59 protein-coding genes and 1 tRNA gene (1 of these 60 running past the window's edge) are annotated in these 54,862 nt (G+C 63.2%); 43 read left to right on the top strand and 17 right to left on the bottom strand.

The genetic code is table 11. The annotated features are described in order from the left end of the window. The first annotated feature begins 43 nt into the window (after positions 1 to 43). Entirely contained in the window at positions 44 to 904 is an 861-nt protein-coding gene (locus tag AC1DXS_RS01035) for a PhaM family polyhydroxyalkanoate granule multifunctional regulatory protein (protein WP_477735740.1), read from the top strand. Between the two features lie 43 nt (positions 905 to 947). Further along, entirely contained in the window at positions 948 to 2,237 is a 1,290-nt protein-coding gene (locus tag AC1DXS_RS01040; RefSeq protein ID WP_477735741.1) for an FIST signal transduction protein, read from the top strand. Positions 2,238 to 2,549: 312 nt separating this feature from the next. On the opposite strand, the gene AC1DXS_RS01045 is transcribed toward AC1DXS_RS01040, so the two are convergent. Both AC1DXS_RS01045 and AC1DXS_RS01050 read right to left on the bottom strand, forming a co-directional pair. Then, positions 2,550 to 3,707: a hypothetical protein gene (locus AC1DXS_RS01045; protein ID WP_477735742.1), complete on the bottom strand. Its 1,158-nt coding sequence runs from the start codon at positions 3,705 to 3,707 to the stop codon at positions 2,550 to 2,552. 224 nt (positions 3,708 to 3,931) lie between these two features. Beyond that, positions 3,932 to 4,663, bottom strand: a complete 732-nt coding sequence (locus AC1DXS_RS01050) for a helix-turn-helix domain-containing protein (RefSeq protein WP_477735743.1) — start codon at positions 4,661 to 4,663, stop codon at positions 3,932 to 3,934. A 122-nt stretch (positions 4,664 to 4,785) separates the two neighbouring features. Between AC1DXS_RS01050 and AC1DXS_RS01055 the strand changes: the two genes are divergently transcribed. The 5 genes from AC1DXS_RS01055 (at position 4,786) to AC1DXS_RS01075 (ending at position 9,553) form a co-directional block, all read left to right on the top strand. After that, positions 4,786 to 5,697 carry a hypothetical protein gene (locus tag AC1DXS_RS01055; RefSeq protein WP_477735744.1) on the top strand — a complete coding sequence of 304 codons (912 nt, stop codon included), beginning with the start codon at positions 4,786 to 4,788 and terminating at the stop codon, positions 5,695 to 5,697. Further along, positions 5,694 to 7,643 carry an MFS transporter gene (locus tag AC1DXS_RS01060; RefSeq protein WP_477735745.1) on the top strand — a complete coding sequence of 650 codons (1,950 nt, stop codon included), beginning with the start codon at positions 5,694 to 5,696 and terminating at the stop codon, positions 7,641 to 7,643. Before AC1DXS_RS01055 ends, AC1DXS_RS01060 begins: the two co-directional genes overlap by 4 nt. Before the next feature lie 118 nt (positions 7,644 to 7,761). Then, positions 7,762 to 8,229 (top strand): YiaA/YiaB family inner membrane protein, encoded by a 468-nt coding sequence (locus AC1DXS_RS01065; protein WP_477735746.1) that lies wholly within the window; start codon positions 7,762 to 7,764, stop codon positions 8,227 to 8,229. Positions 8,230 to 8,253: 24 nt separating this feature from the next. Next, positions 8,254 to 8,706 carry a hypothetical protein gene (locus AC1DXS_RS01070; protein WP_477735747.1) on the top strand — a complete coding sequence of 151 codons (453 nt, stop codon included), beginning with the start codon at positions 8,254 to 8,256 and terminating at the stop codon, positions 8,704 to 8,706. Positions 8,707 to 8,740: 34 nt separating this feature from the next. Beyond that, on the top strand, positions 8,741 to 9,553 hold the full coding sequence (locus AC1DXS_RS01075) for a DUF2145 domain-containing protein (protein ID WP_477735748.1): 813 nt from the start codon (positions 8,741 to 8,743) through the stop codon (positions 9,551 to 9,553). Between the two features lie 2 nt (positions 9,554 to 9,555). Here the strand turns inward: AC1DXS_RS01075 and yiaA are convergent, their stop codons facing one another. Continuing rightward, positions 9,556 to 10,011: an inner membrane protein YiaA gene (gene yiaA, locus AC1DXS_RS01080; protein ID WP_477735749.1), complete on the bottom strand. Its 456-nt coding sequence runs from the start codon at positions 10,009 to 10,011 to the stop codon at positions 9,556 to 9,558. A gap of 173 nt (positions 10,012 to 10,184) precedes the next feature. Here yiaA and AC1DXS_RS01085 point away from each other — a divergent pair, with 173 nt between their 5' ends. After that, positions 10,185 to 11,246 carry a serine endopeptidase gene (locus tag AC1DXS_RS01085; protein WP_477735750.1) on the top strand — a complete coding sequence of 354 codons (1,062 nt, stop codon included), beginning with the start codon at positions 10,185 to 10,187 and terminating at the stop codon, positions 11,244 to 11,246. Between the two features lie 122 nt (positions 11,247 to 11,368). After that, the gene (locus AC1DXS_RS01090) at positions 11,369 to 12,715 is read left to right on the top strand and encodes a hypothetical protein (protein ID WP_477735751.1); all 1,347 of its coding nucleotides are present in this window, start codon (positions 11,369 to 11,371) and stop codon (positions 12,713 to 12,715) included. Between the two features lie 94 nt (positions 12,716 to 12,809). Here the strand turns inward: AC1DXS_RS01090 and AC1DXS_RS01095 are convergent, their stop codons facing one another. After that, the gene (locus tag AC1DXS_RS01095) at positions 12,810 to 13,811 is read right to left on the bottom strand and encodes an aldo/keto reductase (protein ID WP_477735752.1); all 1,002 of its coding nucleotides are present in this window, start codon (positions 13,809 to 13,811) and stop codon (positions 12,810 to 12,812) included. 262 nt (positions 13,812 to 14,073) lie between these two features. Between AC1DXS_RS01095 and AC1DXS_RS01100 the strand changes: the two genes are divergently transcribed. Further along, positions 14,074 to 14,520 (top strand): hypothetical protein, encoded by a 447-nt coding sequence (locus AC1DXS_RS01100; RefSeq protein WP_477735753.1) that lies wholly within the window; start codon positions 14,074 to 14,076, stop codon positions 14,518 to 14,520. Between the two features lie 12 nt (positions 14,521 to 14,532). Here the strand turns inward: AC1DXS_RS01100 and AC1DXS_RS01105 are convergent, their stop codons facing one another. From AC1DXS_RS01105 to queA, 7 genes are read right to left on the bottom strand one after another with little or no spacing between them, the layout of a single operon-like run. Next, positions 14,533 to 15,321, bottom strand: a complete 789-nt coding sequence (locus AC1DXS_RS01105; RefSeq protein ID WP_477735754.1) for a YaeF family permuted papain-like enzyme — start codon at positions 15,319 to 15,321, stop codon at positions 14,533 to 14,535. 43 nt (positions 15,322 to 15,364) lie between these two features. Further along, positions 15,365 to 17,128 carry an ArnT family glycosyltransferase gene (locus AC1DXS_RS01110; protein WP_477735755.1) on the bottom strand — a complete coding sequence of 588 codons (1,764 nt, stop codon included), beginning with the start codon at positions 17,126 to 17,128 and terminating at the stop codon, positions 15,365 to 15,367. After that, a complete protein-coding gene (locus AC1DXS_RS01115; RefSeq protein ID WP_477735756.1) occupies positions 17,115 to 17,648 on the bottom strand; it encodes a GtrA family protein in 534 nt (177 codons plus the stop codon). Before AC1DXS_RS01115 ends, AC1DXS_RS01110 begins: the two co-directional genes overlap by 14 nt. A gap of 13 nt (positions 17,649 to 17,661) precedes the next feature. After that, positions 17,662 to 18,906 (bottom strand): glycosyltransferase family 9 protein, encoded by a 1,245-nt coding sequence (locus AC1DXS_RS01120; RefSeq protein WP_477735757.1) that lies wholly within the window; start codon positions 18,904 to 18,906, stop codon positions 17,662 to 17,664. Between the two features lie 3 nt (positions 18,907 to 18,909). Next, positions 18,910 to 20,061, bottom strand: coding sequence for a tRNA guanosine(34) transglycosylase Tgt (tgt, locus tag AC1DXS_RS01125; protein WP_477735758.1), 1,152 nt, complete (start codon positions 20,059 to 20,061; stop codon positions 18,910 to 18,912). Between the two features lie 38 nt (positions 20,062 to 20,099). Beyond that, positions 20,100 to 21,302 carry a PQQ-dependent sugar dehydrogenase gene (locus AC1DXS_RS01130; RefSeq protein ID WP_477735759.1) on the bottom strand — a complete coding sequence of 401 codons (1,203 nt, stop codon included), beginning with the start codon at positions 21,300 to 21,302 and terminating at the stop codon, positions 20,100 to 20,102. A 7-nt stretch (positions 21,303 to 21,309) separates the two neighbouring features. Further along, entirely contained in the window at positions 21,310 to 22,356 is a 1,047-nt protein-coding gene (queA, locus tag AC1DXS_RS01135) for a tRNA preQ1(34) S-adenosylmethionine ribosyltransferase-isomerase QueA (RefSeq protein ID WP_477735760.1), read from the bottom strand. Between the two features lie 29 nt (positions 22,357 to 22,385). Here queA and recG point away from each other — a divergent pair, with 29 nt between their 5' ends. The 4 genes from recG (at position 22,386) to ubiA (ending at position 27,046) form a co-directional block, all read left to right on the top strand. Further along, positions 22,386 to 24,536 carry an ATP-dependent DNA helicase RecG gene (gene recG, locus AC1DXS_RS01140; RefSeq protein WP_477735761.1) on the top strand — a complete coding sequence of 717 codons (2,151 nt, stop codon included), beginning with the start codon at positions 22,386 to 22,388 and terminating at the stop codon, positions 24,534 to 24,536. Positions 24,537 to 24,584: 48 nt separating this feature from the next. After that, complete coding sequence (locus AC1DXS_RS01145) at positions 24,585 to 25,583, top strand: LysR substrate-binding domain-containing protein (protein ID WP_477735762.1); 999 nt, start codon at positions 24,585 to 24,587, stop codon at positions 25,581 to 25,583. A 91-nt stretch (positions 25,584 to 25,674) separates the two neighbouring features. Next, positions 25,675 to 26,196, top strand: a complete 522-nt coding sequence (locus AC1DXS_RS01150; protein ID WP_477735763.1) for a Dps family protein — start codon at positions 25,675 to 25,677, stop codon at positions 26,194 to 26,196. Beyond that, positions 26,153 to 27,046 carry a 4-hydroxybenzoate octaprenyltransferase gene (ubiA, locus tag AC1DXS_RS01155; protein ID WP_477735764.1) on the top strand — a complete coding sequence of 298 codons (894 nt, stop codon included), beginning with the start codon at positions 26,153 to 26,155 and terminating at the stop codon, positions 27,044 to 27,046. Before AC1DXS_RS01150 ends, ubiA begins: the two co-directional genes overlap by 44 nt. Before the next feature lie 70 nt (positions 27,047 to 27,116). Here ubiA and AC1DXS_RS01160 read toward each other — a convergent pair whose 3' ends face one another. The 5 genes from AC1DXS_RS01160 to AC1DXS_RS01180 all read right to left on the bottom strand — a co-directional run bounded on the left by AC1DXS_RS01160 (position 27,117) and on the right by AC1DXS_RS01180 (position 31,825). Beyond that, a complete protein-coding gene (locus tag AC1DXS_RS01160; RefSeq protein ID WP_477735765.1) occupies positions 27,117 to 27,335 on the bottom strand; it encodes a hypothetical protein in 219 nt (72 codons plus the stop codon). A 130-nt stretch (positions 27,336 to 27,465) separates the two neighbouring features. Then, on the bottom strand, positions 27,466 to 28,302 hold the full coding sequence (gene proC, locus AC1DXS_RS01165; protein ID WP_477735766.1) for a pyrroline-5-carboxylate reductase: 837 nt from the start codon (positions 28,300 to 28,302) through the stop codon (positions 27,466 to 27,468). A 6-nt stretch (positions 28,303 to 28,308) separates the two neighbouring features. Continuing rightward, positions 28,309 to 29,472, bottom strand: a complete 1,164-nt coding sequence (locus tag AC1DXS_RS01170) for an esterase-like activity of phytase family protein (protein WP_477735767.1) — start codon at positions 29,470 to 29,472, stop codon at positions 28,309 to 28,311. Between the two features lie 55 nt (positions 29,473 to 29,527). After that, positions 29,528 to 31,021, bottom strand: coding sequence for a glycerol kinase GlpK (gene glpK / locus AC1DXS_RS01175; protein ID WP_477735768.1), 1,494 nt, complete (start codon positions 31,019 to 31,021; stop codon positions 29,528 to 29,530). Between the two features lie 36 nt (positions 31,022 to 31,057). Beyond that, entirely contained in the window at positions 31,058 to 31,825 is a 768-nt protein-coding gene (locus AC1DXS_RS01180) for a DeoR/GlpR family DNA-binding transcription regulator (RefSeq protein WP_477735769.1), read from the bottom strand. A gap of 312 nt (positions 31,826 to 32,137) precedes the next feature. On the opposite strand from AC1DXS_RS01180, the gene AC1DXS_RS01185 reads away from it, so the two are divergent. The 29 genes from AC1DXS_RS01185 to AC1DXS_RS01325 all read left to right on the top strand — a co-directional run bounded on the left by AC1DXS_RS01185 (position 32,138) and on the right by AC1DXS_RS01325 (position 54,124). Continuing rightward, positions 32,138 to 33,223, top strand: a complete 1,086-nt coding sequence (locus AC1DXS_RS01185; RefSeq protein ID WP_477735770.1) for an ABC transporter ATP-binding protein — start codon at positions 32,138 to 32,140, stop codon at positions 33,221 to 33,223. Next, entirely contained in the window at positions 33,210 to 34,289 is a 1,080-nt protein-coding gene (locus tag AC1DXS_RS01190; protein WP_477735771.1) for an ABC transporter ATP-binding protein, read from the top strand. The genes AC1DXS_RS01185 and AC1DXS_RS01190 overlap by 14 nt, the downstream gene beginning before the upstream one ends. Then, positions 34,286 to 35,176 carry a carbohydrate ABC transporter permease gene (locus AC1DXS_RS01195; RefSeq protein WP_413326971.1) on the top strand — a complete coding sequence of 297 codons (891 nt, stop codon included), beginning with the start codon at positions 34,286 to 34,288 and terminating at the stop codon, positions 35,174 to 35,176. Before AC1DXS_RS01190 ends, AC1DXS_RS01195 begins: the two co-directional genes overlap by 4 nt. Continuing rightward, complete coding sequence (locus AC1DXS_RS01200) at positions 35,173 to 35,985, top strand: carbohydrate ABC transporter permease (RefSeq protein WP_477735772.1); 813 nt, start codon at positions 35,173 to 35,175, stop codon at positions 35,983 to 35,985. Before AC1DXS_RS01195 ends, AC1DXS_RS01200 begins: the two co-directional genes overlap by 4 nt. Before the next feature lie 13 nt (positions 35,986 to 35,998). Beyond that, positions 35,999 to 36,307 (top strand): DUF2160 domain-containing protein, encoded by a 309-nt coding sequence (locus AC1DXS_RS01205; protein ID WP_477735773.1) that lies wholly within the window; start codon positions 35,999 to 36,001, stop codon positions 36,305 to 36,307. Positions 36,308 to 36,411: 104 nt separating this feature from the next. Continuing rightward, a complete protein-coding gene (locus AC1DXS_RS01210; RefSeq protein ID WP_413326977.1) occupies positions 36,412 to 38,142 on the top strand; it encodes an ABC transporter substrate-binding protein in 1,731 nt (576 codons plus the stop codon). 146 nt (positions 38,143 to 38,288) lie between these two features. Then, the gene (locus AC1DXS_RS01215; RefSeq protein WP_477735774.1) at positions 38,289 to 39,875 is read left to right on the top strand and encodes a glycerol-3-phosphate dehydrogenase/oxidase; all 1,587 of its coding nucleotides are present in this window, start codon (positions 38,289 to 38,291) and stop codon (positions 39,873 to 39,875) included. A 352-nt stretch (positions 39,876 to 40,227) separates the two neighbouring features. Next, a complete protein-coding gene (gene rplN, locus AC1DXS_RS01220; protein ID WP_007869247.1) occupies positions 40,228 to 40,596 on the top strand; it encodes a 50S ribosomal protein L14 in 369 nt (122 codons plus the stop codon). Positions 40,597 to 40,605: 9 nt separating this feature from the next. After that, the gene (gene rplX, locus AC1DXS_RS01225) at positions 40,606 to 40,926 is read left to right on the top strand and encodes a 50S ribosomal protein L24 (RefSeq protein WP_007869250.1); all 321 of its coding nucleotides are present in this window, start codon (positions 40,606 to 40,608) and stop codon (positions 40,924 to 40,926) included. 1 nt (position 40,927) lies between these two features. Beyond that, positions 40,928 to 41,500, top strand: a complete 573-nt coding sequence (gene rplE, locus AC1DXS_RS01230; RefSeq protein WP_074579309.1) for a 50S ribosomal protein L5 — start codon at positions 40,928 to 40,930, stop codon at positions 41,498 to 41,500. 8 nt (positions 41,501 to 41,508) lie between these two features. Further along, positions 41,509 to 41,814 carry a 30S ribosomal protein S14 gene (gene rpsN / locus AC1DXS_RS01235; RefSeq protein ID WP_092130237.1) on the top strand — a complete coding sequence of 102 codons (306 nt, stop codon included), beginning with the start codon at positions 41,509 to 41,511 and terminating at the stop codon, positions 41,812 to 41,814. Positions 41,815 to 41,832: 18 nt separating this feature from the next. Further along, the gene (rpsH, locus tag AC1DXS_RS01240) at positions 41,833 to 42,228 is read left to right on the top strand and encodes a 30S ribosomal protein S8 (protein ID WP_007869267.1); all 396 of its coding nucleotides are present in this window, start codon (positions 41,833 to 41,835) and stop codon (positions 42,226 to 42,228) included. A gap of 24 nt (positions 42,229 to 42,252) precedes the next feature. Beyond that, positions 42,253 to 42,786, top strand: a complete 534-nt coding sequence (rplF, locus tag AC1DXS_RS01245; RefSeq protein WP_413326987.1) for a 50S ribosomal protein L6 — start codon at positions 42,253 to 42,255, stop codon at positions 42,784 to 42,786. Positions 42,787 to 42,797: 11 nt separating this feature from the next. Beyond that, complete coding sequence (rplR, locus tag AC1DXS_RS01250) at positions 42,798 to 43,163, top strand: 50S ribosomal protein L18 (RefSeq protein ID WP_007869273.1); 366 nt, start codon at positions 42,798 to 42,800, stop codon at positions 43,161 to 43,163. Between the two features lie 17 nt (positions 43,164 to 43,180). Beyond that, positions 43,181 to 43,699 carry a 30S ribosomal protein S5 gene (rpsE, locus tag AC1DXS_RS01255; protein ID WP_036838811.1) on the top strand — a complete coding sequence of 173 codons (519 nt, stop codon included), beginning with the start codon at positions 43,181 to 43,183 and terminating at the stop codon, positions 43,697 to 43,699. 12 nt (positions 43,700 to 43,711) lie between these two features. Next, positions 43,712 to 43,894, top strand: a complete 183-nt coding sequence (gene rpmD, locus AC1DXS_RS01260) for a 50S ribosomal protein L30 (RefSeq protein ID WP_007869277.1) — start codon at positions 43,712 to 43,714, stop codon at positions 43,892 to 43,894. A gap of 13 nt (positions 43,895 to 43,907) precedes the next feature. Beyond that, positions 43,908 to 44,339, top strand: a complete 432-nt coding sequence (gene rplO / locus AC1DXS_RS01265; RefSeq protein WP_477735775.1) for a 50S ribosomal protein L15 — start codon at positions 43,908 to 43,910, stop codon at positions 44,337 to 44,339. 19 nt (positions 44,340 to 44,358) lie between these two features. After that, complete coding sequence (secY, locus tag AC1DXS_RS01270; protein ID WP_477735776.1) at positions 44,359 to 45,678, top strand: preprotein translocase subunit SecY; 1,320 nt, start codon at positions 44,359 to 44,361, stop codon at positions 45,676 to 45,678. Between the two features lie 18 nt (positions 45,679 to 45,696). Then, the gene (gene infA, locus AC1DXS_RS01275; protein WP_007869286.1) at positions 45,697 to 45,915 is read left to right on the top strand and encodes a translation initiation factor IF-1; all 219 of its coding nucleotides are present in this window, start codon (positions 45,697 to 45,699) and stop codon (positions 45,913 to 45,915) included. Between the two features lie 30 nt (positions 45,916 to 45,945). Beyond that, on the top strand, positions 45,946 to 46,059 hold the full coding sequence (gene rpmJ, locus AC1DXS_RS01280; protein ID WP_028820150.1) for a 50S ribosomal protein L36: 114 nt from the start codon (positions 45,946 to 45,948) through the stop codon (positions 46,057 to 46,059). Between the two features lie 24 nt (positions 46,060 to 46,083). Next, positions 46,084 to 46,449 carry a 30S ribosomal protein S13 gene (gene rpsM / locus AC1DXS_RS01285; RefSeq protein WP_074579313.1) on the top strand — a complete coding sequence of 122 codons (366 nt, stop codon included), beginning with the start codon at positions 46,084 to 46,086 and terminating at the stop codon, positions 46,447 to 46,449. Positions 46,450 to 46,462: 13 nt separating this feature from the next. Continuing rightward, positions 46,463 to 46,867, top strand: coding sequence for a 30S ribosomal protein S11 (gene rpsK, locus AC1DXS_RS01290; protein ID WP_007869288.1), 405 nt, complete (start codon positions 46,463 to 46,465; stop codon positions 46,865 to 46,867). Positions 46,868 to 46,999: 132 nt separating this feature from the next. Then, entirely contained in the window at positions 47,000 to 47,623 is a 624-nt protein-coding gene (gene rpsD / locus AC1DXS_RS01295; protein ID WP_477735777.1) for a 30S ribosomal protein S4, read from the top strand. A gap of 94 nt (positions 47,624 to 47,717) precedes the next feature. Beyond that, positions 47,718 to 48,707, top strand: coding sequence for a DNA-directed RNA polymerase subunit alpha (locus AC1DXS_RS01300; protein WP_007869294.1), 990 nt, complete (start codon positions 47,718 to 47,720; stop codon positions 48,705 to 48,707). Between the two features lie 94 nt (positions 48,708 to 48,801). Then, positions 48,802 to 49,203, top strand: a complete 402-nt coding sequence (gene rplQ, locus AC1DXS_RS01305) for a 50S ribosomal protein L17 (protein WP_007869297.1) — start codon at positions 48,802 to 48,804, stop codon at positions 49,201 to 49,203. Positions 49,204 to 49,221: 18 nt separating this feature from the next. Next, positions 49,222 to 49,298, top strand: a tRNA-Met gene (locus AC1DXS_RS01310). A 744-nt stretch (positions 49,299 to 50,042) separates the two neighbouring features. Next, positions 50,043 to 51,845 (top strand): putative Ig domain-containing protein, encoded by a 1,803-nt coding sequence (locus tag AC1DXS_RS01315; protein ID WP_477735778.1) that lies wholly within the window; start codon positions 50,043 to 50,045, stop codon positions 51,843 to 51,845. Between the two features lie 618 nt (positions 51,846 to 52,463). Continuing rightward, the gene (locus AC1DXS_RS01320) at positions 52,464 to 52,769 is read left to right on the top strand and encodes a helix-turn-helix domain-containing protein (RefSeq protein ID WP_477735779.1); all 306 of its coding nucleotides are present in this window, start codon (positions 52,464 to 52,466) and stop codon (positions 52,767 to 52,769) included. Then, on the top strand, positions 52,766 to 54,124 hold the full coding sequence (locus AC1DXS_RS01325; RefSeq protein ID WP_477735780.1) for a HipA domain-containing protein: 1,359 nt from the start codon (positions 52,766 to 52,768) through the stop codon (positions 54,122 to 54,124). The genes AC1DXS_RS01320 and AC1DXS_RS01325 overlap by 4 nt, the downstream gene beginning before the upstream one ends. A 65-nt stretch (positions 54,125 to 54,189) precedes the next feature. Here AC1DXS_RS01325 and AC1DXS_RS01330 read toward each other — a convergent pair whose 3' ends face one another. Beyond that, positions 54,190 to 54,862, bottom strand: the 3' portion of a protein-coding gene (locus tag AC1DXS_RS01330) for a LysR family transcriptional regulator (RefSeq protein ID WP_477735781.1). It continues 281 nt past the right edge of the window; 673 of the gene's 954 nt are visible here — the last part of the coding sequence; its start codon lies off the right edge, out of view; its stop codon occupies positions 54,190 to 54,192.

Below are 54,862 nucleotides of genomic sequence, written 5' to 3' on the forward strand. Positions count from 1 at the left end.
CCGCCTTCCAATGCCATCATGCACAACATGCCAGGAGACATTCATGAGTGACGCAGACAACCCATCCTTCCCCGGTTTCGGCAAGCTGGTGCCCGGTTTCGATTTCCTGCAGAACCTGGCCAAGCAGGCGGCCGGCAGCGCCACGCAAAGCATCCCGCAGCTGCCCAACCTCGGGAACTGGGTGGCCCCCACCCTCAACGTCGAGGAGCTGGACAAGCGCATCGAGGAGCTCAAGGCCGTGCAGTTCTGGCTGGACCAGAACGCCACCGCGCTCAAGGCTACCATCCAGGCGCTGGAAGTGCAGAAAATGACCCTGGCCACGCTCAAGGGCATGAACTTCAACATGGGCGACGTGGCCAATGCCTTCAAGCTCAAGGTCGCCGACAGCGTGGCCGGCGGTGTGCAGCGCGTGGCCGACAAGGCCAGGACGTTTTCGGGGCTGGAGGTTCCGCCCTCCAGCTTTGGGACGGGCAAGCCCGCAGCCAAGGCCAAAGCGCCCGCCGCAGGCAAGGCCGCCGCCGCCGCGCCGGCCGGCGTGGTCGACCCCATGCAGTGGTGGGGCGCGCTGACCCAGCAGTTCCAGGCGATCGCGACCGACGCCATGAAGGACGCGGCCAAGAAAGCCGCAATGGACACCACCAAGAACCTGGCCACGGGCCTGGCCAAGGACGCGGTAAAAACCGCTACCGGCATGGCGACGGGCATGGCCCGCAACATGGCTGAAACGGCGGGCAAGACCATGGCCGGCGGCGCGCGCGCGGCCATGAACACGGCACTGCGCAGCAGCCAGGGATGGCCGACACCGGCCGCCGGCAAAACTGCAGCAAACGCCGCTGCCAAACCCGCCGCCAAAACCAAACCCAAGGCGCCGGCACGCAAGGCCGCACGCAAAACCTCTCGCTGAGCTGACCCCAAACCGGACTTCCACCGCATTTCACCAGGACCCCATGAAGCTTTTCCCCTACGGCCACGCCACCCATCCGCAATGGCAGATGGCGGCCGGCCTGGTGCTGGCGCAGCTGCGCGCCTACCTGGCGCTGCCCGGCTATGCCAAGTCGCCCACGCTGGCGCTGCTCTACATCACCGACCACTACGCGGCGCATGCGCAGGACATCCTCGACCACCTGAGCGCCGAGCTGCCCGACATCACCGACTGGAGCGGCACGGTGGGCGTGGGCATCGCCTCCAACAATGTCGAGTACTTCGACGAGCCCGCTCTCACGGTGATGCTGTGCGAGCTGCCGCACGACCAGTACCGGGTGTTTTCAGGCGTGTCGCCGCTGCCGCCCGCCAGCAGCGGCCGCTTCAAGGCGCATACCGCGCTGGTGCATGCCGATGCCTCCACGCCCGACGTGGCTGAACTCATCGCCGAAATGGCTGAGCGCACCCACAGCGGTTATGTGTTTGGCGGCCTGGCCTCCAGCCGATCCGGTACCGTGCAGTTCGCGCTCAGCGGGCATGGCAACGTCAAGGGGCAGGGCGCGGCTGGCGGTGTTTTCAGCGGTGGCCTGAGCGGCGTGGCATTCGGCCAGGGCGCGGCGTTGATGTCGCGCATCACCCAAGGATGCCGGCCGGTCTCGGCGGACCATGAAATCACCGCGTGCGAAACCAATGTGGTGACTGAACTCGACGGCAAGCCCGCGCTCGACGTCATGCTGGCCGACCTGGCCGTATCGCTGGACCAGCCGCGCGAGGCGCTTGCCAAAGTGCGCACCACGCTGGTCGGCTTGAGCCGGCCGGCCGACGTTCCCGATGACAGTGTCCTTGCGGCAAGCCGGCGCGCGGGCCAGTTCGGCGCCGAGGTGCGTGTGCGCCACTTGATAGGGCTGGACCCGGCGCGCCGCGGCATCGCGATCGCCGAGGTGCCGGCCGTGGGCATGAAGCTGGCCTTTTGCGAGCGCAATATGGAAGCCGCGCGCGCCGACCTGATCCGCGTGTGCGCTGAAATCCGCGAAGAGCTGGAGCCCGAGGAAGTCACGCTGGAAGTTGCCAGCGCACTGAGCGCGCCTGAGGCCGAAGCGGCGCCGCATGCGGCCAGACGCATCGCCGGCGCGGTGTATGTGAGCTGCTCAGGCCGCGGCGGGCCGCACTTCGGCGCGCCCAGCGCCGAGATGCAGATCGTGCGGCGCGCGCTGGGCGACGTGCCGCTGGTCGGCTTTTTTGCCGGTGGCGAAATCGCGCGCCACCACCTTTACGGCTATACCGGCGTGCTGACGGTATTTACCGCGCCGGCCTAGCCATACTCCCTCCCCCGCTGGGGGAGGGCAGGGGTGGGGGCCGACGGCCTTCGAATAAACACAGCGCAATACCAAGCGCCGCAAGCCCCCATCCCAGCCTTCCCCCAGCGGGGGAAGGAGCAAAACCCTACTCCCCGCTTGAAGTGACCGTGAGGCGCTATAAAACCTGCGCTTCCAGCAGTTCCACCGGAATAAACAGGCTTACCCCTATCGACGCTCACTGCGTGTAGCGCCTTTTCCCCTTCCAGGGGACAGGCGCCTTGCGGCCGGCAAAGCCGGACCGCGGCCCCCGCTTGAAGTGACCGTGAGGCGCTACAAAACCTGCGCTTCCAGCAACTCCACCGGGTCGCCATAACGCGCGGCCAGCGCCACCACAGCCGGGTCGCGCAGCGCGCACAAAAAGCCGTCCTTGATCAGCGTGTTGCCGCCGGCGGTGACCGTGCCGTCCAGCGTGATCAGGTCCATATGCACCGGCGGCTCTTCCCAGTCGGGCATCACGCGGCGTATGTAGTCGCTGGGCTGGGCCAGGTCTATGCCGAAGTGCAGCGCGCCCGGCGCGTTGGAGCCGGCCGGGTACACCGTATGGCGCGGCGCCTTGGGGTTGAAGCCGCAGCCCCCGCCTTCAATCATGCGGCCGCCCACCAGCATCTCGCGCAGGATCACGGCTTCTTGCGAAATGCCGTCGACCGCGGAAATCGTATCGCCCTCAAAATGCACGGCGATTTTTTCCTCAAAAGGATTGGCAAAGCCGACCGCCCACTGCGGATACAGCACGCCGGCCATGGGCACGACGGCCTTGAAGTCGTTCTTCACCGAGTTGTGGTCCCAGAGGTTGGGCCCGTGCGTCGGCAGGTAGTGCACATAACAACCGTCTTCCTCGGCCGTCATCTGGCCGCGCCAGCGGTTGGTGGCCAGCTGGTTGGCGCGCATCTCCTGCGTAAAGCTGATGCGGAAGTCGCTGCCGCGCGGGTCGGTAAAGCGCAGGTCGAAGTTCCCCTCGCTCGGATAGCGGGCCGCCGTGCCGCGGATGATCTCGCCGATGAGGTCGACCGGAAAACGCGCCTGCGGCGTGGACAGCAAATCGAGGTTGCGAAAGTAGGTGATCTTGACCCAGCGCTGGCCGGCGCGGCGCAGGTTGATGCACAAAGGATCGAGGATGGAGCAGAACCAGGTCGAGACCACAAAAGTGGCTTTTTGGAGCATGGCGTGCACTTCTTCGGGCACGGCCGTCACCTGGGTGCTGGGCTCCATATAGATACGCACCTCGGCCCCGCGCGATTTGGCGATGCCGATCACCGCGTCGATCACCCGCGGATCCAGCAGCGGGTCAGCCAGCATCAGCACCCTGTCCCCCGGGCGTATCGCCATCACGCGCGAAAAATTGTCCAGCGCCTGGAAAAAGTACTTGGTGTCGGTCAGGTTGGCCGCCACGGGGATCGGCATGCCGACGTAGGTGGAGAGGGGGTTCATCGCGGCTCCGGAATGAAATTGCATGCACAAAATCAGCTTGCTTGGCTTCGTCTGGCTAAATACTACCAGTAAATGCTGAATTTACTTAGTTGTCTAATTTAATTGCATGCAATTACTTGTGCGCGAAGATCCAAGTAGAGGCCGTGGAACCGGCTTTGCCTGGCCACAGGCGCCGCTCCCTTGAGGGGGGAACAGGCTACACGCAGTGAGCCTGGACGGGGGTGTTACCTACGCAATGCGGCGAAAGCCTCAAACTCCCAGCTGCGCATCGCCAGCAGCAGCGTGAACCCCTCGCGGTCTTTCTCGCCCAGTTTCTGGTCGCTCTGGTGCTGCTGCGCAAAATCCTGGGCCACGCGTTGCATGCGCTCCAGGAAAGAGGGCGCCAGGCCGCGGCCTATGGAGCCGTGCACCAGCAGCAGGCCTTCGCCTGTGCCGTCAAAACCCCCTGAAAAATAGTCGAGCAAGGCGTTCTCGCGAAAGTAGTCCATCACCGCCCCGTGCGGGCGCCAGCGAAAAGTCTTGGCGAGCTTGAGCCGGTAGCGGTTCAGGGGCTTGAGCTCGATGATGCCAATGCGGTCCAGCTGCGCGAGGTACTTGATGCACTCGGCTTCCGAGAGCCGGTAGCTGCTGGTGATCTGCTCCAGCGTCCATTGCGACAGCACGCAAATCGCGGTGAGCAGCAGTTTTTTGTCGGCCACCACGGCTTTTTCCTGCGCCTCGGTCAGTTCGGCCAGCAGCGGCTGGGTGTCGGCGATACGCCTGGCGAGATCGGCAAAGTCCAGCTTGAGCGCGCGGCAGATCGCGTCGATGCGCGACAGCGGCATGTCCCCCTTGGCCAGCATGCGTTTGACGCTGGACTCGGCCATGCCCAGCTTGGCGGCCAGGTCGGCATAGGTCATGCGCGCGGCTTTCAGTTCTTTTTTAAGGACGGTGACGAGGTCGGCGGTGGTGCTCATGGGTATCGATTATCAGTACTTTTGGTTTGAATCGGCTCCACTGCGCTGAATATTGATGCTTGCTGCCCATCGGGCCCGGCACAGTGCGCTCACTCGTATATACAGACAGAGGAGCTTTCAGCATGCAGCCCATCCGATCCATTCTTCACCGCCGGGTCCAGCCACTGCCGTGGCACGTGCGTCCTGCCGCCCTGGCGTGGCGCCGCGAATGCGCGCTGGCCGCCGTCTTCTTTCTGCTGCTGGCGGCTGCTTTGCTCGGGCCTCCGGTCGCGCAACCCGCGCACTATCACGACTTTGCCGACCAGCGCAGCTGGGGCTGGTTGCCGCACGCGATGGATGTTCTCAGCAACCTGCCGTTCGCGCTGTGGGGCATGGTGGGTATCTGGGCGCTGCTGCGGGCGATTCGTGAGCGGGCCGTCAGCGCGGCGGCTGCCGCCATGGCCGGGCTTTTTTTCGGCGGCCTGTGGGTGACGGCGGCGGTGTCTGCTGCCTACCACCTGCAACCCGGCGATGCTGGCCTCGTGTGGGACCGCGGCGGCATGGTGTTGGCTTTTGCCGGCCTGCTGGGCCTGGCGGCCATGCGGGCCGTGAGTACGCGCGCCGGGATGGCGCTGGCCACGGCCGTACTCGTGTTGGGCCCGCTTTCGGTCTATGCCTGGTCGCTGGGCGGCAATCTGCTGCCGTGGGCGGTCTTGCAGGGAGGCGGCATGGTGCTCATCCTCGGCTTTGCCTGCCTGCGTCCCGCGCAATCGCGGGAGCTGCCGGTGCGTTGGGCGATGCTGATCGCGATTTATGCGCTGGCCAAGTTGCTGGAGCTGGGCGACCACGCCGTCTATGAATGGACGGGGCACCTGGTGTCGGGCCACAGCCTTAAACACATGGTGGCCGCCTGTGCCGCCTGGCCCGTGGTGTCGGCCCTGCTGGCCGCGCGTGAAATCAGGGCAGAATCCCATGCACCATCCAAAAACAGAGCAGGCCAGTCGCCGGGGCGCGGAGCCAGCCGCACAACAACCGAAACGAGGAGTCACGCATGAGTGTTGATACGGCCACACCGGTGTCGCCACCGCCTGTCCAGGGGCATCCGAACCAGTTCGCGCTGCTCAAGCAACGCCGCTTCGCGCCTTTCTTCTGGACGCAGTTTTCCGGCGCGGCCAACGACAACCTCTTCAAGTTCGCCTTCACCGTGATGGTGACCTACCAGCTCAGCGTGAGTTGGCTACAGCCCGCGCTGGCCGGGTTGGTGATCGGTGCGCTGTTCATCCTGCCCTTCCTGCTGTTCTCCGCCACCAGCGGGCAGGTCACCGACAAGTTCGAAAAAACCCGCGTGATCCGCTTCGTCAAGAACCTCGAAGTGGTGATCATGCTGATCGCGGCCGTCGGCTTCATGAGCCGCAACCCCAACGTCCAGGTGCCGGTACTGCTGGGCTGCACCTTTTTGATGGGGCTGCATTCCACCATCTTCGGCCCCGTCAAGTTCGCCTACCTGCCGCAGGCGCTCAACGAGCGCGAACTCACGGGCGGAAACGGCATGGTTGAAATGGGCACCTTTGTGGCCATCCTGCTGGGCCAGGTCGTCGGTGGACTGATGGTGGCCGTGCCGCAGGTCGGGCCCGACTATGTGGCGATCGCCTGCATAGGCCTTGCGCTCATCGGCCGGCTTGTCTCGCAGTTCATCCCGCTCACGCCGGCGACCGACCCGGGCCTGAAGATCAACTGGAACCCGGTGACGGAAACCTGGCGCAACCTCAAGCTCGCCAGCGACAACCTGGTGGTGTTCCGCTCCATGCTGGGCATCAGCTGGATGTGGTTCTTCGGCGCCGTGTTCCTGAGCCAGTTCCCGAGTTTCGCCAAGGAAGTGCTGCACGGCAACGAACAGGTCGCGTCATTGTTGCTGGTTGTGTTCTCCATCGGCATCGCCACCGGCTCGCTGCTGTGCGAGGTGCTCAGCAAGCGCCACGTGGAAATCGGCCTGGTGCCGGTGGGCGCCATCGGCATGAGCGTGTTCGCGGTGGACCTGTATTTCGCCTCGCGCGGCCTGCCCGCCGCGCCCATCATGAGCGTGGGTGGGTTCATGTCGCAGCACGCACACTGGCGCGTGATGATCGACCTCGCGCTGCTGAGCCTCTTCGCCGGCCTGTACAGCGTGCCCATGTATGCGCTGATCCAGCTGCGCAGCCAGCCCACGCACCGGGCCCGCATCATCGCGGCCAACAACATTCTGAACGCGCTGTTCATGATCGTCAGCGCCATCCTGGCCGGTGCGCTGCTCAAGACCGGCTTCAGTATTCCGCAGATCTTCCTGTTCGTGGGCCTGGCCAATGCGGTGGTCGCCTTCTACATCTTCATGCTGGTGCCGGAGTACCTGCTGCGCTTCGTTGCGCTGATCGCCTCGCGCCTGGTTTACCGCTTCAAGATCACCGGCGACGACCACATCCCCGCGCAGGGCGCAGCCGTGCTCACCTGCAACCACGTGAGTTTTGTCGACCCGGTGCTGCTGATGGCCGCCAGCCCGCGGCCCATCTACTTCGTGATGGACCACCGCATCTTCAAGATGCCGGTGCTGGGCTGGCTGTTCCGCCTGGCCAAGGCCATTCCCATCGCGCCGCGCACCGAAGACCCGGCGCTCTACGAAGCGGCCTTCGAGGCGGCCGCCAAGGTGCTGCGCGATGGCGACCTGCTGGCCATCTTCCCGGAAGGCGGCATCACCAAAAACGGCGAGCTCCAGGCCTTCAAGGGCGGCATCATGAAGATCCTGGAAAACGCCGAGCGCGACGGCCTGCAAGTGCCCGTCGTGCCCATGGCGCTGACCAATCTCTGGGGATCATTCTTCAGCCGCGTCGAAAGCGGAACCGCGATGAGCAAGCCTTTTCGCCGCGGATTCTTCAACCGGGTGGGGCTTAACGTCGGGGCCGCTCTGGCGCCGGCTGAAGTGCAGCCCGAAGCCTTGCGCACGCGGGTGGCCACCTTGCTGGAGGTATGAGGTAAAAGTATCTTAATTGGATACTTTGTGGTCATATAAAGGAAACTGTATCGCTATTTGCATGGCTTTGAGCTGAGGCGGCGCACATTAGGGGCTCCTCAACAACCGCAAGGTTTTTATGCAGACGCTGATACATCGTGACTCCAAACCCTGGCAATTGCAGGTCTGGGTTTCTTTTCTGATTGCCGTTTTCCTCTGCGCCGTGGGCCTGTCTTACCTGCCCGGTAAGGACCTGGACCGCGCCTTCATGGTCATGGGCTATTTCTTCTGCCTGTCGGCGGCTTTTGTGCTGGCCAAGTATGTGCGCGACCAGGAGCAAAGCAGGAAGGCCGATGGCAAGCTGGCCGATACGCCCATGTTCAGGCTGGTGGTGTGGGGCGGCTTCTTCCTGGCGATGTCGCTGACCGGCTGGGGCTTGTGGCGCATGGAGATCAACGAAACCTACAAGGCTTTCCTGGGCGTGAGCTGGCTCTACCTGATCACCTGCAGCTTCACCCTCGCCAAAACCCTGCGCGACCGCCATGAGGCTGACCTCCTCGAAGCACGCATGGGCCGTGCCGCGCGCAGCCACACGGCGAGCGAATAACACTCACACGAAAGAGGACTGATCATGAAAAACCGACTGAATACCTGTTTGATGGCCGCTTGTATCCTGGCGGGAGCCGCCTCGTTCAATGCGCAGGCCCAATCCGAGGCATCGGCCTTGAGCGCCGTGTCGACGCTGCCAGTGGCTTCCGTGGTGGTCGGGGCCAGCGCCACTGCGGGTTCCGTTGTGGCCGTTCCGGTGGTGTTGTCCACCGCGGGCGCCGTGCTGGTGGTTAAAACCGTGGAAAGCACCGCCCGCGGCACGTTGTATGTACTTGAGCGCGCCTCCGACGGCGCCCGCGCCAGCATCGAGGTGGTGGGAAGAGGGGTTGCCGGCGTTTCCATGGGCGTTGGGACGGTGGTGGTGGTCAGTGTGGTCGGTGCCGGCGTGGTGCTGTCGGCGGCGGGGGAGGCCATCGCCTTCATCCCCAATGCGCTGGGCCGTGCCCTGCTGCACAACGAGCGCCTGACCCAATAAGGCCAACCAGCAACTAGCCGGAGCCCATCCCATCATGAAAATCCTGAAAGCCCTTTGGTCCGCGCTGCTGGTGGCCGCTGCGCTGGCTATGGCAACTCCCGCCCACGCCGGGCGCTCATGTGAAGCGCGCAAGACCACACCCCAAACCGTCGAGCGGGCCATGGTGCTGGCTGAGAAGACACTGTCCGCGCTGAACGCCAGCGGGGAGAAAGTCGTGCTGCTGGCGCGGGCCGGCCAGGACCTCAGCAAATACGGTGTGCGCTATTCGCACCTGGGCCTGGCCTACCAGTTGCCCGATGGGCAGGGCGGCATGACCTGGCGCGTGGTGCACAAGCTCAACAGCTGCGGCACCAGCGACTCGGCTATCTACCGGCATGGGCTGGGTGAATTCTTTCTTGACGATTTGTGGCGTTTCGAAGCAGCCTGGGTCGCGCCTTCGCCACAGGCCCAGGCGCAGTTGCTGGCACTGCTGCAGGACCCGGCCCGGCTCACGGCCATGCACCACAAGCCCTACAGCATCGTGAGTTACGCCTGGGGCCGCAAATACCAGCAGTCCAACCAGTGGGCGATTGAAACCATGGCCGCCGCCATGGAGCCGGGGGTGGCGACGCGCGAGAAAGCGCAGGCCTGGCTGCAGTTCAAGGGTTACGAGCCCACTGCGCTCAAGCTGGGCCCTTTGACACGGCTGGGTGGGCGCATGACGGCCGCCAACGTGGCGTTTGACGACCACCCCAACGAAAAGCGCTTTGCCGACCGTATTGAAACCGTCACGGTGGACTCGGTCTTCGTCTGGTTGCAGCGCGCCGGCATGACGGACGGCAAGCCCGTCATGGCGGTCAGGCTGTGATCTCAGGGCTGGCCGGGGGCCGTGTCCGGCGCGTCGTGCTGCACGGTGTCAAACAGGGCGATGTCGCGCACATTCTTTTGCACCGCCACGGCGGCGAACAGGCTGAGCAGGAAAGACATGGCGAAGAAGCCGGTTTCGCTGGACGAGAGCGAAGAGTTCCACAGGCCGATGGTCAGCAGCAGCACGGTCAGGCCGAGCGATACCCAGCACAGGCCGAAGTAAATGCCGGTGACGGGGATGTTCTCCAGCCGGTCGCGCACCGACTTCTGCAGCGAGACGGCCGAGAACAGGCCGTACATGAGCAGCGTGAAGTAGTAACCCTTCTCGTTGAGCTGCATGTTTGAATTCCACAGGCCGCTCAGGTAGGTGATGGAGCCGACGAGCAGGGCCGTCCAGGACGCCCCGACGAAGGCCCCGGTGGGGCGTTGCATTGCGCGCATCACAGGTTCTCTGTTCATTTCCCGTCTCCTCTTTTGAATTGGTGAGTTTGTAGTATCGCCGAGCTGCCGGTATTACGAAAAGGTACCGGCTGGCCGCAGGCCACTGCGCGAGAAATTTGGGCCTGCCGATGCATCCGCTCGCAGACTCGCGCTGTATTTCTTGTCCCGTCAACCTGCCTCAGGAGAAGACCATGAGTAAATCCCTGCGACTGTCCGAGAAGTGGTTCCGCCGCGGCCTGTGGCTGGTGGCCTTTGTGTTTGCCGGCTTCCTGATCGGACTGGGCGGCACCGTGGTGGGCGACCTGCCCAAGGTCGAGAGACAGCTTTCGCTCGACGATTACATGGATGCGAATGCCAGCACCGCACTGCGCCACGCCATCAAGGCCGCCCAGCGCGCCGAACTGGATGCCCAGGCCGCGCTCGAGCAGGCCCAGCTCAAGCGGCGTGCCGCCCAGGCCGATTCGGCCGCCGCACGAGAAACCTTCAACAACTGGCTGTCCACACGGCACGCGACGCAGCTGGCTGAGCAGGACCCGGAACTGGTCTCGCGCACGCGGGTGTTGGATGCACTCAAGGAGCGCGAGCGCGCGGCCGGCGTAGCCGTCGAGGCCCAGCAGCAGGCCGCGCTCGATGCGCGCCAGGGCGCCGCGCGCGAACGCCGCAAGCTCAGCGAGATGGAAGAAGCCGCGCAGGTTCAGCTCAATGCCGAGTACCGGCGCGTGGAACTGCGCGTCTTTTTGTACCGCCTGGCCCTGACACTGCCCTTGTTGGTGGCGGCGGGCTGGCTGTTCGCCAAAAAACGCAAGAGCACTTACTGGCCTTTTGTCTGGGGCTTTATCTTCTTCGCCCTGTTTGCTTTTTTCGTCGAGCTGGTGCCCTACCTGCCGAGCTACGGCGGCTATGTGCGCTACATCGTGGGCATTGTCGTCACGGCGCTGGTGGGCCGGCAGGCCATCATCTCGCTGAACCGCTACCTGGAAAAGCAGAAGCTGGCCGAGCAACTGCCCGACGCGCAACGCCGCGAGGAGCTGAGCTATGACACGGCGCTCACGCGCCTGTCAAAAAGCGTGTGCCCCGGTTGCGAACGGGCCGTGGACCTCAAAAACACCGACATCGATTTCTGCCCGCATTGCGGCATAGGCCTGTTTGACCACTGTTTCAAGTGCACCACGCGCAAGAGCGCCTTCGCCAAGTTCTGCCATGCCTGCGGTGCAACCGCAGCTGGTTCGCAGCAGGCCGCCGCCATGCCTTGAGTTTGGGCAGAACATGACTGGCGCAGGACGTTCTATGACTACTCGGGGCGCCTCCCTTTGCCTACAGACGAAGTCTGTGGATGCGCGCACATTCAGTCATCTAACTTACAAAAGGTTCCATCGTGAAAGCACATATTCGTCATCAGGTGGCATCGCTGTTTTTTCTCTTGCCGGTTGTTGCCGCTGTCGGCGCACTGACGTCACCGATGGTGATGGCCCAGACTGCCATGCCCGAAGTCCGCTCCCTGCAGGTTAATTCCGATGGAGGTTTGAGCTCGGGTGCTGACCTTGAATTCACCGTTGAAGCGACACCGCGCGGACAAGCCAGCTTGCGTATTCGCGGGGTCCAGCGCAACATTCCGCTCAAGGAAGTTTCGCGGGGCGTTTACCGCGGCGAATACACCGTCAGGCGCCAGGACCGAATTGCCGAGACCAGCCTGATCCGTGCGACCATCAAGGTACGCAACCGTAGCGCTGCTGCCGACTACAGTTTTCCCGCCGGATTTTCGGGTAACCCGGTCGCTGCAGCATCGCCCATAGTGGCAGGACCGCCACCCGCAGTGCTGAAAATTGATCGCTTTGCCGTGGCGCCTGTCGAGAAGATAGAGCCAGGCGCCGAACTACGATTTATGCTCAATGGCATGCCCGGCGCGACCGCTACTTTTGACATCCCCGGCGTCGTGGACAACGTTGCCATGCGCGAAACCCGCCCCGGCGTCTATGAAGGCAACTACACCATCCGGCGGCTCGACAACCTGGCGCCGTCCCGGCCTATCGTGGCCCGGCTGCGCATGGGCGACAAGGTTGTCACTTCCACCCTGGCCCAGCCCTTGACGATTGATGCCAAGGCACCCGTGCTGCGCAACCTGTCCCCTCGCGAAGGCGAAGTCGTGGCGAGCAACGCCGCCACTTCAGTGTCGGCATCTTTTGACGATGCGGGTGGTGTTGGTGTAGACCCGAAGAGTGTTCGCATCCTGCTGTCCGGCCGCAACGTGACTGCCGAGAGCAACATCACAGCGCAGTTCTTCAGCTACCGCGGCGACCTGCCGCCCGGACGCTATACGGTGGACGTGTCAGCCAAAGACCTGGTGGGCAATACGATGAACAAGGTCTGGGTCTTTGACGTGGGCGGGGCTGCTGCCGCCGTCCTCACCACGGTGCCGCTGCAGGTCACCAGCCATGCCAACAATACCGCTGTGGAGGGCAATTCCACCACAGTGCGCGGAAAGACTGCACCAGGCGCCACGGTCGACGTCAAGGTCCATGCCATTGCACCGGTTGCCGGTCTGTTCGGTGTGGCGCAGGATGTGCTTTCCGAGCGGGTCCAGGCGGACGGCGCAGGAAACTTCTCCTTCAGCTTTTCACCGCGCTTGCCCCTGCCTGGTACTCGTTATGAAATTGCCATGACCGCGCGCAAAGCGGAGCTCGCCACCGAGTCTCGGCTGGAGCTGTTCCAGAAACAGAACTAGGCATTCCGGGCCTATTGCGCGGGTTGCCCTCGCCTCGCCGGCGCAAGTTGTTATTGATGACACACCGAAGGCCGTGGAAAGGGTATATCGCCAGTCAGACTGGACGGCCGAAGAAGGGATAGCCCGGGTCGTTATAGCCGTGGCTGGAGGCGTGGCCGGGCACCACCAGTTCATTGACAAAGGCCTCGTCGTCCTTGTCCAGCACCAGCTCCACCGCGCCGTACACGTCCTCCAGGTGGGGCAGGGTGCGCGGGCCGACGATGACCGAGCTGACCAGCGGATTGGCCAGCACCCAGGCCGCGGCGAACTGGCCGGGGATCTGGCCTTTGGCCTCGCAGCGCGCCTTGATCTTCTGCGCGATCACCAGTGATTCCTCGCGGAACTCGGTCTCCAGGATGCGTTTGTCGCCGCTGCCGGCGCGTGTGCCCTCGGCCGGCGGCTGGCCGGGCGGGTACTTGCCGGTGAGCACACCGCGCGCCAGCGGGCTGTAGGGCACCACACCCAGGCCGTAGTGGCCGCAGGCCGGCAGGATTTCGACTTCCGGGCCGCGATTGAGCAGGTTGTAATAAGGCTGGCACACGGCGGGTTGCGGCACGCCCAACTCCTTGCACAGCCGCACCACCTCGGCGATGCGCCAGCCGCGGAAATTGGACAGGCCAAAGCTGCGCAGCTTGCCGGCGCGTATCAAATCGCCCAGCGCGCGCACCGCCTCCTCGAGGTTTTCCTCGTGGTAGTCGCGGTGCAGGTAGAGGATGTCCAGGTAGTCGGTCTGCAAGCGCGCCAGGATGGCGTCCGTCTGCTGCACCAGCCAGCGGCGCGAGTAATGGCTTTCATTGATGCTGTCGCTGACCGCATTGCCCAGCTTGCTGGCCAGCACCCAGTGCTGTCGCTGACCGGCCAGCAGCTTGCCCACGTCCTTCTCGGACTGGCCCTGGTTGTAGACGTCGGCGGTGTCGATGAAGTTGAGGCCGTGCTCGCGCGCAGAGGCCACGATGCGCGCCGCTTCTTTAAAAGGCGTCTGCTTGCCGAACATCATGGTGCCCAGGCACAGGACGGAGACTTTGAGGTTGCTGTTTCCGAGGCGGCGGTATTGCATGGTCATCTTTGCGGCAAAAAAGAAGAGAGGGGAAGGGTCCGATATTGCCTCAGCTGCCCGTATTGCGCTGTGGGTCGGCTATTACGCGGGTGCCTGGCATCCGGAATTTCGGTGAAGTATCTTATTTTGATGCTTATCGTATAAATAACATAACCTTGTATCTTTAAATGCAACCTTTTGGCCGCCCCGCCGCACACTGCGCCCACAAGCATGTGCTTGGGCCTTCGGGTTATGTATGAAGATAGCTTCCCCCCTGTTCTCCTTGTCACGTTCTGCGCGCAGCGCGGCTCTGGTTGCCGCGGTGCTGGGCGCCACGGCCCTCACGGGCTGCTACGTTGTGCCGGTCCAGCCCGGCCATCCTCCGGTCACCTCCACGGTCTACGTCACGCCGGCCGCGCCGGTTCCCACGACGTTTGCAGCGCGGCTGTACCCGGCCAACGACCTGGCCCGTGCCTACGGCATGGTGGGTGCGGTGGTGACGAATGACATGAACGGGCGCGGCACCTTCACCACCAACATCAACGGTGAGAGCTTTAACGGCGAGGCCACGCGCATCGCGGGCTCATCGACGCGTGAAGGCGTGGCCAATGGCTCGGGTAGCCGGGGCAGCTACATCAGCTGCCGCTACCAGATGAACTCGTCCACCCTGGGCACCGGGCAATGCACGCTGTCCAACGGCGCGCAGTTCACCATGCATGTGGGCGGCTGAACCCGGTCGGGTTTATTGACCCAGCTGCTCCGCCGCCACGATCTGTGGGGCCGCCTTGAGGTGGCCCACATACTGCAGCGGCTTGTGAATYCGGATGGAGGGCACGTCGCCCTCCCGCATGTGCAGCAGGTCGCCGGGGTTGATCAGGCGCGGGTCGGCGTCGGTCAGCGGCAGGCCCGCGCTGCGGTAGGCCTCCAGGATGAACTGCGAGCAGAAAAACTGGTCGTTACGCCCCAGGCCCAACTGCACGGCCGCGATGCCGCGTATGCAGAAGTCGCGCACCATGGATGGCACCAGCGGCAATTCGCACATACGCCGCTCCAACGCGAAAGGGGCCTGCAGCATCACGCCGACGTAGTTGTATTTCTGGCCTTCGTGGCTGGCCACAAAGCTGTTGATTTTCACGGCCTGCCCGGCCGTGAGGTCGGGGTGGCGAAAGGCCACCACCGTCGCTTCGTCTTCCAGCATCGCGTCCACGCTGCGGATACGGATGCCCGAACCCACGGCTTCGGCGATCTGCCGGTTGCCCATGTAGACCGCGGCATGGCTGACCGGCGACAGCGTGATCAAGCGTATGCCGACCGAGTTCAGCCCGTTTTCGGCCGTGAGGATGATGTCGCCGGGGCGTAGCGTGTCGGCGGTGACCAGCTCCCCGCCGTTGCCCGGGTTGAGCGCCATGCTCTGGAAGCCCAGTGTGGGCGCGCCGCTGGTTTCATGTGGCTTGATGGCGGTGGCGCAGCCGCCCAGGGCCAGCATGGCGACCAGGGCCAATGCCCCTGCAAATCTCGTGAATCGGAGCATGGTGTTTCCTTGGTGAAGTTTGCAGGGGCGGGGCAGGACGGATTTACGGCGCCGCCCGCTCGACCAGGTACTCTTTGGCGTACCAGAAGGTTTCGGGTGATTTGAAGGCGCCCAGCGTACCTTCTTTTTCGTCCTGGCGCGAACGCAGGTCCCAGCGCTCGTCAATCACCCGGCACTGCTCGCAGGGCTTTTCCCCGGCGCGGCGCTGCACCAGCGCATACCGCGTATTTTTGAAGAGCGCGTCCATATCCTGGTAGTCCACCGGCTGCGCGGCGAAGTAGGGAACGATTTTGGCGCCGGGAATGATGAATTCGTAGCGCTCGAAATGCCCGTTGAAATTGCTGGGCACCGACACGGCCTGGCCCTTGAGCACTGCGTTGGTTTCGGCGCGGAAGCGGCCCATGTCACCGTTAAAGGGCGCGGTCACCCAGGCCAGGGCGAACAGCACGGCAAAGCTGCTGAGTGCGGTGATCGGGCGGGTCCACGCAGGCTTGAACATCCCCGCGACGCAGGCCACGGCCAGCACACCCAGGAAGAGCCAGTACAGCGGCGAGTACAGCCATGCGTCCTGCGTGGCGCGCACGCCGCCATAGCCGATCAGGCCCATGGCCAGCGCGCCTATGAGACAGATCACCAGCGTCAGGCTGAACCAGATGCGCGCGATGCGCTCCCAATAGAGCGCGATCAGCACGGCCAGCGCCGGCATGGCGGGAATCAGGTAGCGCGTGGAGCGCTGTGTGGGCACCATGAACACCAGCGCGAAGGCCAGCAACCAGATCCACAGGGCTTTTTCGGTGTCGCTGATGGTTTGCGCCGTGCCCCGGCGCTGGCGCCACGCCTTCCATGCGGCCACGGTGCAACCGACCGCGACGGGCAGCAGGAACAGCGCGTTGGAGTAGTAGCCCGTCAGGATGGTCAGGATGCCGCTGCTGCCGCTGAAGGCAATGGCGAAGTAGCCTTTGGATGAGTTCATCTTGCCGGCGTTTTCGCCGACGACGAATTCACGCCAGACCTCGCCCGGCTGCGGGTCGATGGCAAACCACAGGCCGAAAATCGCCAGGGCCAGCGCGCAGATGGCCGCCACCTTGAGTCCGTCGGCGACGATGCCGGGCCGGAAAACTTCCCAGGCCGGCCTGCGCGCGCCCAGCAGCTGGTAGCACAGCGCCAGCGCGAAGCCGACCGGCACCACCATGACAAAGGACTTGTAAAGGCAGCCTATGCCGATGGCAATACCCGCCAGCAAGGGGAACTTCCAGCGCGAGGCCAGCAGCTTCGCCGGCGACCAGGCAAGTGCAAAAAAAGTGCCGAACAGCCAGAAGGTTTCCGGCGCGCTGGTCAGGTAGGGCCGGCCGTAGCGGTAGGTGCTGAAGAAAGACAGGTAGGCGATGGCCGCGATGGCGCCCATGGCCAGCGCATGGCGGCGGCGGTCGGCCGGCGCGGTCTCGCCGCCGATGATCTTCCAGGTCAGCAAGGCCGTCATCAGGGTGATGCCCCAGGTGTAGGCAATGCTGGGCAGGCGCAGGTTGAGCAGCGTCCAGTGCTCGCCCCAGCCGCCGGCCACCATGGCTTGCCAGAACAGCACCGGCGGCTTGGTGTTGCGCATGAAGTCGTAGGAGCTCACCAGCGGCAGCCAGTTGCCGCTTTCCGCCGTCAGCCGCGCGATGTGGGCGTAGACCAGTTCGTCGCCGTTGCGCGGGATGTGGTCGCCGCCCAAGCCGAACAGGTAGCCCAATGCGACAAGAATGGCCAGGCCAATCCAGATGCGATGGGCGGGGATGCGTTGTGTCGGGGAGTCAGGGCTTGTCATGGACATCGGCAGGCGGTTGGTGCGCGGCGGCATCGGCTGCGATTTTGGCGCGGCGGCGGCGGAAAGTCATGCGGTCATTGGCCACAAAATTGCAGACGCTGGACAGTACGATGGCCACGATGTTGGCCAGCAGGTAGTGCATGTACAGCGCCAGCCATTTGGTCAGCAGCGACTGCAACACGATGGCCAGGCCGGCGGCCATCACGTACTTGGCAAACAGGAAGAGCGCCGAATGGTGGACCTCGTGCTTGCGGTCGCGCCAGGTCAGGCGCCGGTTCCAGTAAAAGTTGCTGATGGTGGCGACGGTGATCGCCAGTGCGATGGAGTAGTTGAGCCGGTCATGGAAATCCGCGATGTGGCTGAACAGAAACTCCTGCGCGAGGTAGAGCACAGCGACGTTCACCACCGTGCCGCTGGCGCCCACCACGCCGAACTTGATGAAGCGCCAGCGCACCATGGGCTGCAGGCGTTCGGGCAGGCGCCGGATCACGGCCTCGGCAAAGGATCGGAGTGTGGACATCAGGGTGTGTGGTTCAGGGTGCCGCCAGGCACTCGCGCGCCTTGGCCAGCACGGTGTCGGGTGCGATGACCTTCAGGCACTGGTTGTCGCCGTCGCAATACGACGAGCGATGGTTGTAAGCCGTCAGGCAGGGCGAGCAGGGCCACTGGCTGTAGAAGGAATGGCATTGCGGCGTGAGCGGTGCGTAGAGGCCCGGCGTTTCGGGGCCGAACAGCATCAGCGTCCAGATGGGCGTGAGCGCCGCGAACTGGCCCGGCCCGCCGTCGTTGGTGACCAGCAGGCGCGCCACATGAAACAGCGCCAGCAGTTCGGAGATTGAGCGCGTGTAGCCGGTCAGGTCAATCACCGAGCTGGTCGGGCTGGCGGGGAAGGCGGCCTGCACATCGGCCACCAGCTGCCGCGCCAGCGCCTGGTCGTCTTTCAGGCCGATCACCGCCACGGCGCATCCGTCGGCCACCAGGCCGCGGCACAGCGCGGTATACGAGTCCAGCGGCCAGGCGCGTATCGGCAAAATACCGCCGCCTGGATAGACCAGCACCAGCGGCTTGCCGGCAATCGCCGGGTAGTCCTGCGCGAGGCGGGCCTGTATGCCCGGCATCAAGGCCGGGTCCAGCTGCACATGCGGCGGCGGCCTGGTGGCGCCTGTTATCGCCAGGTTGGCCGGCAGCTTGGATTTGGGCACGGCGGTCGAATCAATCGCGCGCGCCAGCGTCAGGAACTGCGCACTGATGTGGTGGTAAGGGTTGTAGGGAACGGGCCGGTTGATGTGCGAGCCGCGGTACAAACCTTCCTGCGTGTGGCGGTGAAAGCCCACGCGGATGCGCGCGCCGCTGGCGTACGACAACAGGCTGCTGATGCGCGAGAACAGCTCGCAGTCGAGGGCCACGTCGACATGCGCGCGGCGCAGCTCGCCAATCGCCTTCCAGAGGCTGGAGAGCAGGCCGCCCAGTGACTTGTCGTTCACCGTGTGCACGTTGGCCGGGTCCACCACCTTCATCAGGTCCAGGATTTCGCGGTTCTTGCCGAACAGCAGGGCATGCAGCGGCGCGTCGGGGTAGCGCTGCTTGAGTTGCGCAAACATTTCGTGGGCCAGCACCAGGCTGCCCATTTCCGACAGAAGGATCACGACGATGGCGCGCGGCGCCTGGTCGGTCTTGTCTTTGCGAAAGCGCCGCGCCACGGCGTCGACCGCGGAAACGGCCGCGCACAAGGGAATGCCGGCCCAGCGGTCTATCCAGCGTTGCAGGTTGATGTTCACGCGTCAGACTCCTCGCTGCCGGTCGGCGCGAAATTGTGCGCTGAATTCGCCAAAACGGCCGGCGTCCAGCGCGTCGCGCACTTCCTGCATCAGGTTCAGGTAGTAATGCAGGTTGTGGATGCTGGACAGCATGGGCCCCAGCATTTCGCCGCAGCGGTCCAGGTGGTGCATATAGGCGCGCGAGAAATTTTTGCAGGTGTAGCAGCTGCAGGTCGCATCCACCGGCTGGTCTTCGGTCTTGTAGCGCGCATTGCGAATCTTCAGGTCGCCGAAGCGCGTGAACATATGGCCGTTGCGCGCATTGCGGGTCGGCATCACGCAATCGAACATGTCGACGCCGGCGGCGACGCCCTCGACCAGGTCTTCGGGCGTGCCCACACCCATGAGGTAGCGCGGCTTGTTGGCAGGCAGGCGGTGCGGCGTGTGCGCCATGATGCGCTGCATCTCTTCCTTGGGCTCGCCCACGCTCACGCCGCCTATGGCGTAACCCGGCAGGTCCAGTTCGACCAGCGCGTCCAGCGATTCCTGGCGCAGGTTTTCAAACATGCCGCCCTGCACGATGCCGAAAAGCGCGTTCGGGTTCTCCAGCTTGTTGAACTCGGCGATGCAGCGTTTGGCCCAGCGCAGGCTCAGTTCCATCGAGCTGCGCGCTTCGCTTTCGGTGGTGATGTGGCCCTTGGTGTCGTAGGGCGTGCACTCGTCGAATTGCATCACGATGTCGCTGTTGAGCACCGTCTGGATCTGCATGGAAATCTCGGGTGTCAGGAACAGCTTGTCGCCGTTGACGGGCGAGGCGAACTTCACGCCCTCTTCGGAGATCTTGCGCATCTCGCCCAGCGACCAGACCTGGAAGCCGCCGCTGTCGGTCAGGATGGGTTTGTTCCAGCTTTCAAACTTGTGCAGGCCGCCGAATTGCTGCATGACGTCCAGGCCGGGCCGCATCCAGAGGTGAAAGGTGTTGCCCAGGATGATTTGCGCGCCCATGTCGTGCAGCGACTGCGGCATCACGCCCTTGACCGTGCCATAGGTGCCGACCGGCATGAAGATGGGGGTTTGCACCACGCCGTGGTTGAGCGTCAGTTTGCCGCGCCGGGCGTAGGAGCCGGCGTTGGCGCCTTGGGGCGCATCGGTGGTCAGGACTTCAAAATTCAACATGGTTTGGCGGGATAAGCAGCGCTTGAGGCGCGATGGTTTTAGTTTTCGCGGCCCACGATGAGCACGGTATGGTTGCGGTCCTCGATCACGAACAGGCGGCCGGCGGCGTCGAGCGTCAAGCCTGTAGGCGCACCCTGTGGGCGAATACCGGTTTTGGCTGCCCATTCACCCAGGATTTCCACACCCTTGCCCTTGATTTTGCCAGCAGTATCCAGGTGAAAGGCCATGACGCGCCGGCCGGCCGGTCTGTGGCCATGCCACGCCACCAGCAATTGCCCGGCCCAGGGACTGGCGGGCGTCGCCGGCGCTATCAGCATGTGCAGCGGCGCGGCATGTGCCGGCCAAAGGCTGGAAGGTGAGCGCGTTGCCCCGCAGTCGAAACGGCCATCATAGCCGCGTGCGGGCTGGCCGGCCTCTACGCAATAGGGCCAGCCATAGTGGGCGCCGGCTGTGAGGATGTTGAATTCTTCCCGGGGCGAGCCGATGTCCGGGTAATCGATGGAGTTCTCGCCTTGCAACACGATGTCCGGCCGGCCCGCCTGCCGCAGGACGGTCAGCGCCATCGAGTTACGCAGGCCGATGGCGTAGGGTTTGAAGGAGGTCAGCTTGCCGTCGGCGGAGAGTTTTGCTTCATACACGGCCGCCCGCGGCTGGTTGCCCACAAGGTCGGGGCATGGGACGGGCTGTTGCTGCGCATCGTTGCGGCAACTGTCGGTGGACGAACCCATGTTGACGTAGAGGCTGCCGTCGCCGCCGAAGGCGATCTCCTTGAGCGGATGGGCACCATCGCCCGGCAGCTTGTCAATCAGTACCTCCTGGGCAAACCTGGCGACCGGACTGCGCCAGATGCGAGTTGCTTCGCCCACATAGGCTTTGCCGTCCGGCCCCAGGGCCAGGCCGTGAGGACGGTCGAGCTTGTCGGCCAGCACCTTGACCGTGACCGCGCCGGGCGCCAGTGTCATCTCCAGCAAGCGGCCCCGGCCCGCGTCCCAGCCGCCCATGTCAACCAGCCAGAAACGGCCGGCGCTGACTTCCAGCATGCGGCGGGGGAATTTCAACCCTTGCCGCTCATCGGCGACCAGGCCAACGCAATAGCCTGCCGGTGCTGTGACCTGTACCTTTGGGAAGCCTTCGCAGGTGCCGCTGGCCTGGTAGCCGGCCGCATGGGCAACAGATGCCAGAGCAGTGCAGATGAAGGCGGCAAAAATTGCCGACCGCCGCGGGTGCATGAATAAGTGCATGGGGACCTCAGAGTTGCCGTGCCAGCAGCATGGCATCGCCATAGCTGAAAAAGCGGTATCGCTGCTCTATCGCATGCCGGTACAGCGCCATGATGTGCTCGTAGCCCGAAAACGCGCTGACCAGCATCATCAGCGTGCTTTTGGGCAAGTGAAAGTTGGTCAGCAGCAGGTCGACCACGGCGAACTCAAAGCCCGGCGTGATGAAGATGTTGGTGTCATTGCACTCGGGGCCGAATTTGGCATGCGACTCCAGCGCCCGGACCGTGGTGGTGCCCACGGCCACCACGCGGCCTGCGCGGGCCTTGCAGGCGGCAATAGCCTCCCGCGTCGCCACGGGCACCTCAAAGCGCTCGAAGTGCATGGTGTGGTCGGCGATGTTCTCGGCCTTCACGGGCTGGAAGGTGCCCGCGCCCACGTGCAGGGTCACGCTGGCGCGCTGTATGCCGCGAGCGTCCAGCTCAGCCAGCACGGCTTCGTCGAAGTGCAGCGCGGCCGTGGGCGCCGCCACCGCGCCGGGGTTTTTGGCGAACACGGTCTGGTAGCGCTGCTCGTCTTCGGCGGAATCGGTATGGGTGATGTAAGGCGGCAGCGGCACGTGGCCGTGCTGGGCCATCAGCGCATAGGGGTCGCTGCTCAGGCGAAAGCGATACAGCGGCCCGCTTTCTTCGGGCCAGCGCCCCAGCAGCGTGGCGGTGAAGCCGCCGTCCATCTGCAGCATCGCGCCCGGCAGAGGCTTTTTGCTGACCTTCATGTGGGCGGCGACCTCATGGCCGGCGTCCGCGTGCGGCGACAGCACCCGCTCGATCAGCAGCTCCAGCTTGCCGCCGCTGGCCTTCTGGCCGAAGAGGCGGGCCTTGACCACCTTGGTGTCGTTGAAAACCAGCAGGTCGCCTGCTTGCAGCAGGCCCGGGAGTTCGGTGAAGCGCCGGTCCACCGGCGCACTTGCGCGTCCGTCAAGCAGGCGCGAGGCGCTGCGCTGGGCGGCGGGGTGCTGGGCTATGAGTTCTTCGGGCAGCGTGAAATCAAAATCGCTGAGGCTGAAATGGGGCTTCATCTTCATGTTCATGAAGGCACAATTGTCCCATGCCGCCACCTGGAGCCTCCGCCCGCAAAACCGCCCCGCCCGAGGCTTTGGCCAGGGAACCGGCCACGCCCCAGGCCAAGCCCGAAAAAGCCCCGGCCAAGTCGCCGGCGCAAAAAGCCCTCGAAAAGCTGGGCCTGCGACGTGACATAGATCTGGCCCTGCACCTGCCCCTGCGCTACGAGGACGAAACCCGCATCGTGCGTCTGGCCGACACGCGCGACGGTGACATGGCGCAGATCGAGGGCGTGGTGACGCACAGCGACATCGCTTTCCGCCCGCGCCGCCAGCTGCGTGTCGTTGTGGACGACGGCAGTGGCACCTGCACGCTGCGCTTCCTCAATTTTTACCCCGCGCATCAGAAGACGCTGAGCGTGGGGGCGCGCGTGCGTGTGCGCGGTGAGGTGCGCGGCGGTTTTGTCAGCCGCGAGATGATTCACCCGAGCTTCAGGCTGGCCGAGGGCGAATTGCCCGGTGCGCTGACGCCGGTCTACCCCACGGTAGCGGCGCTGCCGCAAAACTACCTGCGCAAGGCGGTCCTCAGTGGCTTGGCCCGCGCCGACCTGCGCGAGACGATTCCCCCGGAAACACTGGACCAGAGCCTGCCCCAGCTTCAGTGGAGCTTGCGCGAGGCGCTGCGGTTTTTGCACCATCCGACGCCGGATACCTCTCTGACCACGCTGGAAGACCGCAGCCACCCGGCCTGGCAGCGCCTCAAGGCCGAGGAGCTGCTGGCCCAGCAGCTGTCGCAGCTGCAGGCCAGGCGCATACGCGCGGCCATGCGCGCGCCGGCACTGGTGGGCCCGGCCATGCGCGGCCCGCAATGCACGCTGGAAGAACAATTGCTGGAGCGCCTGCCCTTTCGGCTCACGGCCGCCCAGCAGCGCGTGTGCGGCGAAATCGAGGCTGACCTCAAGAAAAACGTCCCCATGCACCGCCTGCTGCAGGGCGACGTGGGCGCCGGCAAGACCGTGGTGGCGGCGCTGGCCGCGGCTCGCTGCATCGACGCGGGCTGGCAATGCGCGCTGATGGCGCCCACTGAAATCCTGGCCGAGCAGCATTTCCGCAAGCTGATTGGCTGGCTGGAACCCCTGGGCATCAAGACCGCCTGGCTGACCGGCAGCCAGAAGGCTAAAGAGCGGCGCGAGATGCTGGCCATGATTGAAAGCGGGGAGGCCGGCCTGGTGGTGGGCACACACGCGGTGATCCAGGACAAGGTGAAGTTCAAGAACCTGGCGCTGGCCATCATCGACGAGCAGCACCGCTTCGGCGTGGCGCAGCGCCTGGCCTTGCGCAGCAAGATGACCGAAGGCGGCGAGGAACCACACCTGTTGATGATGACCGCCACGCCCATTCCGCGCACCCTGGCCATGAGCTATTACGCCGACCTTGACGTTTCCACCATCGACGAATTGCCGCCCGGCCGCACACCCATCGTCACCAAGGTGGTCAGCGACGCGCGGCGCGACGAGGTGATAGCCCGCATACGCGGCCAGCTCGCAGAGGGGCGGCAGATCTACTGGGTGTGCCCGCTGATCGAAGAAAGCGAGTCCATCGACCTGGTCAATGCGACCGAAACCCACGAAGCCCTGAGCGTGGCCCTTCCCGGCGTGATGGTGGGCCTGCTGCATTCGCGCATGCCGCTGGCCGAAAAAAAGGCCGTCATGTCGCTGTTCACCGGCGGGCAGATGGGTGTGCTGGTCAGCACCACGGTGATCGAGGTCGGCGTCGACGTGCCCAATGCCTCGCTGATGGTGATAGAGCATGCCGAGCGTTTCGGCCTGAGCCAGCTGCACCAGCTGCGCGGCCGGGTCGGGCGCGGGGCGGCGGCTTCGGCCTGCGTGCTGCTGTACTCGACCGGCGACGCGCCCCGGCTCGGTGAAATGGCGCGCGAGCGCCTCAAGGCCATGGCACAGACCAACGACGGCTTCGAAATCGCCCGACGCGACCTGGAAATCCGCGGCCCGGGTGAATTCCTGGGCGCGCGGCAATCGGGGGCGCCCTTGCTGCGGTTTGCCGATCTGTCCACTGACACGGAGTTGTTGGCCTGGGCGCGTGGCCTGGCGCCCACCATGCTGGACAGGCATACCGAACTCGCGCACCGGCACGTTCTGCGCTGGCTGGGCGGCAAGGCCGAATACTTGAAGGCTTGAGAGCCATTCCTGTGGCACGGCGATTGAGAAAAGCAGCACAATAAGACCATGACGCTGACCGAACTCAAATACATCGTCGCCGTTGCCCGGGAAAAGCATTTCGGCAAGGGCGCCGATGCCTGCCATGTTTCTCAGCCCACACTCAGCGTGGCCATCAAGAAGCTGGAAGAGGAGTTGCAGGTCAAGCTGTTTGAGCGCAATGCCAACGAAATCACGGTCACGCCGCTGGGCGAAGAAATCGTGCGGCAGGCGCAGAGCGTGCTCGAGCAGGCCGACAACATCCGCGAGATCGCCAAGCGCGGCAAGGACCCGCTGTCCGGTCCGCTGCGCCTGGGGGTCATTTACACCATTGGCCCTTATCTGCTGCCCGACCTGGTGCGCCAGGCGATCGCGCACACGCCGCAAATGCCGCTGATGCTGCAGGAGAATTTCACCGTCAAACTGCTTGAGGAGCTGCGCACCGGTGAAATCGACTGCGCCATCCTGGCCGAACCCTTTCCCGACGCCAACCTGGCGATTGCGCCGCTCTATGACGAGCCCTTCATGGCGGCCGTGCCCAGCGCGCATCCACTGGCCGCGCGCGAGGGCATCACGGCCGAGGAGCTCAAGAAGGAAACCATGCTGCTGCTTGGCAACGGCCACTGCTTTCGCGACCATGTGCTCGAGGTCTGCCCCGAGTTCGCGCGCTTTTCCAGCAGCACCGAGGGCATACGCAAGAGCTTCGAAGGCTCCTCGCTGGAAACCATCAAGCACATGGTGGCCGCGGGCATGGGCATCACGCTGGTCCCGCGCCTGGGGGTGCCCAGGGAAGCACTGCTGCAACAGGCTCCCGCCAAAAAAGGCGCCAAAGGCAAGCCGGCCGCGGCACGCAATGGCGTGGCCGCCGAGCAGCCTTCCTTCATCAAATACCTGCCCTTCGAAGGCGACGTGCCGAGCCGGCGGGTTGTACTGGCCTGGCGGCGCAGCTTCACGCGCTACGAGGCCATCGCCGCGCTGCGCAATGCCATCTACGCCTGCGAACTGCCCGGCGTCATGCGCCTGTCTTGAATCTCCCCTATGACGGTTATTGAGGGCGGCTGTTGCGGCCGGCTTCCTGATTTCGTTAAAGTAATCCCTGAAATTTCATAAGGAAACATCCATGGCCAAGTCTTCCGCCAAACCCGCCGCCAAACCCGGGAAAGCCGCACCGTCCATCAATATCGGCATCAGTGAAAAAGATCGCGCGGCGATCGCCAAGGGCCTGAGCCGCCTGCTGGCCGACACCTATACGCTCTACCTCACCACCCACAACTTCCACTGGAACGTCACGGGACCCATGTTCAACACGCTGCACCTGATGTTCATGACGCAGTACACCGAGCTCTGGGCCGCGGTCGACCCGGTCGCCGAACGCATTCGCTCGCTGGGCCATCCCGCGCCGGGCTCTTATGCGCAGTTCAGCAAGCTGGCCTCGATTCCCGATGTACCGGTGGTGCCGCCCAAGGCGCTCGAAATGGTGCGCATCCTGGTGCAAGGCCATGAAGCCGTGGCACGCACCGCGCGTGAGCTGTTCCCGGTGGCCGACAAGGCCGGTGACGAACCGACGGCCGACCTGCTGACGCAGCGTCTGACCGTGCATGAGCAGACCGCCTGGATGCTGCGTTCGCTGCTTGAAGAATAAGCTCGCCCTCTACCTTCAGCTGATCCGCTGGAACCGTCCGGCGGGCTGGCTGCTGCTGCTCTGGCCCACGCTGTCGGCGCTGTGGGTGGCTTCGCACGGTTTTCCGGGCTGGCACCTGGTGGCGGTGTTTACCCTTGGCACCATCCTGATGCGCAGCGCGGGTTGCTGCGTCAACGACGTGGCCGACCGGGACTTTGACCGCCACGTCAAGCGCACGGCACAGCGCCCGGTCACCAGCGGCGCAATGTCGGTACGGGAGGCGCTCATTGTGGGCGCGGTACTGGCTTTGCTGGCCTTTGGCCTGGTGCTGACGACCAACGCCGCCACCATCGCCTGGTCGTTTGCCGCGCTGGCGATCACGCTGGCCTACCCTTTTGCCAAGCGTTATGTGTCCATGCCACAGGCTGTGCTGGGCGTGGCCTTCAGTTTTGGCATTCCGATGGCGTTTGCAGCCGTGCAGTCGCGCGTGCCTGTGCTGGCCTGGGTGCTGCTGGTGGGCAACCTGTTCTGGGTAGTGGCTTACGACACCGAATACGCCATGGTGGACCGCGATGACGACCTCAAGATCGGCATGAAAACCTCGGCCATCACGCTGGGCCGTTTTGACGTGGCCGCGGTGATGCTTTGCTATGCCGCCTACCTGGTCGTCTGGGCGTGGGCCCTGGCCGATGCGGTGGGGCAATCGCCGCTTTATTGGATCGCCATGGCGGTAGCTGCGCTCCAGGCCTTGTGGCATGGCTGGCTGATCCGCAAGCGTGAGCGCGACGACTGCTTCAAGGCTTTTCGCCTCAACCACTGGCTGGGCTTTGCGGTTTTTGTGGGCATCGCCCTGTCTTATTGGGGGCGCTAAGCCCTAAAGGCTGGTAAGGCGCCCATAAAAAAGCCCGCTTGAAGCGGGCTTTTTTGCGTCGGCGTGTTGCTTAGACGGCGGCTTTTTTAGCCTTGGCCTTGCGCTTGGCCTTCTTGGCCTTTGCCTTGGCGGGAGCGGCGGCCTTTTTCTCAGGGGCTGCTGCCGGTGCAGGCGCTGCCGCTGGTGCGGCGGCGGGAGCGGCGGCCTGGGCCGATGCGGACGTGGAAATCACGGCCAGGGGCATGGCGAGGACGGCTGCGCTGATGAGGGTAGACAGAAGTTTGTTCATGTGAAGCTCCGGATGTTGGAAAAGTTGTAAAGCGAATGCCGCCGGGAGTGTCCCACAGTGCGTGGACCAAGACAAGCTGCACGTACGCCCCTGTTCAACGTTTGCCGCAACTGGGCGGTTGACGCGTCTTTCAGGCGCCGCCGAACTCGTTGCCCAGCTCGGCGGCACGCTGGCGGGCGGCGTGGATGGCGCGCATGAACTGCATCTTGACGCGGTCCTGCTCCATCGATGTCAGCGCAGCGTAAGTGGTCCCGCCTTTTGAGGTGACCCGCGCGCGTAATTCCTGCGGCGGTTCGTCCGAAGCCTGCGCCAGGGCCGAGGCGCCCACAAAAGTGCCGATTGCGAGCTGGCGTGCCTGGGCGAGGGGCAGGCCCATGTCGGTGCCGGCCTCAATCATGGCTTCAATGAAATAGAACACGTAAGCCGGGCCCGAGCCCGACAGTGCGGTCACCGCATCGAGCTGGGCCTCTTCGGCCAGCCACAGGAAGTCGCCCGTGGGCTTGAGCACTTTTTCAATCGCCAGCTTGTCGGCGCCGGTGGCGGCCTCGCGGGCGTACAGGGCCGTCATGCCCTTGCCGACCAACGCCGGTGTGTTCGGCATGGCCCGCACCACGCGCTCGGTGCCCAGCCAATGGGCGATGCTGCCCGAGCGCACGCCTGCCGCCACGCTCAGGTGAAGGGCCGTTTTGGTGTGAAATCGCGTTTGCAGGGCCGCATCCTTGAAAACCTGCGGCTTGACGGCCCAGACGACCAGGCCGGCAGCGGCCAGCCACGCGCCCGGGCCCTCGTGGACCTGCACGCCGAATTGTTGCGTGAGTTTGGCGCGCTGCTCGGCGAAAGGTTCCATCACCTGGATCTGGCCGGCCGGCAGCCCCTGCTTGAGCAGACCGCCCAGGATGGCGCTGGCCATGTTGCCGCCGCCTATGAAGGCGATGTGTTCGTTGCTTGCGCGGGAAGTGGAAGTCATGCGTTGTCAGTCCAAAAATTCAAAGGCCAGCCACTGGCTGATTTGCCGGGCGCTGAAATTGTCGTCGCTGATGAACATCAGGCTGCGGCGCCCGTTCGGAAGCACCGGGCCCCAGCTCATGCCTTCGGTATTGTCCAGCTGTTTGAGCCGTGGACCGGTGCCCGGACCGGTAAAGGCCGAAAAATCCGCCAGCAGGGTTTTGCCGGCAGGTCGGTAAGCACCTGGCCGCAGCGCGGGAAGCTCCAGCGTGTCGCTGGCCTGGCCGGTGTCGATCAGGTAGAGGCGCAGCGAATTGCCCGAACCCGTCACATAGGCCCGCTCCAGCACCAGCATGCGCTCGGCGTCCAGCATCAGGATTTCCGCCACGCCGTTGTCGGCGAAGGCGGTGGGAGGCACGGGCGCGCGCGGGATGGCGTCGGGCAGATAGGCAATCTGCCGCAGGGCCTTGCCGCTGCTGAGGTCGATCTGGGTGAAGCGGCAGGGGCCACCCGGCGCCTGCACGGTGGGCATGGGGCCATCCTGCAGCAAAGCATTTTCCATCGCGATCCAGGCGGTACCGCCGTCGGGTGACAGCGCCAGGCCTTCGAGCGTGAGGTTGCCGCGCGGCCCCGCGCCGGCCTGGAAATTGAACATCGCCGGGAGGGCGAATTCGCGCACAAAACTGCCGTCTGGCCGTGTCTCACGCAGCCAGGGCGAGGTGTTCGTGGGCGCATGGCCTTCGCTCGTCCACAGCAGGGTGTTGCTGGCCGCGCGCCAGCGTATGGCTTCCGGGTCGGGCACCGGCCCGCCTCGCAGCGCCGAAGGATAGGGGCTGCCGTCGGCCTGGCGCAGCGTGGTCACGCCCAGCAGCTCGGGCTCGCCCAGGCTCTCCATGCCCAGCGCGATGCGCGCGGTGTAAAAGCGCGCGGGGTTGATGCTGGAGCTGTCGTCGCTGATCAGGTAATAAAGGTCCCCGGCCGGGTCATAGTCCATGCCTGACAGCCCACCCACGGTGCTGCCTTGGAACTGCAGGCGATGTGCGATGCGGGATTCGCCGATCAGACGCAGCCGCGCGCGGGGCGGCTGACTGGGCGCGGCCACTGGCGGCGGTGCGACGCAGCCGGCCAGGCTGAGCACGGCGGCGGCAGCGGAGCCGAGGATGAGCCGGCGCTTCGAAGGGGACGTGTTCATGCGGCCAGTCTAGCGGCCGCCCCTGTGGGAAATGTGACAGCGGCGCAGGCAGCGCTCACTGCAGCACGGTCTGCCGCACCGCCTGCTCCCAACGCGCCATCAGCTCGGCCGCCCGGTCCGCGCCCAGGGTGGGCAAAAACTTGCGCTCGGCGCGCCACATGCCAGAGAGTTCCTCGGTGCTGCGGTACACCCCGCTGGACAATCCGGCCAGGTAGGCGGCGCCCAGCGCAGTGGTTTCAATCACGGCCGGGCGAATCACCGGGATGCCCAGCAGGTCGGCCTGGAATTGCATCAGCAGGTCGTTCACGCAGGCCCCGCCGTCCACGCGCAGCTCGGCCACGGGCGCGGCGCCGGCGCCGACCGCGTCGCGGCTCATGGCCTGCAACAGGGCCGCGCTCTGGTAAGCGATGCTTTCGAGCGCGGCGCGCGCGATGTGGGCGACCGTGGTGCCGCGCGTGAGCCCGGTGATGGTGCCGCGCGCGTCGGGTTTCCAGTAGGGCGCGCCCAGTCCGGTGAAGGCCGGCACCATCATCACGCCGCCCGAGTCGGGCACGCTTTCGGCCAGCGCCTGCACTTCGGCGCTGCCCTTGATGGCATGCAGGCCGTCGCGCAGCCACTGCACCACGGCGCCGCCCACAAACACGCTGCCCTCTATGGCGAACTGGGTTTGTGGGGTCGCCTGGGCCGCACTGGTGGTCAGCAAGCCGTTGTGCGAGGTCTGGAACTGCCCGCCCGTGTGCATCAGCATGAAGCAGCCGGTGCCGTAGGTGTTTTTCGCCATGCCGGCCTTGAAACAGGCCTGGCCGAAGAGGGCGCTTTGCTGGTCGCCGGCGACGCCGCCTATGGCAATCGCATGGCCCAGCAGGTCGGTCCGCACTTCGCCATAGTGCGCGCTGGAAGGCAGCACCTGGGGCATCAGCGAGGCCGGGATGCCCAGCAAGGCCAGCAGCTCGTCGTCCCACTGGTTGGTATGCACATTGAACAGCATGGTGCGTGAAGCATTGCTGACGTCGGTGGCGTGCAGCGCGCCGCCCGTGAGCTGCCACATCAGCCAGCTGTCGATGGTGCCGAAGGCCAGTTCGCCGCGCTCGGCCTGCGCGCGCGCACCGGGCACGTTGTCGAGCAGCCATTTGAGCTTGGTGCCGGAAAAGTAAGCGTCGATCAGCAGCCCGGTCTTGGACTGGATCAGTTTTTCCTTGCCCTGCTCGCGCAATTCGGCGCAGGTGGCTTCGGCGCGCCTGTCCTGCCAGACGATGGCGTGGTGCACCGGCTGGCCGGTCTTGCGGTTCCAGAGGGCGGTGGTTTCGCGCTGGTTGGTGATGCCCAGCGCGCGTATGTCGCCGGCCTTGATGTTCGCCTTGGCCAGCACCTCGCGCGCCGTGGCCAGCTGGGTGCGCCAGATTTCATTCAAGTCGTGCTCGACCCAGCCGGGCCGGGGGTAGATCTGCGGCAGCTCCTGCTGCGCCAGGGCCACGATGTGGCCGTGTTCGTCAAACACGATGCTGCGGGAACTCGAGGTTCCCTGGTCAAGGGCGAGGAGGTAGGTCATGCGCTGGAGTGTATGAAAACCGCTGTTGCCCGGTGCTCAAGGATGGGCCACTTCGCAGCTCACGTCCGCTTCCTCCAGCAGGGCCGGGAAGGGGTCGGGCGGCGGCATATCGGTGAACAGCCGGTCGATTTGTGAAAGCCTGGCCAGCTCGACCATGGCCGGGCGGTTGAATTTGCTGCTGTCGGCGGCCAGCCAGACCTCGCGGGCGTGCTCGATGATGGTCTGCGCGACCTTGACCTCGCGGTAGTCGAAGTCGCGCAGCGAGCCGTCAGGCTCTATGCCCGAAATGCCGATAACGGCGATGTCGACACGGAACTGGCGCATGAAATCCACCGCCGCCTCGCCCACGATGCCGCGGTCGCGCGCGCGCACCACGCCGCCGGCCACGATGACCTCGCAGTCGGTGTTGCCGCACAGGATGGCCGCCACATTGAGGTTGTTGGTAATCACGCGCAGCCCCTTGTGGTTCAGCAAGGCCTTGGCGACGGCTTCGGTGGTGGTGCCGATGTTCAGGATCAGCGAGCAATCGTTGGGGATGCGCCTGGCAACGGCCTCGGCGATGCGCGCCTTGCCTTCGGCATTCAGGCTTTCGCGCTGACGGTGCGCGATGTTTTCAATGGTGGAGGTGGGCACCCGCACGCCGCCGTGAAAGCGCGTCAGCAAGCCGGCTTCGGACAGGCGCTGCACGTCCCGCCTGACGGTCTGCAGGGTCACATTGAGCTTGTCGGCAAGCTGCTCGACGGAGGCCGAGCCGTGGGCGCGGACCACGTCAAGAAGCTTGATTTGCCTGGGATTGGAGTTCACGCGGGTCCAAGTCGGGGAGGGGAATCTGGGGGGATCTAAGGGAATCGGGGAATTAAAAGGACCTAAGAATGACAGCTGGATGTCTTTGCGGAAACTTTATATCGAAACAAAAGGAAACAGATAAGGGAAAACAATTAGATAAAACAATCACAAAGGAAGAAAAATAGAAAAAAACCGAACTTATCCAGGTTCTGTCTACAAATCCTCGGGAGACGCTTTCTTGTTGACTGTTTCAAATTTCTTGCCAGCCCTGGCCCCTGCCGGGGGGTGTGGCGGCCTGTTCCAGCCCTTGCGGGGCGGGGGAGCGGCGTGATGCAGCTGTCCCTGGACCAGATCAGCAAAAAAGTCGGCGCCGAGCAATGGCTCTACGACATGAGCCTGGCGCCGCGCAGCGGCGAAGTCACGGTATTGCTGGGCGCCACGCAGGCCGGCAAGACCAGCCTGATGCGCATCATGGCCGGCCTGGACGTGCCCACGCAGGGCAAGGTCCTGGTCAACCAGGCCGACGTGACCGGCATGCCGGTGCGCGAGCGCAACGTCGCCATGGTCTACCAGCAGTTCATCAACTACCCCTCGCTGCGCGTGGCCGACAACATTGCCTCGCCGCTCAAGCTGCGCGGCGAAAAAGACATAGAGCAGAAGGTGCGCGGCCTGGCCGAGCGCCTGCACATCGACATGTTCCTGGACCGTTACCCGGCCGAACTCTCGGGCGGGCAGCAGCAGCGCGTGGCCCTGGCGCGCGCGCTGGCCAAGGGCGCGCCGCTGATGTTGCTGGACGAGCCACTGGTCAACCTCGACTACAAGCTGCGCGAGGAATTGCGCGAGGAGCTGACCCAGCTGTTCGCCGCGGGAGACTCCACGGTCATTTATGCCACCACCGAGCCCGGCGAAGCCCTGCTGCTGGGCGGCTACACCGCCGTGATGGACGGCGGCGAGCTGTTGCAGTACGGCCCGACGGCCGAGGTTTTCCACGCGCCGCAGTCGCTGCGCGTGGCGCGGGCCTTCAGCGACCCGCCCATGAACCTGATCGCGGCGCTGCCCGCCGCCCAGGGCCTGCAGCTGGCGGGTGGCCCGGCGCTGGCGCTGAAGCTGCCGGACGCACCGGCGCAGCGCCTGGCCTCCTTCACGGCAGGGGTTCGCGGCAGCGCGCTGCGTGTCACGGCGAGAGAGGGTGATGTGGCGCTGCCCGGCAAGGTCGAGCTGGCCGAGATATCCGGTTCCGACACCTTTGTCCACGTGGCGACGGCCGTGGGCGAGCTGGTGGCGCAGCTCACGGGTGTGCACTACTTTGACCTGGGCGCGCCCGTCACCCTGTACCTGGATCCGGCGCAGGTTTATGTTTTTGACGCCGAAGGCGCGTTGCTTTTGGCTCCACGGAGGTCTCATGGCGCGCATTGACCTGGACCTGGCCCACGCCTATCGGCCGAATCCGCGCGAAGACAGCGACTACGCGCTGCTGCCGCTCAACATGAGTTTTCGCGACGGCGGCGCGTACGCGCTGCTGGGCCCGTCGGGCTGCGGCAAGACCACCATGCTCAACATCATGTCCGGCCTGCTGGTGCCCTCGCAGGGCAGCGTCAAGTTCGACGGCGTGGACGTGACGCGCGCGACGCCGCAGCAGCGCAACATCGCGCAGGTTTTCCAGTTCCCGGTGATCTACGACACCATGACGGTGGCCGAGAACCTGGCCTTTCCGCTGCGCAACCGCAAGGTGCCCGAGGCGCAGATCAAAAAACGCGTGGGCGAGATCGCCGAGATGCTGGACATGAGCGGCCAGCTCAACCAGCGCGCGGCCGGGCTGGCGGCAGACGCCAAGCAGAAAATCTCGCTGGGCCGCGGCCTGGTGCGGCCCGACGTGTCGGCCGTGCTGTTCGACGAGCCGCTCACGGTGATTGACCCGCACCTCAAATGGCAGCTGCGGCGCAAGCTCAAGCAGATCCACCACGAGCTCAAGCTCACCCTGATCTACGTCACCCACGACCAGGTCGAGGCGCTGACCTTTGCCGAAGAAGTGGTGGTGATGACACGCGGCCGCGCGGTGCAGACCGGCTCGGCCGACGCGCTGTTCGAGCGGCCCCGTCACACCTTTGTGGGCCATTTCATCGGTTCGCCCGGCATGAATTTCCTGCCGGCCACGGTGTCCGGCGGCGCGCTGCGCGTCGCGGACCGGCCGCTGGCCCTGCCGCCAGGGCGCGGTATGCCCGACGGCGACCTCAAGCTGGGCGTGCGCCCCGAGTATGTGGTGAAGACCGCGCCGGGCGACCCGGCGGCGCTGCCCTTTACCGTCACGCTGGTGCAGGACATAGGCACGCACTGGATGCTGACGGCGCGCATCGGCGAGCACACCCTCAAAGCCCGCCTGAATCCCGCCTCCCGCGCACCGCAGGTCGGCGAAGAGGTCTGGCTCCAGGTCATGGGCACACACACCTGCCTGTACCTCAATGACGAACTGGTGGAAGCATGAGCACGACGACGAAGCCTGTTAACCAGAAGGCCTGGCTGCTGGTGCTGCCGGTCATCATCTGCGTAGCCTTTTCCGCCATCCTGCCGCTGATGACGGTGGTCAACTATTCGGTGCAGGACATCATCTCGCCTGAGCGGCGCGTGTTTGTCGGCACCGAGTGGTTTGCGTCGGTCATGCGCGACGAGGATTTGCATGCGGCGCTGTGGCGCCAGCTGACTTTCTCGCTGGCGGTGCTGGCGGTCGAGATCCCGCTGGGCATCGCGCTGGCGTTGTCCATGCCGGCGCAGGGCTGGAAGGCCTCGCTGGTGCTGGTGCTGGTCGCGCTGTCTTTGCTGATCCCCTGGAATGTGGTCGGCACCATCTGGCAGATTTACGGCCGGGCCGACATAGGCCTCTTGGGCGCGATGCTGCAGAAGATGGGCTTTGACTACAGTTACACCGGCAATGCCACGCACGCCTGGATCACGGTGCTGATGATGGATGTCTGGCACTGGACGCCGCTGGTGGCCCTGCTGGGTTACGCCGGTCTGCGTTCGATTCCGGACGCCTACTACCAGGCCGCGCGCATTGACGGCGCGAGCAAGTTCGCGGTGTTTCGCTACATCCAGCTGCCCAAAATGCGCGGCGTGCTGATGATCGCCGTGCTGCTGCGTTTCATGGACAGCTTCATGATCTACACCGAGCCCTTTGTGCTCACGGGTGGCGGGCCGGGCAATGCCACGACCTTCCTGTCCCAATACCTCACGCAAAAAGCCGTCGGCCAGTTCGACCTGGGCCCGGCGGCGGCTTTCTCGCTGATTTACTTTTTGATCATCCTGCTGCTGTGCTTCATCCTCTACAACTGGATGCAGCGCGTGGGCACGCAAGAGAAGGAGGGCGTGGAATGAACACACCGAAATTCCAGGCGCGCACGCTGTTCCTCGTCGCCTACATCCTGTTCGCGCTGCTGCCCATCTACTGGATGGTCAACATGAGCTTCAAGACCAACAGCGAGATTTTGTCGAGCTTTTCCTTCTTTCCCCAGCAATTCACCTGGGACAACTACAAGACCATCTTCACCGATCCGTCCTGGTATTCGGGCTACATCAACAGCCTGATCTACGTCGCCATCAACACGGTGATCTCCATCACCGTGGCCTTGCCGGCCGCGTATGCGTTCTCGCGCTACAGCTTCCTGGGCGACAAGCATGTGTTCTTCTGGCTGCTGACCAATCGCATGACCCCGCCCGCGGTGTTTTTGCTGCCCTTCTTCCAGCTCTACACCACCGTGGGGCTGATGGACACCCACATCGCGGTGGCGCTGGCCCACCTGCTGTTCAACGTGCCGCTGGCGGTGTGGATCCTGGAAGGCTTCATGAGCGGCATTCCGCGCGAGATCGATGAAACCGCCTACATCGACGGGTACTCTTTCCCTCGCTTTTTTGTACGCATCTTCCTGCCGCTGATCAAGGCCGGCGTGGGCGTGGCGGCGTTTTTCTGCTTCATGTTCAGCTGGGTGGAACTGCTGTTGGCGCGCACGCTGACCAGCGTCAACGCCAAGCCCATCGTCGCGACCATGACGCGCACGGTGTCGGCCTCGGGCATGGACTGGGCCACGCTGGCCGCGGCCGGCGTGCTGACCATAGTCCCGGGCGCCATCGTGATCTGGTTTGTACGCAATTACATCGCGAAGGGTTTCGCGATGGGCAGGGTCTAGAAGGAGATGACAGATGTTTGAGTGGATGGCCTGGACGACGCCGGTGGCGGTTTTTTTCAGCTGCATCGTGCTGATGCTGGTGGGCATGACGGTGTGGGAGATCAAGTCGCCGACGACGATGCGGCGCGGCTTCCTGCCGCTGGAAACCACGCGCGGCGACCGGCTGTTTATAGGCCTGCTCAGCGCGGCCTATGTGAACCTGATTTTTGTCGGCATCAGCGGCAAGCTGGCCGGCTGGCTGGGGCTGGAGGCGGACCCCTCGATCTGGATCAGTTTTGTGCTGTCCATGGTGTTGCTCGCCGTGATCATGCGCAAGGGTTAGCAAGCGACAGGAAAGACAAGTGCAGAGAAAAGGAATCCGGCTCATATTCCCCGGAGCCGAACAAGCCTTCAACCACGGGGAGTGAACCAATGAGGAGACAAGTCATGAAGATGCGTTATACGGCACTGGCAGTGGCCGCGGTGTGTGCCATGGCCAGCCCCGGCTGGGCCGGCGAGGCCGAGGCGAAGAAATGGATCGACAGCGAATTCCAGCCTTCCACGCTGTCCAAGGACAAGCAGCAGGCGGAGATGAAGTGGTTCATCGACGCGGCCAAGAAGCTGCAAGCCAAGGGCGTGAAGGAAATCTCGGTGGTGTCCGAGACCATCACCACCCATGAGTACGAATCCAAGACGCTGGCCAAGGCCTTTGAGGAAATCACCGGCATCAAGGTCAAGCACGACATCATCCAGGAAGGCGACGTGGTTGAAAAACTGCAGACTTCCATGCAGTCGGGCAAGTCGATTTACGACGGCTGGATCTCCGACTCCGACTTGATAGGCACCCACTACCGCTACGGCAAGATCCTGGCGCTGTCCGACTACATGGCCGGCGCGGGCAAGGAATACACCAACCCGGGCCTGGACCTCAAGGACTTCATCGGCACCAGCTTCACGACGGCACCCGACGGCAAGCTCTACCAACTGCCCGACCAGCAATTCGCCAACCTGTACTGGTTCCGCGCCGACCTGTTCGCGCGCAAAGACCTGCAAGACAAGTTCAAGGCCAAATACGGCTACGACCTTGGCGTGCCGCTCAACTGGAGCGCCTATGAGGACATCGCCGAGTTCTTCACCAACGACGTGAAAACCATAGACGGCAAGCCCATTTACGGCCACATGGACTACGGCAAGAAGGACCCGTCGCTGGGCTGGCGCTTTACCGACGCCTGGCTGTCCATGGCCGGCACCGCCGATAAGGGCATTCCCAACGGCATGCCGGTGGACGAGTGGGGCATTCGCGTGGCAGCCGACAAGTGCACGCCGGTGGGCGCCTCGGTGGCCCGCGGCGGCGCCACCAATTCGCCAGCGGCGGTTTACGCGCTGACCAAGTATGTGGACTGGATGAAGAAGTACGCGCCCAAGGAGGCCAGCGGCATGACCTTCGGCGAGGCCGGCCCGGTGCCGGCCCAGGGGCAGATCGCCCAGCAGATCTTCTGGTACACGGCCTTCACCGCCGACATGACCAAGAAGGGCCTGCCTGTGGTGAACGCCGACGGCACGCCGAAGTGGCGCATGGCGCCCGGCCCCAACGGCCCCTACTGGAAGCAGGGCATGCAAAACGGCTACCAGGACGTGGGCTCCTGGACCTTCTTCAAGGACCATGACGCCAACAAGGTCGCTGCCGCCTGGCTGTATGCGCAGTTCATCACCTCCAAGACGGTTTCGGCCAAGAAATCGGTGGTGGGCCTGACCTTCATCCGCGACAGCGACATCCACCACGAGTACTTCACCAAGAACGCCGCCAACTACGGCGGCCTGATCGAGTTCTACCGCAGCCCGGCCCGCGTGGCCTGGACGCCGACCGGCAACAACGTGCCCGACTACCCCAAGCTGGCGCAGCTCTGGTGGAAAAACGTGGCCCAGGCTGTGACGGGTGAAAAAACGCCGCAAGGCGCGATGGACAACCTGGCCGACGAGATGGACCAGGTGATGGGACGCCTGGAGCGCGCCGGCATGGCCCACTGCGCGCCCAAGCTCAACCCCAAGAGCGACCCGGCCAAATGGCTGAGCGACAAGGGCGCGCCATGGGCCAAGCTGGCCAATGAAAAGCCCAAGGGCGAGACCATCAACTACGACAAGCTGCTGCAGGCCTGGAAAGACGGCAAGGTGCGTTAAGCAATTGGGTGGGGGCGGTGTGGCGCAATGTGCCGCACCGCCCGTTTTTTCTTGCTGGTCACAGGCGGCGCTTGCCGCCACAGCGCTGGGGTAAGCTCAGTGCCACTTAGAAAAATGGGTTTGTAATGGAACGGGAATCAAAGCCCATGACAACTGAATTCGCGCCTGCGCAAACGCGGCGCCAGGATCTGATCGATAGCTTGGCCGCGCCTCGCCACTATGACGTCGCCATCATTGGCGGCGGTGCCACAGGCTTGGGCGTGGCGCTTGACGCCGCCGCGCGCGGGTTTTCCGTGGTGCTGGTGGAGTCGCATGATTTCGCCAAGGGCACTTCCTCGCGCGCCACCAAGCTGGTGCACGGCGGCGTGCGCTACCTCGCGCAGGGCAATATCTCGCTGGTGCGCGAGGCTTTGCTCGAGCGCACCACCCTGCTGGCCAATGCGCCGCACCTGGCGCAGCCGCTGCCTTTTGTCATGCCTTCCTACAAATTCTGGGAAGCGCCTTTTTACGGCATAGGGCTCAAGATGTACGACGCGCTGGCCGGCAAGGCCGGCCTGGGCGCGACCGAATTCCTCAATCGCCAGGAAACCCTGGCTTACCTCCCGACGGTGCAGCCGCGGGACCTCAAGGGCGGCGTCAAGTATTGGGACGGCCAGTTTGACGATGCACGGCTGGCGCTGGCGCTGGCCCGCACGGCCGCAAGCCAGGGCGCGCTGCTGGTCAATTACTGCGCGGCCACCGGCCTGATCCATGAAGGCGGCAAGCTGGTCGGCCTGCATGCGCGCGACCAGGAAACCGGCCGCACGTTTGAGATCCGGGCGAACTGCGTGGTGAACGCGGCCGGCGTCTGGGTGGACCAGCTGCGCCTGCAGGACGGCCAGGCCATAGGCCGCGACACCAAGCCCATGGTGGCGCCCAGCCAGGGTGTCCATATCGTGGTGGACCGCTCCTTTCTGCCAACCGACCATGCCCTGCTGGTGCCCAAGACGGCCGACGGCAGGGTGTTGTTTGCCGTGCCCTGGCTGGGTAAAACCATTTTGGGCACCACCGACACGCCGCGCCACGACCTGGCCCGCGAGCCATTGCCTTTCCGGGAAGAGGTCGATTTCATCCTGCGCGAATCGGCGCGTTACCTGAGCCGCGCCCCGGGCCCGGCGGACATCAAAAGCATCTGGGTGGGCTTGCGGCCCCTGGTCAAGCCGCCGGACGACGATGCCGGCAGCACCCAGGCGCTGTCGCGTGAGCACACGGTGCTGGTCAGCAAAAGCGGCCTGGTCACGGTGACCGGCGGGAAATGGACCACTTACCGCGCCATGGCGGAGGACGTACTGGACAAGTGCTTTGGCGCGGCGCTGCTGCCCGCCCGGGCCGGCAGCACCACCGCGCATTTAAAGTTAGTTGGCGCTCACAATTCGGGCCATAAGATCAGCGAGGCCCCCGGCCCTCATCTATATGGCAGCGAGGCGGCTTCCCTGGAGAGCCTGCCGGGCGCCGGGCGCGAGCTGGGCGGCGGCCTGACGGAGGCCATGGTGCGTTTTGCCGCCCGCCATGAATATGCGCGCACGGTGGAAGACGTGCTGGCGAGGCGTTCGCGGCTGCTGTTCCTCGACGCCGCGCTGGCCCGGACCCTTGCGCCGGAAGTGGCGGTCCTGCTGCAGCAGGAAAACGGGGTGGATCCGCAGCTGGACGCATTTTTGGCGCTTTGCGGCCAATACCTGAGCCTGCCCGACTAAGTACTGCTCTGAATCGCTCCGCTTTTTATAGCGGACTTTTCTTTCTGGTATTGATGCCAGGCTAGATTTCATCCCTGAAATTCACTCTCTTGGGGGCGCCGGTTCCAGCCGCGGCTTTGCGGTTCCTGGGCCGCCAGGCCCGCCTGCAAAAGCGCTGTTGGGATATTTTCACAGCAGCCGGTTGACACTGCCAGGTGATTCAGTGATAATCGTGGGCTTCGCTCTAAAAAGGCGAGGAATTCTGCCTAACGGAAGCATTGCAAGTGGTTTGCGGTGTGGACGACAGGCCCAAGACTGATTGGCTGGCGATCCCAAGGGATTGTCTTCCGGTGCAAGTTGGGAACACATTTAAATGATTCAAACGCAATCCAAGCTCGATGTTGCTGACAACACGGGTGCCAAGTCCGTGATGTGCATCAAGGTTCTGGGCGGCTCCAAGCGCCGGTACGCCAGCGTTGGTGACGTCATCAAGGTGAGCATCAAAGAAGCCGCTCCGCGTGGCCGCGTCAAAAAAGGCGAGGTTTACAGCGCAGTGGTCGTTCGCACCGCCAAGGGCATCCGCCGCGGTGACGGCTCCCTCGTCAAATTCGATGGCAACGCAGCCGTGTTGCTTAACGCCAAGCTGGAGCCTATCGGCACCCGCATCTTCGGACCAGTGACGCGCGAACTGCGCACTGAAAAGTTCATGAAGATCGTGTCCCTGGCTCCTGAAGTTCTGTAAGGACGCGCCATGAACAAGATTCGTAAGGGCGACGAGATCATCGTGATCGCCGGTCGCGACAAAGGCAAGCGCGGCAAGATTTCGCTGCGCAAAGACGACAGCCATGTCGTGGTTGAGGGCATTAACCTGGTGAAAAAACACACCAAGCCCAACCCTCTCAAGGGCACCACCGGCGGCATCGTCGAAAAAAGCATGCCGATTCACCAGTCGAACGTGGCAATCTTCAATGCCGCAACCGGCAAGGCGGATCGCGTTGGCATCAAGCTCCTGGCTGACGGCAAGAAAGTGCGCGTCTTCAAGTCCAGCGGCGAAGAAATCAAGGTTGCATAACATGGCAAAGACCGCACCCGCACCAGCTGCTTTGCAGGCCCGCCTGCAAACCCAGTACCGCGAAAAAATCGCCCCCAGCCTGGTTGAAAAATTCGGCTACACCTCGCCCATGCAGGTTCCCCGCATCACCAAGATCACGCTCAACATGGGCGTGAGCGAGGCTGTCGCCGACAAGAAGGTCATGGACAACGCCGTCGGCGACATGACCAAGATCGCCGGCCAGAAGCCCGTCGTGACCAAGGCCAAGAAGGCTATCGCCGGTTTCAAGATCCGCGAAGACCTGCCCATCGGCTGCATGGTGACCCTGCGCGGCGTGAAGATGTATGAGTTCCTCGATCGTTTCGTCACCGTGGCCCTGCCCCGCGTGCGCGACTTCCGCGGTATTTCCGGCCGGGCCTTCGACGGCCGCGGAAACTACAACATCGGCGTGAAAGAGCAGATCATTTTCCCTGAGATCGAGTACGACAAGGTTGACGCCCTGCGCGGTCTCAATATCAGCATCACCACCACGGCAAAGACCGATGAAGAGTGCAAGGCGCTCCTCACCGCTTTCCGTTTTCCGTTCAAGAACTGAGGCGGGACATGGCAAAACAAGCTTTACTGCAACGTGAACTGAAGCGCGAAAAACTCGCCGCCAAGTTCGCCAAAAAATACGCTGAACTCAAGGCGACGTCCAACGACGCCAAGCGCTCCGATGAAGAGCGCGCCCTGGCCCGCCTTGAGCTGCAAAAGTTGCCCCGCAACGCCAACCCGACCCGCCAGCGCAACCGCTGCGAGATCACGGGTCGCCCACGCGGTACGTTCCGTCAATTCGGCCTGGCTCGCGCCAAGATTCGCGAGTTGGCTTTTGCTGGTGATATCCCTGGTATCACCAAGGCAAGCTGGTAAGCATAGGAGAACCACAAAATGAGCATGAGTGATCCTATCGCCGACATGTTGACCCGCATCCGCAATGCACAAATGGTTGAAAAAGCCGTTGTGCTGGTGCCGTCGTCGAAAGTCAAAGTTGCCATCGCGCAGGTGCTGAAGGATGAGGGCTACATCGATGGCTTCTCCGTCAAGACCGACGAAGGCAAGTCCCAGCTGGAAATCGCCCTGAAGTATTACGCAGGCCGCCCCGTGATTGAGCGTATCGAGCGCGTCAGCCGCCCCGGCCTTCGCGTCTACAAAGGCCATGGCGCCATCCCCCAGGTCATGAACGGCCTTGGTGTGGCAATTGTCACGACCCCGAAAGGCGTCATGACCGATCGTAAAGCCCGCGCTACCGGTATCGGTGGTGAAGTGCTTTGCTACGTGGCCTAACGGCGGCATTGAGGAGAAACTGAAATGTCTCGTGTAGGAAAAATGCCGGTCTCCGTCCCTCAGGGCGTGGACGTGGCCATGAAAAACGACCAGATCAACGTCAAGGGCGCCCTCGGCACCCTGGCGCTGACCCAGAACGCGCTTGTCACCATCAAGAACGATGCCGGCAAGCTGACCTTTGAGCCGGCCAACGATTCGCGTGAAGCCAATGCCATGAGCGGCACGATGCGCCAGCTCGTGAACAACATGGTGACCGGCGTGACCAAGGGCTTCGAGAAGAAGCTCAGCCTGATCGGCGTGGGTTACAAGGCCCAGGCCCAAGGCGCCAAGCTGAACCTGACGGTGGGTTACTCCCACCCGGTGGTGATGGACATGCCGGCCGGTATCAAGGTCGAAACGCCTACCCCGACCGAAGTCGTGATCAAGGGTTCTGACCGCCAGCGTGTGGGACAGATCGCCGCCGAAGTGCGCGCCGTCCGTCCTCCCGAGCCTTACAAGGGCAAGGGCATCCGTTATGCGGATGAGAAGATCACGATCAAAGAAACCAAGAAGAAATAAGGAGCTGCATCATGTTGACCAAAAAAGAGCAGCGCCTTCGTCGTTCACGCCAGACCCGCATCCGCATTGCCACGCAAGGCGTTGCCCGTCTGACCGTCAACCGCACCAATCTGCACATCTACGCCAGCGTTATCTCTGGCGACGGCACCAAGGTTCTGGCTGCCGCTTCCACCGCGGAAGTCGAAGTGCGCAAGGAAATCGGCGCCTCCGGTAAAGGCGGAAACGTTGCTGCCGCGCAAGCCATTGGCAAGCGCATTGCCGAGAAGGCAAAAGCAGCAGGTGTAGAAAAAGTGGCGTTTGATCGCGCCGGTTTTGCGTACCACGGCCGCGTCAAAGCGCTGGCTGATGCGGCTCGCGAAGCTGGTTTGCAGTTCTAAGCAGACTGGAATTAAGTATGGCTAAGTTTCAAGCAAAATCGAACAACGACGCTCCAGACGATGGTCTGAAGGAAAAAATGATCGCGGTCAACCGCGTGACCAAAGTCGTGAAGGGCGGCCGTATCCTCGGTTTCGCCGCGCTCACGGTGGTTGGTGACGGTGACGGCCGCGTCGGCATGGGCAAGGGCAAGTCGAAAGAAGTGCCAGCAGCCGTGCAAAAGGCCATGGAAGAAGCGCGTCGCAACATGACCAAGGTCTCGTTGAAGAACGGCACCCTTCACCACAATGTGTTCGGCCACCACGGTGCGGCCAGCGTCATGATGGCGCCGGCTCCCAAGGGTACCGGCATCATTGCCGGCGGCCCGATGCGCGCTGTTTTCGAAGTCATGGGCATTACCGACATCGTGGCCAAGAGCCATGGTTCGAGCAATCCCTACAACATGGTGCGCGCCACCATGGATGCACTGAATAACTCCACGACCGCTTCGGAAATCGCGGCCAAGCGTGGCAAGTCTGTCGAAGAAATCTTCGGTTAAGGCGGCATTGAAATGACCAAAGAAACCAAACTCAAAGTCCAGCTGGTTCGCAGCCCGATTGGCACCAAGGAATCGCATCGCGCCACCGTGCGCGGTCTGGGCCTGCGTGGCGTCAACAGCGTCAGCGAACTGCAGGACACGCCCGCAGTGCGCGGCATGATCAACAAGATCAGCTATCTGGTCAAGATTGTCTGAGCGGAGACTCATCATGGAATTGAACGGAATCAAGCCTGGCCAAGGCGCCAAACATGCCAAGCGCCGTGTCGGCCGCGGCATCGGCTCCGGCCTGGGTAAAACGTCGGGTCGCGGCCACAAGGGCCAGAAGTCCCGTGCGGGCGGCTACCACAAGGTGGGCTTCGAGGGCGGTCAAATGCCCATGCAGCGCCGCTTGCCCAAGCGCGGCTTCAAGTCGCACCTGCTGAAGTTCAACGCAGAGGTCACCCTCGGCGCGCTGGAGCAGCTCGGCTTGGCCGAAGTGGATCTGCTGGCACTGAAGACGGCCGGCCTGGTGGGCCAGCTCGCCAAGAACGTCAAGGTCATCAAGTCGGGTGAACTGTCCAAGGCTGTGAAGCTGAACGGCATTTCCGCTACGGCCGGTGCCAAGGCTGTCATCGAAGCCGCCGGCGGCTCCATCGCTTAATATCTGACTGGATAAATCAGTGGCAACCAACTCGGCTCAAATTGCGAAAACCGGCAAGTACGGTGACTTGCGCAACAGGCTTGTGTTTTTGCTGCTGGCCCTGGTGGTGTACCGCATTGGCGCGCACATCCCGGTGCCGGGGATTGACCCTGGCCAGCTGAAAGAGCTTTTCAAGGGCCAGCAAGGCGGCATACTGAACCTGTTCAATATGTTCTCCGGCGGTGCCCTGTCGCGATTCACCGTGTTTGCCCTGGGCATCATGCCCTACATCTCGGCTTCGATCATCATGCAGTTGATGACCTACGTCGTTCCGACGTTCGAGCAGATGAAAAAAGAGGGTGAAGCCGGCCGTCGCAAGATCACCCAGTACACGCGCTACGGCACGCTGGCCCTGGCCTTGTTCCAGTCCATGGGCATTGCCGTGGCACTGGAAAGCTCACCGGGCCTGGTTCTGGCACCTGGTTTTGGTTTCCGCATGACGGCTGTTTTCAGCCTGACGGCCGGCACCATGTTCCTCATGTGGCTGGGCGAGCAGATCACCGAACGCGGTCTGGGCAACGGTATTTCGATCCTGATCTTTGCAGGCATCGCAGCCGGCTTGCCGAACGCGATGGGTGGTTTGCTGGAGCTGGTTCGTACCGGCGCCATGAGCATCGTGGTGGCGATCGTGATCGTCGCGGTCGTCGTGTTGGTGACGTACTTCGTGGTGTTCGTGGAACGCGGGCAGCGCAAGATTCTTGTGAATTACGCGCGGCGCCAGGTGGGCAACAAGGTCTACGGTGGGCAGTCATCGCACTTGCCGCTGAAGCTGAACATGGCGGGTGTGATCCCTCCGATCTTCGCTTCGTCGATCATCTTGTTGCCTGCAACGGTGGTGGGTTGGTTCAGCGCCGGCGAAAGCATGCGCTGGTTGAAGGACATCGCCAGCACGCTGACGCCCGGCCAGCCGATCTACGTGATGCTCTATGCCAGCGCGATTGTGTTTTTCTGCTTCTTCTACACGGCCCTGGTGTTCAACAGCCGTGAGACGGCGGACAACCTGAAGAAGAGCGGCGCTTTCATTCCCGGCATCCGGCCTGGGGACCAGACGGCCCGCTACATTGACAAAATCCTGGTGCGCTTGACGCTGGCAGGTGCGGTGTACATCACTTTCGTGTGTCTGCTGCCGGAGTTTCTGATTTTGAAATACAACGTGCCTTTCTATTTCGGCGGCACGTCGTTGATGATTATTGTCGTGGTGACCATGGATTTCATGGCCCAGGTACAGAACTACATGATGTCGCAACAGTATGAGTCGTTGCTTAAAAAGGCGAACTTCAAGACGTCACTGGGCGGTTAACTGGGTATTTGATGGGATATGTCTAAAGACGATGTGATCCAGATGCAAGGCGAGGTTGTGGAAAACCTTCCTAATGCAACTTTCAGGGTGAAGCTGGAAAATGGACACGTTGTACTGGGGCACATCTCGGGAAAAATGCGGATGCACTACATTCGCATCCTTCCCGGTGACAAGGTAACGGTTGAATTGACGCCTTACGATTTATCACGGGCACGCATTGTTTTCCGTGCCAAGTAGGCACAGAGTGAAAGTTTAGGAGTAATAGAAATGAGAGTTTCAGCTTCGGTCAAGAAGATTTGCCGCAACTGCAAGGTTATCCGTCGCAAGGGCGTTGTCCGTGTGATCTGCACGGACCCGCGCCACAAACAGCGTCAAGGCTGATTTCAAGAGTTTTAGAGGACGAACATGGCTCGTATCGCTGGTATCAATATTCCGCCGCAGCAGCACGCCGAAATCGGCTTGACTGCTATCTTTGGCATCGGTCGCACACGCGCTCGCAAAATTTGCGAAGCATGCGACATTGCCTACGCCAAGAAGGTCAAAGACCTGACCGACGGCGACCTGGAAAAAATCCGTGAGCAGATCGCCCTGTTCACCATCGAAGGTGACTTGCGTCGTGAGACCACGATGAACATCAAGCGCCTGATGGACATCGGCTGCTACCGCGGCTTCCGCCACCGTCGTGGCCTGCCCATGCGCGGCCAGCGCACCCGGACCAATGCCCGTACCCGTAAGGGTCCGCGCAAGGCCGCTGCAGCTTTGAAGAAATAATTGAGAGGTCGTCATGGCAAAATCACCAAGCAATAACGCCGCACAGCGCGTTCGCAAGAAGGTTCGCAAGAACGTGGCCGATGGTATCGCCCACGTGCACGCTTCTTTCAACAACACGATCATCACCATCACGGATCGCCAAGGCAATGCTTTGTCCTGGGCCTCCTCCGGTGGCCAGGGCTTCAAGGGCTCGCGTAAATCCACGCCTTTTGCAGCGCAGGTCGCTTCGGAAGTCGCAGGCCGCGCCGCCATTGAGCAGGGCATCAAGAACCTTGATGTTGAAATCAAGGGTCCTGGTCCCGGCCGTGAGTCGTCGGTTCGCGCATTGGGCGCACTGGGCATCCGGATCAATTCCATTGCCGATGTGACCCCGGTTCCGCACAACGGCTGCCGCCCGCAAAAGCGCCGCCGCATTTAATCCCCCGTGCCTGGCTGTCCGACGGGTGTTGTACTCCGTCAGATACCAGGCATTTTTACCAAGCCCACCGCCGGCAGGTCACGACCTCCGGCTCCTGCATGTAAATGCAGCAGATGAAAAAAGGACACTCAAGTGGCACGTTATCTCGGCCCCAAGGCCAAACTATCCCGCCGTGAAGGCACCGACCTTTTCCTGAAGAGCGCCCGCCGCGCCATCAGCGACAAGGCCAAATTCGACTCCAAGCCAGGTCAGCACGGCCGTACCTCTGGTACCCGCACCTCCGACTTCGGCCTCCAGCTGCGCGAAAAGCAAAAAGTCAAGCGCATGTACGGCGTGCTCGAGAAGCAATTCCGCCGTTACTTCGAAGAAGCTGACCGCCGCAAGGGCAACACCGGCGCCAACTTGCTGTTCCTCCTGGAATGCCGCCTGGACAACGTGGTCTATCGTATGGGCTTCGGCTCGACCCGCGCTGAAGCACGCCAGCTGGTGTCGCACAAAGCCATCACGGTCAACGGTGCTTCGGTCAACATTCCTTCGTACATGGTGAAGGCCGGCGACGTCATCGCCGTGCGCGAAAAGTCGAAGAAGCAGACCCGCATCACCGAAGCTCTCGAGCTCGCAAAACAGGTCGGCCTGCCCGCTTGGGTCGATGTGAACGCCGACAAGGGCGAAGGCACCTTCAAGAAGGTTCCTGACCGCGATGAGTTTGCCGCCGACATCAACGAATCGTTGATCGTCGAGTTGTACTCACGCTAATTTTCGTTCCTGCGGCACGGGGCACCGTGCCGCCAGGGTGTGCTTCGCCGGCCTTATCGGTGTAACGAACCGAGGGTATTGAGAGGAAGACTGCATGCAGACCAATTTGTTGAAACCAAAAACCATCAATGTTGAGCAGCTTGGCGCCAATCGCGCCAAGGTGACTCTGGAGCCGTTCGAGCGTGGCTACGGCCACACGCTGGGCAACGCGCTGCGCCGCGTACTGTTGTCATCCATGGTCGGCCACGCCGCCACCGAAGTCACCATCGCGGGTGTCCTGCACGAGTACTCGTCGATCGACGGTGTGCAGGAAGACGTCGTCAACATCCTGTTGAACCTCAAGGGCGTGGTGTTCAAGCTCCACAACCGCGATGAAGTCACGCTGAGCCTGCGCAAGGACGGCGAAGGCCCCGTTACGGCGGCCGACATCCAGACCCCGCACGACGTGGAAATCATCAACCCTGAGCACGTGATCGTGAACCTGTCGCACGGCGGCAAGATCGACATGCAGATCAAGGTTGAAAACGGCCGCGGCTATGTGCCGGGCAATCAGCGCCGCTACGGCGACGAGTCGCCGAAATCCATCGGCCGCATCGTGCTGGACGCCTCGTTCTCGCCCGTCAAGCGCGTGAGCTACACCGTCGAAAGCGCCCGCGTCGAGCAGCGCACCGACCTCGACAAGCTCGTGCTGGAAATCGAGACCAACGGCGCCGTGACCGCGGAAGACGCAGTCCGTGCCTCGGCCAAGATCTTGGTTGAGCAGCTCGCGGTGTTCGCGCAGCTCGAAGGCAATGAACTGGCAGCGTTCGATGCGCCCGTTCAGCGCAGCTCGCAGCAGTTCGACCCCATCCTGCTGCGCCCCGTCGACGAGCTCGAACTCACCGTCCGCTCGGCGAACTGCCTCAAGGCCGAAAACATTTACTACATTGGCGACCTGATCCAGCGCACTGAAAACGAGCTGCTCAAGACCCCCAATCTGGGACGCAAATCCCTCAATGAAATCAAGGAAGTGCTGGCTTCCCGCGGCCTCACCCTCGGTATGCGCCTGGAAAGCTGGCCTCCCGCCGGCCTCGACAAGCGTTAATAAATTAATTGTTGAACCCAAGACCCGCCTGATAGGGGTCTCGCACGGGCAGTACCTGATACGGCTGCCCGGATTTTAAAAAAGGAAATTGATCATGCGCCACGGACACGGACTACGTAAACTCAACCGCACCAGCGAGCACCGCCTCGCCATGCTGCGCAACATGATGAACTCGCTGCTGCAGCACGAAGTCATCAAAACCACCCTGCCCAAGGCCAAGGAACTGCGCCGCGTGGTCGAGCCCATGATCACCCTGGGCAAGGAACCCACGCTGGCCAACAAGCGCCTGGCATTCGACCGCCTGCGCGACCGCGACATGGTCGTCAAGCTCTTCGCTGAAATCGGCCCCCGCTACAAGGCCCGCCCAGGCGGCTACACCCGTATCCTGAAGATGGGTTTCCGCGTTGGCGACAATGCGCCCATGGCCCTGGTCGAACTGGTGGACCGCCCTGAAGTGTCGGAAGACACTACCGCTGACGCGGCCAAGGCAGAGTAAGCTACAATATACAAATACCGCGCGGTGGAGCAGCCTGGTAGCTCGTTGGGCTCATAACCCAAAGGTCGTAAGTTCAAATCTTGCCCGCGCAACCAACACCCTAGCTAACCAAGCTAGTAGTAAAACGCCCACTTTATGTGGGCGTTTTGCTTTCTGTCGCATCTGTGCAGATGCATTCTTTTGCTACACCCTATCCCTTTTTAAAGGGAGCCAGCGGCATCCCTCAGGTGCAATGCTTGAGCATGCTTTTCTTGGCTTGTACCGCCTGTTTGTTGGTGAGCTTGATTGCGAAACGGCGACCACATCGTTGTGTCCGGAACCGAGCGTACAAAGCCCCCATCCAGTCCAGCAGGCGTGTTGCCTGCGCAGGCAGACAAAGCAACTTGGCATTGCCGCGGCCTTCAGACCAAGAGGACCTGACTACGCAATGTCCGGGCGCCTCCGGATTCAGCTGGCCAACCTCCGCCAGGAGGGGGCATGCGCCATAAGCATGAGTTCATGCAAGCGCTTGCTGTGGGAAAGACGTTCACATTGCCTTCGTGGAGACAATGTTGCGCCAAATTCTTTTTGAACTGACTAACCTCGATATCAACATCAGCGCATTGTTTTGAGGCGCTGCGTGCCACTGAAAGGATCATGTATGTTGCACTTTATCGAGCTAAGTCAGTTCTCGGCCGAAGATATCGAGACAACCCAGTCGCTAAGGGAGCAGATGAGTCACAGCACAGACCACATCGTGCGCTGGGCTGAGTGGAAGGCAGATCTTTCGGGCGCGCACTCCTGGCCCGACATCACTTTGATCAATGCGAAGCGCTTGGACTGGAAGCAGCTCAAATGGGTTGTCAATCAATGCACTGCTGAAACCATTGTGCTCACGGGATGCGCTGACTTTGGGCGGCAACACCCGTGCAGCAACCGTCACCGGCACCACCTGGAGCTACACCCTCACGGCGGCGGACATCACCGCCATGGGCCAAGGTGCGGAGACCCTGTCGGTGACTCAGACGGATGCGGGCGGTAACGTGAGCACGGCTGGCACGCATGCCATCTCGCTGGACACCATTGCGCCAGTCGTCACCAGCACCTCCCTGAACGCAGCCGAGAACGGTACCGCTGTGGCCACCCTGGCAGCCACCGACGCCGGCGCCGTCACCTGGAGCGCCACCCTGGGCGGCGCGGACGCAGCCCTGTTCTCCCTCACCAGCGCCGGCGTGCTGACCTTCAACGCCGCCAAGAACTACGAGACCCCTGACGATGCCGGCGCCAACCGCGTCTACGACCTGACTGTGCAAGCCAGCGACGCCGCCGGCAACAGCACCAGCCAGGCGATCACCGTCAACCTCACCAACGTCAACGAAGCGCCCACCGTCACCGCGCCCACGGCCGACAGCTCCACCGGTGTGGGCCTGAGCATGACTTCCATCAACGCCGCGGCCGCCTTCACCGACCCCGATGTGGGCGCCCCCGCCTTCAACACCCTGAGCTACAGCCTCTCCGGTGGTCCGGCTGGTGTCAGCATCGATGTCAACACCGGCGTCATCAGCGGCACACCCACCGTGGCTGGCAGCTACAACGTCACCGTCACCGCCAGCGACGGCACCAACTCGGTGAACGATGTGTTCGTGCTCGACGTTCTCAACCCCCCGGCCTTGAACGTCAGCCAGACCCTGGATGGCGTCACCAACCTGGACGTCACCTCCGCGCTCGTCATCGGCTTTAACCAGGCTGTGAGCCTGAACAGCACCGGTACCCAGCACATCAAGATATTCGATGACATGGGCACCTCCGGCTGGACGCTCACCAACACCACCACCGGCGAGACCAAGCAGGACGTCTTTGACAACGACGTGGACATCACCATGACCAACGGCGTGGCCACGGCCGTCACCATCGGCGGGGTGGACTACACCAGCCGCTTTGACCTGGCCAACTCCGTCAAGGCCGTGGGCAGCAACCTGCTCATCAACCTGCTGCAGGCCACGGGCTCGCACGCCAGCACGGCCGGCGCCAGCGACTCCATCGCCTTTGACTGGGACTTCGGCGCCAACTACCACGTCAACCTCGATGCCAGTGTCGTGGTGGCCAACGGGCTGGGCAATGCGGCGCTGACCAACGCCACGACGCTGAACTTCACCACCGTCGCGCCGATTGACGCGGCCGCGGGCGCGGCTTCGCAGAAGATGGACGTGACGGGCGCCAGCACGGCGCTGTCGGCAGGCTACACCTGGCACAGCGGCCATGTGCAGGACTCCACCGCGCCGGGCCTGGCGCTGGACTTCAGCAGCGGCGCGCATGCGCTGTACATCCAGTCGGACGGTGCCAACACCAAGACCTCCACCATGGCCGGCCGTGTGCTGCTGTCGGGCCTGGGCACCGACGACGTGATCTACAACGACAACTCCGGCAATATGGCCATGGCGTCGACCGAGGGTCTGCAAACGGCCATCTATACCGGTGCCATCGCCGCCAACACCCTCAAGCGCTCACTGAACAACAGCGACAGCGGCCTGAACCAGGAGGTGGTGTTCGCGGACTTCCAGAGCGCGCACGGCTCGTGGACCAACATCACTTCGCTCAACGGAGGAGACAACACGCTGGAGAACGCGACCCACTTCAACGCCAACATCGTCATCTTCGGCTGATCACGTAGCCACTACCGGATGTCATCCGGGCTTGTGGAAAGGGTCCAGGGCCGGTGCGGCTTCCACTGCACCGGCCCTGGCCTGCTTTCATGAAGCGGAATCCTGCTTGCAGGACCTTCCATTCATCCCAGGATTCCCGAGCCTTGTGAGTGGGTCCCCGGTCTTGCCGCGAATTCAACACAGGCCGCCTTCAGGCTTGAAACTCGCCGCTTGGCATGCCCTTTCGCGGGGTTTCTATGACCGGGGCCGTGGTCGGCGAATACCCGACATCTTTTGGCGCTATCAGCGAGATGTACGGGTGCTGGATGGCTTCATCCCGCAGAGGGGGACGTGGAGCATTCCTTCACGAACTTCAAGGGTGACGTTCAGGCTCGCCAGAATGCTGGCACCCATTCCCGCTTTTACCAATGCCTTGATGGCTCCAAGGCGCTTGCCTGCAACCCCTCAATCGCCGGGGTAAACCGACCGGCCATCAGGTTTGAGTCAAATTGTTCCGTTATTACGTAATTAACGTATTGGAACTACAATTCCAAAGCAATGTTTCGCTATTCCGAAATATTATGGTGAATTCATATCCTTTGACTATAATTTCGTACTAACGAAATTATTGGAGGAATTTTGGCACGACGTTTACCTCCGACGCTTGACGCAGTAGACCCCCAGATCCGGGACCTGGCTGCTCTAGGCGCCGCCGTGCGCAACGCCAGGGCCCACGCCCGGTTGCGTATTGACGATGCCGCCGCCTTCGGCGGGGTTTCCGCGGACCTGCTTTCGCGCCTTGAGAACGGAAAGCCCGTCACGACAGACCGGCTGCTGAAGGTGCTGGAGGCGATGGGTCTGGTGATGCTGGTGGTTTCCCGTGACGAGGCATGGAACCTCCGGGCAACAGCTGCCCGCACTTCGGTACCGAAGGACTCTGTGTGAGCGCGCTGCCGGTTCTGGATCCCGATCGTGCACTGGATGTGTTTTGCGGCGTCGACCAGGTCGGGCAGTTGGCCTTCGACCCGGACCAGGACCAATTCAATTTTTCCTACAGCGCTGAATGGCTCCGGCATCCAGGCCGCTTTCAGCTAACCCCGCACATACCGTTTGAGGGTGGAATATCACATGTTGCCATCCGGCGCTATATCGACAACCTGCTGCCGGAAGGGCGGGCGCTGGACGTGGTGTCCAGCTTCACGCATATCCAGAAAACCCATCTGTTCGGCCTCATTCGTGTGCTGGGTCGGGAGACTGCCGGCGCCTTGAGTTTTCTGCCTGCCGGGCAGACTCCCCAAGCCCAGGACCCCATCCGCAGAAAGGTGGGTCATGAGGAACTGCAACAGCGCATCGACGAGCGCAACAGCGTGCCGTTCGCGGTGTGGGACGGCCGGGTGCGGATGTCGGTGGCGGGATACCAGGACAAGCTCCTGGTGCTGCGCGAGGGCGATGAGCTGTTTCTGGCGGATGGAGCACTCGCTTCGACGCACATTCTCAAACCCGAACCGCTGAACGAACACCTTCCATTCATGGTGGCCAACGAGCACTTCTGCATGAAGCTGGTCAATCGCCTCAGCCGGCTGCGCCTGAAAGAGGACTGGGCGGCGCAGGTGGAGATTTTGCGGGTGCCGGCGCCGGTGTTATGCGTGGCGCGCTTTGACCGCTTCCGCGTGGACGGGGCCATCCGGCGCCGCCACGTCATTGACGGGTGCCAGGCGCTGAACCTGCCGGTTTCGGCCAAGTACGAGCGGACGCTGGGAAATGCGGCGGACGTGCGGCACATCCGCGACGGCGCGAGCTTTCAAGCGCTGGCAGCGCTGCGGCCGAGTCTGGCCAACGCAGCCGTAGGGGTGCGCCAGATGGCCATGTGGGCTGTCACCACGCTGCTGCTGGGAAACAGCGACGCACACGGCAAGAACATTTCCTTCTTCGGCCAGGGCGAAACACTCTCCGTGGCGCCTTTCTACGATCTGGTGTGCGTGGCCGTGTATGACGGCAAGCGGATCGACCATGAACTGGCGATGGCCTTCGGCGATGAATTCGATTTGCCTGCCGTGAAGTCATTCGCGCTGGCGGACTTCTGTGAGCGCCTGGGGTTTCCCCGGAAAACTTTCGCGCGAGAACTCAAGCAGCTGTGCGGCTGGGCCAAAGAGGAGGCGCAGCGGCAGGCCCTTGATCCTGTTTATGTCGGTGAGGAGCGCCAGTTCGTGCAAAGGTTGGCCGACTACATCGCAGGCAGAGCGGAATTCCTTCTGGCGCAGGCAGGCGATGTTTCGAGGTACAAGGACGATCTGTTCTGACGCTTCACTTTGCGCATGCCATCGCGTTCGCCACCGATGGCCTGCGCACCATGGTTGCGGACGGACTAACCCGCGCTTTCTGAATCCGCTCTCTTGACGAATGCCACATCGGGGTGGAGCTTGAGCGTGTCTTGCATTGCCAGCAGATGGCTCCAGAACATAGTCTGGAAGGCCTTGACGGCGGGGGGCAGGGCAATGAGCCGCTGGTGCACCAGGTAGATTTCGCGGTGCACCCGCGGCTTTAGCAAGGTGAACTGCAGGCCCGCAGCCGCCGGATGGGACGCGCCGAGCGCGGACACGACGGCCACGCCAACCCCGGCTTTGGCCAAGGCGATCTGCAGCGTCAAGCTGGAGAGCTCGATGCCGGTCTCCATGTGGCTCACGATGGCTGACCCGCTGGACCGCAACGCGTGCAATGTGCCGGTGCCCAATGCTTCCTTCAGGATGGGCAATGTGGCCATCGCTTTCTCCGTTTGGTCCGGTGCAACGGTAAATCTTTGCGGGTCCGCAAGCAGGCCAAGCGGCGCCCGCAGGATTTTCTCGCAGCAAAGCGGTGCTGTGTCGCCCACCAGCGATGCGATGCCAAGGTCGGCTTCGCCCTTCGACACCTGTTCGATGATGGGGCCGCTGTCGTCCTCAATCAACCTGACGCGAACCAGGGGGTGCGTTTGGGCGAACCTGAGCAGCAGGCCGGGCAAGACCGTGCTGCCGAAGGCGGCGCCCACCGCGATCGTCACG

The sequence above is a fragment of the Polaromonas sp. P3_B1 genome, from assembly GCF_056402935.1.

What these genes read in the sequence shown, in the direction of transcription:
- AC1DXS_RS01035 (WP_477735740.1), top strand. Translation starts at nt 44, where the DNA reads ATGAGTGACGCAGACAACCCATCCTTCCCCGGTTTCGGCAAGCTGGTG.
- AC1DXS_RS01040 (WP_477735741.1), top strand. Translation starts at nt 948, where the DNA reads ATGAAGCTTTTCCCCTACGGCCACGCCACCCATCCGCAATGGCAGATG.
- AC1DXS_RS01045 (WP_477735742.1), bottom strand. Translation starts at nt 3,707, where the DNA reads ATGAACCCCCTCTCCACCTACGTCGGCATGCCGATCCCCGTGGCGGCC.
- AC1DXS_RS01050 (WP_477735743.1), bottom strand. Translation starts at nt 4,663, where the DNA reads ATGAGCACCACCGCCGACCTCGTCACCGTCCTTAAAAAAGAACTGAAA.
- AC1DXS_RS01055 (WP_477735744.1), top strand. Translation starts at nt 4,786, where the DNA reads ATGCAGCCCATCCGATCCATTCTTCACCGCCGGGTCCAGCCACTGCCG.
- AC1DXS_RS01060 (WP_477735745.1), top strand. Translation starts at nt 5,694, where the DNA reads ATGAGTGTTGATACGGCCACACCGGTGTCGCCACCGCCTGTCCAGGGG.
- AC1DXS_RS01065 (WP_477735746.1), top strand. Translation starts at nt 7,762, where the DNA reads ATGCAGACGCTGATACATCGTGACTCCAAACCCTGGCAATTGCAGGTC.
- AC1DXS_RS01070 (WP_477735747.1), top strand. Translation starts at nt 8,254, where the DNA reads ATGAAAAACCGACTGAATACCTGTTTGATGGCCGCTTGTATCCTGGCG.
- AC1DXS_RS01075 (WP_477735748.1), top strand. Translation starts at nt 8,741, where the DNA reads ATGAAAATCCTGAAAGCCCTTTGGTCCGCGCTGCTGGTGGCCGCTGCG.
- yiaA (WP_477735749.1), bottom strand. Translation starts at nt 10,011, where the DNA reads ATGAACAGAGAACCTGTGATGCGCGCAATGCAACGCCCCACCGGGGCC.
- AC1DXS_RS01085 (WP_477735750.1), top strand. Translation starts at nt 10,185, where the DNA reads ATGAGTAAATCCCTGCGACTGTCCGAGAAGTGGTTCCGCCGCGGCCTG.
- AC1DXS_RS01095 (WP_477735752.1), bottom strand. Translation starts at nt 13,811, where the DNA reads ATGCAATACCGCCGCCTCGGAAACAGCAACCTCAAAGTCTCCGTCCTG.
- AC1DXS_RS01110 (WP_477735755.1), bottom strand. Translation starts at nt 17,128, where the DNA reads ATGACAAGCCCTGACTCCCCGACACAACGCATCCCCGCCCATCGCATC.
- AC1DXS_RS01115 (WP_477735756.1), bottom strand. Translation starts at nt 17,648, where the DNA reads ATGTCCACACTCCGATCCTTTGCCGAGGCCGTGATCCGGCGCCTGCCC.
- tgt (WP_477735758.1), bottom strand. Translation starts at nt 20,061, where the DNA reads ATGTTGAATTTTGAAGTCCTGACCACCGATGCGCCCCAAGGCGCCAAC.
- AC1DXS_RS01130 (WP_477735759.1), bottom strand. Translation starts at nt 21,302, where the DNA reads ATGCACTTATTCATGCACCCGCGGCGGTCGGCAATTTTTGCCGCCTTC.
- queA (WP_477735760.1), bottom strand. Translation starts at nt 22,356, where the DNA reads ATGAAGCCCCATTTCAGCCTCAGCGATTTTGATTTCACGCTGCCCGAA.
- recG (WP_477735761.1), top strand. Translation starts at nt 22,386, where the DNA reads ATGCCGCCACCTGGAGCCTCCGCCCGCAAAACCGCCCCGCCCGAGGCT.
- AC1DXS_RS01145 (WP_477735762.1), top strand. Translation starts at nt 24,585, where the DNA reads ATGACGCTGACCGAACTCAAATACATCGTCGCCGTTGCCCGGGAAAAG.
- AC1DXS_RS01150 (WP_477735763.1), top strand. Translation starts at nt 25,675, where the DNA reads ATGGCCAAGTCTTCCGCCAAACCCGCCGCCAAACCCGGGAAAGCCGCA.
- ubiA (WP_477735764.1), top strand. Translation starts at nt 26,153, where the DNA reads ATGAGCAGACCGCCTGGATGCTGCGTTCGCTGCTTGAAGAATAAGCTC.
- AC1DXS_RS01160 (WP_477735765.1), bottom strand. Translation starts at nt 27,335, where the DNA reads ATGAACAAACTTCTGTCTACCCTCATCAGCGCAGCCGTCCTCGCCATG.
- proC (WP_477735766.1), bottom strand. Translation starts at nt 28,302, where the DNA reads ATGACTTCCACTTCCCGCGCAAGCAACGAACACATCGCCTTCATAGGC.
- AC1DXS_RS01170 (WP_477735767.1), bottom strand. Translation starts at nt 29,472, where the DNA reads ATGAACACGTCCCCTTCGAAGCGCCGGCTCATCCTCGGCTCCGCTGCC.
- glpK (WP_477735768.1), bottom strand. Translation starts at nt 31,021, where the DNA reads ATGACCTACCTCCTCGCCCTTGACCAGGGAACCTCGAGTTCCCGCAGC.
- AC1DXS_RS01185 (WP_477735770.1), top strand. Translation starts at nt 32,138, where the DNA reads ATGCAGCTGTCCCTGGACCAGATCAGCAAAAAAGTCGGCGCCGAGCAA.
- AC1DXS_RS01190 (WP_477735771.1), top strand. Translation starts at nt 33,210, where the DNA reads ATGGCGCGCATTGACCTGGACCTGGCCCACGCCTATCGGCCGAATCCG.
- AC1DXS_RS01195 (WP_413326971.1), top strand. Translation starts at nt 34,286, where the DNA reads ATGAGCACGACGACGAAGCCTGTTAACCAGAAGGCCTGGCTGCTGGTG.
- AC1DXS_RS01200 (WP_477735772.1), top strand. Translation starts at nt 35,173, where the DNA reads ATGAACACACCGAAATTCCAGGCGCGCACGCTGTTCCTCGTCGCCTAC.
- AC1DXS_RS01205 (WP_477735773.1), top strand. Translation starts at nt 35,999, where the DNA reads ATGTTTGAGTGGATGGCCTGGACGACGCCGGTGGCGGTTTTTTTCAGC.
- AC1DXS_RS01210 (WP_413326977.1), top strand. Translation starts at nt 36,412, where the DNA reads ATGAAGATGCGTTATACGGCACTGGCAGTGGCCGCGGTGTGTGCCATG.
- AC1DXS_RS01215 (WP_477735774.1), top strand. Translation starts at nt 38,289, where the DNA reads ATGACAACTGAATTCGCGCCTGCGCAAACGCGGCGCCAGGATCTGATC.
- rplN (WP_007869247.1), top strand. Translation starts at nt 40,228, where the DNA reads ATGATTCAAACGCAATCCAAGCTCGATGTTGCTGACAACACGGGTGCC.
- rplX (WP_007869250.1), top strand. Translation starts at nt 40,606, where the DNA reads ATGAACAAGATTCGTAAGGGCGACGAGATCATCGTGATCGCCGGTCGC.
- rplE (WP_074579309.1), top strand. Translation starts at nt 40,928, where the DNA reads ATGGCAAAGACCGCACCCGCACCAGCTGCTTTGCAGGCCCGCCTGCAA.
- rpsN (WP_092130237.1), top strand. Translation starts at nt 41,509, where the DNA reads ATGGCAAAACAAGCTTTACTGCAACGTGAACTGAAGCGCGAAAAACTC.
- rpsH (WP_007869267.1), top strand. Translation starts at nt 41,833, where the DNA reads ATGAGCATGAGTGATCCTATCGCCGACATGTTGACCCGCATCCGCAAT.
- rplF (WP_413326987.1), top strand. Translation starts at nt 42,253, where the DNA reads ATGTCTCGTGTAGGAAAAATGCCGGTCTCCGTCCCTCAGGGCGTGGAC.
- rplR (WP_007869273.1), top strand. Translation starts at nt 42,798, where the DNA reads ATGTTGACCAAAAAAGAGCAGCGCCTTCGTCGTTCACGCCAGACCCGC.
- rpsE (WP_036838811.1), top strand. Translation starts at nt 43,181, where the DNA reads ATGGCTAAGTTTCAAGCAAAATCGAACAACGACGCTCCAGACGATGGT.
- rpmD (WP_007869277.1), top strand. Translation starts at nt 43,712, where the DNA reads ATGACCAAAGAAACCAAACTCAAAGTCCAGCTGGTTCGCAGCCCGATT.
- rplO (WP_477735775.1), top strand. Translation starts at nt 43,908, where the DNA reads ATGGAATTGAACGGAATCAAGCCTGGCCAAGGCGCCAAACATGCCAAG.
- infA (WP_007869286.1), top strand. Translation starts at nt 45,697, where the DNA reads ATGTCTAAAGACGATGTGATCCAGATGCAAGGCGAGGTTGTGGAAAAC.
- rpmJ (WP_028820150.1), top strand. Translation starts at nt 45,946, where the DNA reads ATGAGAGTTTCAGCTTCGGTCAAGAAGATTTGCCGCAACTGCAAGGTT.
- rpsM (WP_074579313.1), top strand. Translation starts at nt 46,084, where the DNA reads ATGGCTCGTATCGCTGGTATCAATATTCCGCCGCAGCAGCACGCCGAA.
- rpsK (WP_007869288.1), top strand. Translation starts at nt 46,463, where the DNA reads ATGGCAAAATCACCAAGCAATAACGCCGCACAGCGCGTTCGCAAGAAG.
- AC1DXS_RS01300 (WP_007869294.1), top strand. Translation starts at nt 47,718, where the DNA reads ATGCAGACCAATTTGTTGAAACCAAAAACCATCAATGTTGAGCAGCTT.
- rplQ (WP_007869297.1), top strand. Translation starts at nt 48,802, where the DNA reads ATGCGCCACGGACACGGACTACGTAAACTCAACCGCACCAGCGAGCAC.